The following is a 54,448-nucleotide window of genomic DNA, read 5'->3' on the forward strand; positions in this document are numbered from 1 at the left end:
GAGCGTTGGAACCACCTGATCCCATCCCGAACTCAGTAGTGAAACGACGCATCGCCGATGGTAGTGTGGGGTTTCCCCATGTGAGAGTAGGTCATTGTCAAGCTTCTACACCAAACCCCCGATCCTCTTACGAGGATCGGGGGTTTGTCTTTTATGGGTGCGGAAAAAGATCGATGGACTTGAGGGGTATCGATATCATGTCTGCCGCTTGCTGGAGGGCTTATGAATAGCTTGCTACGGTTACTCAGTGACGGTCATTTTCATTCTGGCGAAGAGCTAGGAGCTGCTCTCGGTGTAAGTCGGAGTGCTGTGTGGAAATACCTACAGCGACTCGAGAGTGACTTCGGACTTGAGCTATTCAAAGTGCCAGGTAAAGGGTATCGCTTAGCAGAGCCCCTTTCGCTATTAAATTACGAAGACAGCTCCGCTGTCTTAGCTCGCCTTGGCTGGGATCTCTACCTGCGAGAGACGATCGACTCTACCAACGCTGAGGCGTTGAGGTTGCTACAGTCAGGCGTGCTGGCGCCATTTGTGGTGTTGGCTGAGGGCCAGACTGAAGGGCGTGGGCGTAGGGGGCGGGAGTGGGCGAGTCCTCCTGCACAGAATGTGTATTACACCTTAGCGCTGAAGGTTTCAAACGGCATCCAGGGGCTGTCTGGATTGAGTTTAGTTGTTGGTTTGGCTGTTCTCGATGCGCTTCGCCGCTCCGGTGTTGAGGGCGTTGGGCTTAAATGGCCGAACGATGTATATGCGGACGATCGGAAAATAGCGGGCATTTTGATTGAGCTGAATGGCGATCCGGCAGACTTGTGTCATGTGATTATCGGGATTGGGGTGAATGTTAACATGGGGCCGAACGCCCTAAGCATCGGCCAGCCTTGGACGACCATGCGGGAGCAGACGGGGCGTTTGGCGAGTCGCGCCGATTTGACGCATTTTCTCAGTGAATCCTTATATCGCTATATAGGCCGACACTCCCGCGAGGGATTCTCTTCGTTGCGGGAAGAATGGGAGGCAAACAATATCTGGCACGGCAGGAGCTGTGTCTTGAGTACGGGCGCCCAGCAGATTAAGGGGCTGATGACTGGTATAGACGAACAGGGGGCTCTGTGTCTCTGGATTGAAGGGCGGGGGGAGCTGCGCTTTAGTGGCGGAGAGTTAAGCTTGAGGCTCGACCATGATTCTTGAGCTCGATTGTGGCAATAGCCTCATTAAATGGCGCGTCATCGCAGATGCCGACGGGTTGTTGCTAGTGAGTGGTGTCGCAGGGCAGGCGATGGAGCTGGTTCGGGAATTGCTCAGTCAGCGTCTAGGGAAAATCACTCGTTGCCGCTTGGTTAGTGTAAGGGGGGATGTGGAGACCAATGCATTGGTAGCAGAGCTAGAGGGCGCGCTGGGCGTCGGAGTGCAGAGGGTTTGTCCGGCAAAGCACATCGCTGGGGTTGTTAATGGCTATCGCGAGCAGAACCGTTTGGGCTTAGACCGCTGGTTAGCTATCATCGCTGCCTATGATATGTGCCGTGGGCCCTGTTTGGTTATCGATCTGGGCACTGCTGTCACTGTGGACTTGGTTGCCTTTGATGGGAGGCATCTGGGCGGTTATATTGCCCCGGGAATTGCGCTTCTGCGCGGGCAGCTACTCGCTCACACTCGCCGCATCCAGTACGAGCCTGCGGAATCATCCATTGCGTTCGATGATATTACCCCTGGCAGAAGCACGGCCGAGGGCGTCGAGCGAGGTTGTTTGATCATGTTGCGAAGCTATGTCGCCAGCCAGATTGGCTTCGCCGGAAATCAATTAGGTCAAGACTTCACCATCTATGTTACTGGCGGGGATGCAGCGCTGGTTGCAGATTTCCCTGGGGTGAGATGCGTGCCGGATCTGGTTTTCAGCGGGCTTGCGTTAGCGTGCCCCTAAAGAGGTATCCATGCGCTGGCTTTTGATATTGCTGGTAGTGCTAAATCTTCTGTTTTACCTTTATAACGTCAATCAACGGCCTTTTAGCGTTGAAAACGAGGTGGCCGTGCCTCATGCTCCTTCGTTAGAGTCTGACATACAGCTGCTGAGCGAAACCAAGCCATTGGCGCTTCGTAATCCCTCGAATGATGAGGGATCCGGCTGTCTATTTCTCGGCGGCTTCGACCAGGAGTCGATTGTGCTAGCCATCGAGCAGCGACTGCTGAGCCTGGATATCGACTCTAGCGTCAAGTCCATGGATGAAGCTGCGGGTATCGACTATTGGGTGTATCTACCACCGCTTGTATCTCGGCAGGCGTCACTACGTCAGCTGAAAGAACTGCAGTCTCGTAATATTGACAGCTACATAATCACCGTAGGTGATCTGTCTAACGGGATTTCTCTAGGTATATTCTCTCGCAAGGACTCTGCTGAAAGCGTGGTCAGTCGTCTGCAGGCTATTGATTATGCTGCATCGATCCGCGAGCTGCCTAGAACCCATAGGCGTTACTGGGTTCAAGTGGCGGGGGCGCAACAGCATCTCCTAAGCGATTCGTTGCTTAGCGACCTCAGAAGAGATTTCCCCGAACTTGAGCATCAACAAATGCCCTGTTCAAGCATTGCAAACTCGGAATAGTTCTCATAGAATGGCGCCCGCTCTGCAGTGCGGTGTACAAAGCTGACTGCGAGCTGGCTGTCGAAATAGCTAACCTCAGGATTTTATTGGGAAAACGCTTGACAGCTTGGGGGTTGGCATTGAAAATGCCGCCTCGTTTTGGAGGGGTTCCCGAGCGGCCAAAGGGATCAGACTGTAAATCTGACGTCATCGACTTCGAAGGTTCGAATCCTTCCCCCTCCACCAGTTTTAGCGTCAGCTCCGGCTAGCGCGGGTATAGTTTAGTGGTAGAACCTCAGCCTTCCAAGCTGATGATGCGGGTTCGATTCCCGCTACCCGCTCCATGTTTGTGCGGCGCAATACGATACGCTCATGTAGCTCAGCTGGTAGAGCACACCCTTGGTAAGGGTGAGGTCAGCGGTTCAAATCCGCTCATGAGCTCCAATATCAAAGGCAGATATGTGAATATCTGCCTTTGTTTTAATGGTGGCGTGACTAGCTCAATTCAACGATGGGAGACGGTCTCGATGGCTAAAGAAAAATTCGAACGTAACAAACCGCACCTGAACGTCGGTACCATTGGTCACGTCGACCATGGCAAGACCACGCTCACCGCAGCGCTGACCAAGGTCTGTGCTGAGACTTGGGGCGGCTCTGCGCGTGACTTCTCGCAGATCGACAACGCGCCGGAAGAGAAGGCTCGTGGCATCACCATCAACACCTCCCACGTTGAATATGATTCCTCGATTCGCCACTACGCCCACGTTGACTGCCCGGGTCACGCTGACTATGTGAAGAACATGATCACCGGTGCTGCGCAGATGGACGGCGCGATCCTGGTTTGCTCCGCTGCTGACGGCCCGATGCCGCAGACTCGCGAGCACATCCTGCTGTCCCGCCAGGTTGGTGTTCCTTACATCGTGGTCTTCCTGAACAAGGCAGACATGGTGGATGACGCCGAGCTGCTGGAACTGGTTGAGATGGAAGTGCGTGACCTGCTGTCGACCTACGACTTCCCAGGTGACGACACGCCGATCATCATCGGCTCCGCACTAATGGCGTTGAACGGTCAGGACGACAACGAGATGGGCGTATCGGCCGTGCGTAAGCTGGTCGAGACACTGGATAGCTACATTCCGGAGCCTGAGCGCGCCATCGACAAGCCGTTCCTGATGCCGATCGAAGACGTGTTCTCGATCTCCGGTCGCGGTACCGTTGTGACGGGTCGTGTTGAGCGCGGCATCGTCAAGGTTCAGGAAGAAATCGAGATCGTGGGTATCCGCGATACGACCAAAACTACCTGCACTGGCGTCGAAATGTTCCGCAAGCTGCTCGACGAAGGTCGTGCTGGTGAGAACGTTGGCGTGCTGTTGCGTGGCACCAAGCGTGATGATGTCGAGCGTGGTCAGGTTCTGGCCAAGCCGGGCACCATCAAGCCGCACACCAAGTTCGAAGGCGAAGTCTACGTACTGAGCAAGGAAGAAGGCGGTCGCCACACTCCGTTCTTCAAAGGCTACCGTCCGCAGTTCTACTTCCGTACCACTGACGTGACCGGTAACTGCGAACTGCCGGAAGGCGTCGAGATGGTAATGCCGGGCGACAACATCAAGATGGTTGTCACCTTGATCGCTCCGATCGCCATGGAAGATGGTCTGCGCTTCGCGATTCGCGAAGGTGGCCGTACCGTTGGTGCCGGCGTGGTTGCTAAGATCATCGAATAATCGATTGATCTGATCAATTCGGGCCGGCATAATAGTCGGCCTGACTCTTGTTAGGCCAGTAGCTCAATTGGCAGAGCGGCGGTCTCCAAAACCGCAGGTTGGGGGTTCGATTCCCTCCTGGCCTGCCAAATTCAATATCGAATTTGGCGGTATTTACAGGGTTCTAGCAGATGAATGTCAAAGCAGAAGCCAAAGACTCGCGCTTCGATCTGGTGAAGTGGCTTGTTGTGGCTGCTTTGGTGGTCGTGGCTGTGGTCGGTAATCAGTATTATGCCGCCGAGCCCATTCTGTACAGGGTTCTTGCGTTACTCGTTTTCGCTGTCGTTGCTGCTTTTGTGGCATTTCAGACGTCTAAAGGTCGTTCCTTTTTTGTTCTTCTGAAAGAGGCGAGAGTCGAGATTCGAAAAGTCGTTTGGCCGACCCGTCAAGAAACCACTCAGACCACGCTTATTGTTGTTGCGGTCGTGCTGGTAATGGCGCTGCTGTTGTGGGGTCTCGATTCCCTACTCGGTTGGCTGGTTTCCATGATTGTAGGTTAAGGGTGTCCCGTGGCTAAGCGTTGGTACGTCGTTCATGCTTACTCGGGTTACGAGAAGCATGTCATGCGCTCGTTGATTGAGCGTATCAAGCTTGCCGGCATGGAAGATCATTTCGGCGAGATTCTGGTTCCCACTGAAGAAGTGGTCGAGATGCGTAATGGGCAGAAGCGCAAGAGTGAGCGCAAATTCTTCCCCGGTTACGTGCTTGTCCAGATGGATATGGCTGAAGGTGCCTGGCACCTGGTCAAAGACACGCCGCGCGTGATGGGTTTCATTGGCGGTACTGCTGACAAGCCTGCGCCAATCACTGATAAAGAGGCGGAGGCTATCCTGCGTCGCGTAGCTGATGGTAGTGACAAGCCTAAGCCGAAGACGTTGTTCGAGCCGGGCGAAGTCGTGCGCGTAGCTGACGGTCCGTTTGCTGATTTCAATGGCGTGGTCGAAGAAGTCAACTACGAAAAGAGCCGTATCCAAGTTGCTGTGCTGATTTTTGGTCGTTCAACGCCAGTAGAATTGGAGTTCAGTCAGGTCGAAAAGGTCTAGCTGAAAAAACATCCCACACCCCGCAGCTGATGGCTGCGGGGTTTTGTCGTCACTGGGATATTCAAGTGAAAAGGGGAGCCGCAAGGCGCTAGCACCCAGAACGGAGTAGTTATGGCTAAGAAGATTCAAGCTTATATCAAGCTTCAGGTAAAGGCCGGTCAGGCCAACCCGTCGCCGCCAGTCGGCCCTGCACTGGGTCAGCATGGTGTCAATATCATGGAGTTCTGCAAGGCTTTCAACGCCCGTACGCAGGGGCAGGAGCCAGGGCTGCCAACGCCGGTAATCATTACCGTTTATAGCGATCGCAGCTTCACTTTCGAGACCAAGAGTACGCCGGCTGCCGTGCTGCTGAAGAAGGCCGCAGGTATCACCAGTGGGTCGGCTCGCCCTAATACCCAGAAGGTCGGCACTGTTACCCGTGCACAGCTGGAAGAGATCGCGAAGACCAAGGATGCCGATTTGACCGCTGCTGATCTTGATGCAGCTGTACGCACCATCGCCGGCTCCGCCCGTAGCATGGGCCTGAACGTGGAGGGTGTGTAATGGCTAAGTTGACCAAGCGCCAGAAGGCTTTCGCCGAAAAAATCGAAGCCGGCAAGCAGTATTCGTTCGAAGATGCCGCTACGTTATTAGCGCAGTTGTCGGCGGTAAAATTCACTGAGTCCTTTGATATCGCCATCAACCTAGGTGTCGATCCTCGCAAATCCGATCAGGTTGTGCGTGGCGCTACCGTTCTTCCGAATGGTACTGGCAAGTCGGTGCGCGTTGCTGTGTTCACGCAGGGTCCCGGTGCTGAGGCTGCTCTCGCTGCCGGTGCTGATCGCGTCGGAATGGACGAGCTGGCTGCGGAAATGAAAGGCGGCGACCTGAACTATGATGTCGTTATCGCTTCCCCTGATGCAATGCGCGTCGTAGGGCAATTGGGTCAGATTCTGGGTCCTCGCGGCCTGATGCCTAACCCGAAGGTCGGTACAGTGACGCCGGATGTTGCGACTGCTGTCAAGAACGCCAAGGCCGGTCAGGTACGCTTCCGTACTGACAAGAACGGTATCATTCATACGTCGGTCGGCAAGGTTGGTTTCGAAGCCGTTCAGCTGAAGCAGAACGTCGAAGCCCTGCTGTCGGACCTCAAACGTCTGAAGCCGTCGACTTCCAAGGGTATCTATGTCAAGCGCGTGACCCTGAGCACTACTATGGGTCCTGGTTTGATCATCGATCAGGCGTCTCTCGAAGCCTAAGAGTTTCTAGCACCCTGCTTGGCAGGGTGCGACATATTGGGGTCCCTGCCTGGCGGGGGCTATCCAAGACCGTAGGCGGCGCAAGCCTTAAACCGTGAAGCTTTGCTTTTTCAAGCCTACGCAGAGGTGCTCCCGATTCGTACCGAATCAGACACCAAAACCCGCCCGGTTTTGACTGGGCGAACCGGTAACATCCAGGAGTAAAAACCCGTGGCAATCAAACTCGAAGACAAGAAAGCCATCGTCGCTGAAGTCAACGAGGCTGCCAAAGCTGCCCTCTCCGCTGTCGTGGCTGATGCCCGTGGCGTGACCGTGGGAGCCATGACCGGACTCCGTAAAGAGGCCCGCGAAGCTGGCGTATACGTGCGTGTCGTGCGTAATACCCTGCTGCGCCGCGCTGTTGAAGGCACTCAGTATGATGTGCTCAACGACGTGTTCAAAGGCCCGACCCTTATCGCTTTCTCCAACGAACATCCGGGCGCTGCTGCTCGTATCTTCAAGGAGTTTGCCAAGGGCCAGGACAAGTTCGAGATCAAGGCTGCCGCATTTGAAGGTCAGTTCATTGCAGCCAACCAGATCGACGCTTTGGCAACCCTGCCGACCTATGACGAGGCAATTTCGCAGCTGATGAGCGTGATTCAGGGCGCTACCAGCAAGCTGGCTCGTACATTGGCGGCCGTTCGCGACCAGAAAGAAGCTGCCGCGGCCTAACGCGCGCAAAGTTTTTTTCGATTTTCTTTTGAATTAGATGGCCGCAGGCCGTCAACCATATACAGGAATTTAGAGTCATGGCTCTGACCAACGAAGACATCATCAACGCCGTTTCCGAAATGTCCGTGATGCAGGTTGTTGAACTGATCAAGGCAATGGAGGAGAAGTTCGGCGTTACTGCTGCAGCTGCTACCGTCGCTGCTGCCGGTCCTGCTGCAGCCGCTGCTGAAGAGCAGACCGAGTTCAACGTCATGCTGCTTGAAGCGGGCGAAAAGAAAGTAAACGTGATCAAGGCTGTTCGCGAACTGACCGGTCTGGGCCTGAAAGAAGCCAAGGCAGTCGTTGATGGCGCCCCAGGCATGGTCAAGGAAGGCGTGTCCAAGGACGAAGCCGAAGCTGCCAAGAAAGCCCTGGAAGAAGCAGGCGCCAAAGTCGAGCTCAAGTAAGCGCGACCTTGCGTCTACAGCCGAAGCAACTCGCGTAAGGCTGATGGCTGGTGGCTTTTGCCACCGGCCTTTTTCCGTTATAGCTGCCTGTTGAACATCGGGCAGTTCGGACGGAAACAACCGCTCCGGTGGGCGGTGCGAATCACTGGATTCGCAAGATTTTCTGGCTGCTCCCGTCGGGAGAGGCCAAACAAGCAGGTGACCAAGCTGGGGAACGCTGATGGCTTACTCATACACTGAGAAAAAACGAATCCGCAAGGACTTTAGCAAGTTACCGCACGTAATGGACGTGCCGTATCTTTTGGCCATCCAGCTGGATTCGTACCGCGAATTCCTGCAGGCGGGAGCGACCAAGGATCAATTCCGCGATATTGGCTTGCATGCAGCCTTCAAATCCGTTTTTCCGATAATCAGCTATTCCGGCAATGCGGCGCTGGAGTACGTCGGCTATCGCCTGGGCGACCCGGCTTTTGACGTCAAGGAATGCGTGTTGCGCGGCGTGACCTTCGCCGTGCCGCTGCGGGTAAAAGTCCGTCTGATCATCTTTGATAAGGAATCGTCGAGCAAGGCGATCAAGGACATCAAAGAGCAGGAAGTCTACATGGGGGAAATCCCCCTGATGACCGAGAACGGTACCTTCATCATCAACGGTACCGAGCGCGTTATCGTGTCTCAGCTGCACCGCTCGCCAGGCGTTTTCTTCGATCACGATCGGGGCAAGACTCACAGCTCGGGCAAGCTGCTGTACTCCGCTCGTATCATTCCGTATCGCGGTTCATGGTTGGATTTCGAGTTCGATCCGAAAGACGCTGTGTTCGTGCGTATCGACCGTCGCCGCAAGCTGCCGGCTTCGGTGCTTCTGCGTGCGTTGAATTACGGCACCGAAGAAATCCTGGATGCGTTCTATGACACCAACGTATTCCACGTTAAGGGTGAAGCGCTGAGTCTGGAGTTGGTTCCGCAGCGTCTGCGCGGCGAAATCGCTTCGTTCGACATCACTGACGAGAACGGCAAGGTCATCGTCGAGCAAGGTCGCCGCATTACCGCGCGCCATATCAATCAGCTCGACAAGTCCGGGATCAAAGCGCTCGACATGCCGATGGACTACGTCCTGGGCCGCACCACGGCGAAGGCTATTGTGCATCCGGCGACTGGAGAGATCATTGCCGAGTGCAACACCGAGCTGACTGTCGAAGTTCTAGCCAAGTTGGTCAAAGCGCAGGTTGTGCGCTTCGAAACGTTGTATACCAACGACATCGACTGCGGCCCGTTCATCTCCGACACGCTGAAGATCGATTCGACTACCAATCAGCTTGAAGCGCTGGTCGAGATCTACCGCATGATGCGTCCTGGCGAGCCGCCAACCAAGGACGCTGCCGAGACGCTGTTCAACAATCTGTTCTTCGCGTCGGAACGCTACGATCTGTCGGCCGTAGGTCGGATGAAGTTCAATCGTCGTATCGGTCGGACCGAGATCGAAGGTTCCGGCGTACTCAGTCGCGAAGACATCGTTGCGGTACTGAAGACTCTTGTCGATATTCGTAACGGCAAAGGCGTCGTCGACGATATCGACCACCTCGGTAACCGTCGTGTCCGTTGTGTCGGCGAGATGGCCGAGAACCAGTTCCGTGTCGGTCTTGTACGCGTTGAGCGTGCGGTCAAGGAACGTCTGTCGATGGCCGAGAGCGAAGGCCTGATGCCGCAGGATCTGATCAACGCCAAGCCGGTTGCAGCGGCGGTGAAGGAATTCTTCGGCTCCAGTCAGCTATCGCAGTTCATGGACCAGAACAACCCTCTCTCGGAGATTACGCACAAGCGCCGCGTCTCCGCGCTCGGTCCGGGCGGTCTGACCCGTGAGCGTGCAGGCTTCGAAGTCCGTGACGTACACCCGACCCACTACGGTCGTGTCTGCCCGATCGAGACGCCGGAAGGCCCGAACATCGGTCTCATCAACTCGCTGGCTGCCTACGCGCGCACTAATCAGTACGGCTTCCTGGAAAGCCCATACCGCGTTGTGAAGGAAGGCGAAGTCACCGACGAGATCGTGTTCCTGTCGGCGATCGAAGAGGCGGACCATGTGATCGCGCAGGCCAGTGCCAAGCTGGACGGCCGCAAGCTGGTCGACGAGCTGGTCGCTGTTCGTCATCAGAACGAATTCACGGTCAAGGCACCGGAAGACGTGACCCTGATGGACGTTTCGCCAAAGCAGGTCGTATCCGTTGCTGCTTCGTTGATTCCATTCCTCGAGCACGATGACGCCAACCGCGCGTTGATGGGCTCGAACATGCAGCGTCAGGCTGTACCTACGCTGCGTTCGGACAAGCCGTTGGTCGGCACCGGGATGGAGCGCAACGTAGCCCGTGACTCCGGCGTTTGTGTTGTTGCCCGTCGTGGTGGCGTAATCGATTCGGTCGACGCAAGTCGTGTGGTCGTGCGTGTGCATGATGCGGAAGTTGAAACCGGTGAAGCCGGTGTCGACATCTACAACCTGACCAAGTACACCCGCTCCAACCAGAACACCTGCATCAACCAGCGTCCGCTCGTGAGCAAGGGTGATGTGGTCGAGCGTGGCGACATCATGGCAGACGGTCCGTCCACTGACATGGGTGAGCTCGCACTCGGGCAGAACATGCGCGTCGCGTTCATGCCTTGGAACGGCTACAACTTCGAAGACTCCATCCTCCTGTCGGAGCGTGTGGTTCAAGAAGACCGTTTCACCACCATCCACATCCAGGAACTGACTTGCGTTTCTCGTGACACCAAGCTCGGCCCAGAAGAGATCACGGCGGACATTCCGAACGTGGGCGAAGCTGCGCTGAACAAGCTGGATGAGGCAGGCATCGTTTATGTGGGTGCTGAAGTTGGTGCGGGCGACATTCTGGTAGGCAAAGTCACGCCGAAAGGCGAAACCCAGCTGACGCCGGAAGAAAAGCTGCTCCGTGCGATCTTCGGTGAGAAGGCTTCTGACGTTAAGGACACCTCCCTGCGCGTGCCGACCGGCACCAAGGGTACCGTCATCGACGTTCAGGTCTTCATCCGTGACGGTGTAGAGCGTGACTCCCGTGCGCTGGCCATCGAGAAGATGCAGTTGGACGAGATCCGTAAGGATCTGAACGAAGAGTTCCGGATCGTCGAGGGTGCAACTTTCGAACGTCTGCGCTCCGCACTTGTTGGCGCGACTGTAGAGGGTGGTGCCGGTCTGAAGAAGGGCGCCGTCATCACTGACGAGATGCTCGATGGGCTCGAGCATGGGCAGTGGTTCAAGCTGCGCATGGCCGAAGACGCACTGAACGAGCAGTTGGAAAAGGCCCAAGCCTATATCTCCGACCGCCGTCAGCTGCTCGACGACAAGTTCGAAGACAAGAAGCGCAAGCTGCAGCAGGGCGATGACCTGGCGCCGGGCGTACTGAAGATCGTCAAGGTCTACCTTGCGATCAAGCGTCGTATCCAGCCGGGCGACAAGATGGCCGGCCGTCACGGCAACAAGGGTGTCGTCTCGGTCATCATGCCGGTCGAAGACATGCCGCACGATGCCAACGGCACGCCGGTAGACATCGTGTTGAACCCGCTGGGCGTACCGTCGCGTATGAACGTCGGTCAGATTCTCGAAACCCACCTGGGCCTTGCCGCCAAGGGTCTGGGCGAGAAGATCAACCGCATGCTGGAAGAGCAGCGCAAGGTCACGGAGCTGCGCAAGTTCCTCACTGAGATCTACAACGAGATCGGTGGGCGTCAGGAGAACCTGGAAGAGTTCAGCGACCAGGAAGTGCTAGATCTGGCGAAGAACCTGCGTGGCGGCGTGCCGATGGCGACGCCGGTCTTCGACGGTGCCAAGGAGCGTGAGATCAAAGCCATGCTGAAGCTGGCGGATCTGCCGGAGAGCGGCCAGATGCAACTGTTCGATGGCCGTACCGGTAACAAGTTCGAGCGTACGACCACGGTCGGTTACATGTACATGCTCAAGCTGAACCACTTGGTCGACGACAAGATGCACGCGCGTTCCACCGGCTCCTACAGCCTGGTTACTCAGCAGCCGCTGGGTGGTAAGGCGCAGTTCGGTGGTCAGCGTTTCGGGGAGATGGAGGTCTGGGCCCTGGAGGCGTACGGTGCCGCCTACACCCTGCAGGAAATGCTCACGGTCAAGTCGGACGACGTGAATGGGCGGACCAAGATGTACAAGAACATCGTGGACGGCGATCACCGCATGGAGCCCGGCATGCCGGAATCCTTCAACGTGTTGATCAAAGAGATCCGCTCGCTCGGTATCGACATCGATCTGGAAACCGAATAACCACGCACCGCCTAAGCGGCGCCCGGCATCAGCCGGTCGCCGCCGGTCCGTGAGGAGGAAAGGCCTTGAAAGACTTGCTGAATCTGTTGAAAAACCAGGGTCAAATCGAAGAGTTCGATGCCATCAAGATTGCATTGGCTTCGCCCGAGATGATCCGTTCCTGGTCCTTTGGCGAGGTCAAGAAGCCAGAGACGATCAACTACCGTACATTCAAGCCCGAGCGTGATGGCCTGTTCTGCGCCAAGATATTTGGCCCGGTCAAGGACTACGAGTGCCTGTGCGGTAAGTACAAGCGCCTCAAGCATCGTGGCGTTATCTGTGAGAAGTGCGGCGTGGAAGTCGCCCTGGCCAAAGTTCGTCGTGAGCGCATGGCGCACATCGAACTGGCTTCGCCGGTAGCCCACATCTGGTTCCTGAAGTCGCTGCCGAGCCGTATCGGTCTGCTGCTGGACATGACCCTGCGTGACATCGAGCGCGTGCTCTACTTCGAAAGCTACGTGGTGATCGATCCGGGCATGACCACGCTCGAGAAGGGTCAGCTGCTCAATGACGAGCAGTATTTCGAGGCGCTGGAAGAGTTCGGTGACGATTTCGATGCCCGCATGGGTGCCGAGGCCGTGCGCGAGCTGCTACACGAAATCGACCTGGAGCACGAGATCGGTCGCCTGCGCGAAGAGATTCCGCAGACCAACTCGGAAACCAAGATCAAGAAGCTGTCCAAGCGCCTGAAGCTGATGGAAGCCTTCCATGGCTCGGGCAACCTGCCGGAATGGATGGTGCTTACCGTTCTGCCGGTATTGCCGCCTGATCTGCGTCCGCTGGTTCCGCTGGATGGTGGCCGCTTCGCGACCTCGGATCTCAACGATCTGTATCGCCGGGTGATCAACCGTAACAACCGTCTTAAGCGCCTGCTCGATCTGTCGGCGCCGGACATCATCGTGCGCAACGAAAAGCGCATGCTGCAGGAAGCCGTCGACGCGCTGCTCGACAACGGTCGTCGCGGTCGCGCCATCACTGGCTCGAACAAGCGCCCATTGAAGTCCCTGGCCGACATGATCAAGGGCAAGCAGGGTCGTTTCCGTCAGAACCTGCTCGGCAAGCGCGTGGACTACTCCGGTCGTTCGGTTATCACCGTCGGCCCGACCCTGCGTCTGCACCAGTGCGGTTTGCCAAAGAAAATGGCGCTCGAACTGTTCAAGCCGTTCATCTTCGGCAAGCTGGAAATGCGTGGCATGGCGACCACCATCAAGGCCGCGAAGAAGATGGTCGAGCGCGAGCTGCCAGAAGTGTGGGACGTCCTCGCTGAGGTTATTCGCGAACATCCCGTGCTGCTGAACCGTGCTCCGACCTTGCACCGTCTAGGCATTCAGGCGTTCGAGCCGGTCCTGATCGAAGGTAAAGCCATCCAGCTGCACCCGCTGGTCTGCGCCGCGTACAACGCCGACTTCGACGGTGACCAGATGGCCGTGCACGTGCCGCTGACGCTGGAAGCTCAGCTTGAAGCGCGCGCGCTGATGATGTCGACCAACAACATCCTTTCGCCAGCCAACGGTGAGCCGATCATCGTACCGTCGCAGGACGTGGTCTTGGGTCTGTACTACATGACCCGCGAGGCTATCAATGCCAAGGGCGAAGGTCGTGTCTTCGCTGACCTGCAGGAAGTCGACCGCGTATTCCGCGCCGGCGAAGCGTCGCTGCATGCCCGCGTCAAGGTGCGCATCAATGAGACCATCAAGGATCGCGACGGCTCGATTACCAAGAACACTCGCATCGTCGACACCACTGTCGGTCGTGCGCTGTTGTTCCAGGTGGTTCCAGCCGGCCTGCCATTCGACGTAGTCAACCAGCCGATGAAGAAAAAGGCGATCTCCAAGCTGATCAACCTGTGCTACCGCACCGTTGGTCTTAAGGATACCGTCATCTTTGCCGACCAGCTGATGTACACCGGTTTTGCCTATTCGACCATTTCCGGCGTGTCGATCGGTGTGAACGACTTCGTGATTCCTGACGAGAAGGCGCGCATCATCGACGCTGCTACCGAGGAAGTGAAGGAAATCGAATCGCAGTACGCCTCCGGCCTGGTGACCCAGGGCGAGAAGTACAACAAGGTGATCGACCTTTGGTCCAAGGCCAACGATGAAGTGTCCAAGGCAATGATGGCCAACCTCTCGAAAGAGAAGGTCATCGATCGCGATGGCAACGAAGCCGAGCAGGACTCGTTCAACTCGATGTACATGATGGCTGACTCCGGTGCGCGGGGTTCCGCTGCTCAGATCCGTCAGCTGGCCGGTATGCGTGGTTTGATGGCCAAGCCAGACGGTTCGATCATCGAGACGCCAATTACCGCGAACTTCCGCGAAGGTCTGAACGTACTCCAGTACTTCATTTCCACTCACGGTGCTCGTAAGGGTCTGGCGGATACCGCTTTGAAAACCGCGAACTCCGGTTATCTGACCCGTCGTCTGGTTGACGTGGCGCAGGATCTGGTGGTTACCGAGGTCGATTGCGGCACCGAGCAGGGCCTGTTCATGACGCCGCACATCGAAGGCGGTGACGTGGTTGAGCCGCTGGGTGAGCGCGTACTGGGTCGTGTCATTGCGCGTGATGTACTCAAGCCGGGCAGCGAAGAAGTACTGGTTCCGGCCGGGACTTTGGTTGACGAGCAATGGGTTGACTTCATTGAGCTGAATAGCATCGACGAAGTTGTGGTTCGCTCGCCGATCAGCTGCGAAACCCGCTACGGCATCTGTGCTAAATGCTACGGCCGTGATCTCGCTCGCGGACACCAGGTCAACATCGGTGAGGCGGTGGGCGTTATCGCTGCGCAGTCTATTGGTGAGCCGGGTACCCAGCTGACCATGCGTACGTTCCACATCGGTGGCGCTGCCAGCCGGACCTCTGCGGTCGATAACGTAATGGTCAAGAACGGCGGTACCATTCGCCTTCACAACCTCAAGCATGTCGAGCGTGCTGACGGCGCACTGGTTGCCGTTTCGCGTTCCGGTGAGCTGGCAGTGGCGGACGACTTCGGTCGTGAGCGCGAGCGCTACAAGCTTCCGTATGGTGCGGTCATTTCCATCAAGGAAGGTGACAAGGTTGACGCGGGTGCCGTAGTCGCCAAGTGGGATCCGCACACCCACCCGATCGTTACCGAGATGAAGGGTGTCGTGACCTTCGTTGGTATGGAAGAGAACATCACCATCAAGCGACAGACCGATGAACTCACCGGTCTTACCAATATTGAAGTGATGGATCCGAAAGATCGCCCAGCGTCGGGCAAAGATATCCGTCCGGCGATCAAAATGGTCGATTCGAATGGCAAGGAGCTGTTGCTGCCGGGCACCGATGTTCCCGCTCAGTACTTCCTGCCGGCTAACGCGTTGGTCGGTGTGGCCGACGGTGCCGAGATCAATGTGGGTGACGTTATCGCACGTATCCCGCAGGAAACCTCGAAGACTCGTGACATCACCGGTGGTCTGCCACGGGTTGCCGATCTGTTCGAGGCGCGTCGTCCGAAAGAGCCGTCGATCCTGGCGGAAATCAGCGGCACGATTTCCTTCGGCAAGGAAACCAAAGGCAAGCGTCGTCTGGTGATCACGCCTACTGACGGAACCGATCCCTATGAAGAGCTGATTCCGAAATGGCGTCACCTGAACGTCTTCGAAGGCGAACAGGTAAACAAGGGCGAGGTAATCTCTGACGGTCCGAGCAACCCGCACGACATTCTGCGTCTGCTGGGCGTCAGCGCGCTGGCGAAGTACATCGTCAACGAGATCCAGGATGTTTATCGTCTGCAGGGTGTGAAGATCAACGACAAGCACATTGAAACCATTCTGCGGCAGATGCTGCGCAAGGTCGAAGTGGCCGAGTCGGGTGATTCGAGCTTCATCAAGGGCGACCAGATGGAACTCACTCATGTGCTCGAGGAAAACGAGCGTCTTGCTGCGGACGACAAGTTCGGTTCGAAGTACATCCGCGTGCTGCTGGGTATCACCAAGGCCTCGTTGTCTACCGAATCGTTCATTTCGGCAGCGTCGTTCCAGGAGACTACTCGCGTCCTCACCGAGGCGGCGGTAACTGGCAAGCGTGACTACCTGCGCGGGTTGAAGGAGAACGTGGTCGTGGGTCGCCTGATCCCGGCCGGTACCGGACTTCAGTATCACAGCGAGCGCAAGCGCAAGCGTGAAGCCGAGAAGCCGGTTCGTGTGAGTGCTGATGAAGTCGAAGCGGCGCTGACCGAGGCGCTCAATTCGAGTGGTAATTGATTGGCGGTCTGCCCCGATGTAAGTCGGGGCGCGCCTTGACGGTGGACAGGAAGCTCTTTAGACTCTTGTACCCCTAATTTGGCGGGGCTTTGTGCCCTGCCATTTTTCGTTTGTGTCGAAAGACAACAGTGGAGCTAGTAGATGGCAACGATCAACCAGCTGGTACGCCAGCCGCGCAAACGCGTCGTCGAGAAAAGCGACGTCCCTGCGCTGCAGAACTGCCCGCAACGCCGTGGTGTTTGCACTCGCGTGTACACCACCACGCCAAAGAAACCGAACTCTGCACTGCGTAAGGTATGCCGTGTTCGCCTGACCAACGGTTTTGAAGTCGCCTCGTACATCGGTGGTGAAGGTCATAACCTGCAAGAGCACAGCGTAGTGCTGATCCGCGGCGGTCGTGTAAAAGACCTTCCGGGTGTTCGCTACCACACCGTGCGCGGTTCGCTGGATACTTCCGGCGTCAAGGATCGTAAGCAGGGCCGCTCCAAGTACGGCGCCAAGCGTCCGAAGTAATCAGTATTTCTATTTATTTGAGTCGATAAGAGTAAGGTCGGGCATGACGTCTTCGTTATTGTCCCGAGCTAACCTGAAGACCGTTTGAGGGCTTATCAATGCCAAGACGTCGTGTAGCAGCCAAGCGCGAGATCCTTGACGATCCGAAATACGGAAGTCTGATCCTGGCCAAGTTCATGAACCACGTGATGGAGAGCGGTAAGAAAGCCGTCGCCGAGCGTATCGTTTATGGCGCGCTGGAGAAGGTCAAAGAACGCAAGAACACCGATCCCCTGGAAATCTTCGAAAAAGCACTCGACGCCATCGCTCCGCTGGTCGAAGTGAAGTCCCGCCGCGTAGGTGGTGCGACTTACCAGGTTCCGGTCGAGGTTCGTCCTTCTCGCCGTAATGCGCTGGCCATGCGTTGGCTGGTCGATGCTGCGCGCAAGCGTGGCGAAAAATCCATGGCCCTGCGTTTGGCGGGTGAGCTGTCGGATGCGTTTGAAGGCAAGGGCGCTGCTGTTAAGAAGCGTGAAGACGTGCATCGCATGGCTGAGGCCAACAAGGCGTTCTCGCACTACCGTTTCTAATTCTGGCAACACTCAATTTGCGAGGGCTTTATGGCTCGTAACACAGCAATTAACCGCTATCGTAACATTGGCATTTGTGCGCACGTTGATGCGGGCAAAACCACTACGACTGAGCGGATCCTGTTCTACACAGGTCTCAGCCATAAAATGGGTGAGGTGCACGACGGTGCGGCTACTACCGACTGGATGGTGCAGGAGCAGGAGCGTGGTATCACCATTACTTCAGCTGCTGTTACAACATTCTGGAAAGGTTCTGCCGGCCAGTACGACAACTACCGTGTGAACGTGATTGATACTCCCGGTCACGTTGACTTTACCATCGAAGTAGAGCGTTCGCTGCGTGTGCTCGACGGTGCTGTTGTGGTGTTCTGTGGTACTTCCGGTGTCGAACCCCAGTCGGAGACCGTATGGCGTCAAGCCAACAAGTACGGCGTTCCGCGTGTTGTTTACGTAAACAAGATGGACCGTGCGGGAGCAAACTTCCTGCGTGTTGTCGGTCAGATCAAGAATCGCTTGGGTCACACTCCAGTGCCGATTCAATTGGCTATCGGTTCGGAAGATAACTTCCAGGGTCAGGTCGATCTGATCAAGATGAAGGCTATCTACTGGAACGACGACGACAAAGGCACTACCTATCGCGAGGAAGAGATTCCTGCGGATATGCTGGAGCTCGCCGAAGAGTGGCGTTCCAACATGATTGAGGCTGCCGCCGAGTCCAGCGAAGAGCTGATGAACAAGTATTTGGAAGGCGAAGAGCTGACCATTGACGAGATCAAGGCGGGGCTGCGTGCGCGCACCCTTGCCAACGAGATCGTTCCGGCTGTCTGTGGTTCGTCCTTCAAGAACAAGGGTGTTCCGCTGGTTCTCGATGCCGTTATCGAGTTCCTGCCGGCTCCGACGGAAATCCCTGCGATCAAAGGTATTCATCCGGATATCATCGACAAGCCGAAAGAAGAGCTCGTCGATGCTGACTATGACGAGCGCCATGCAGACGATGATGAGCCGTTCTCGGCTCTAGCCTTCAAGATTGCTACCGATCCGTTCGTTGGTACCCTGACTTTCGTGCGTGTTTACTCGGGTGTCCTGAGTTCCGGCGACTCCGTGATCAATTCGGTCAAGGGTAAGAAGGAGCGCGTTGGTCGTATGGTGCAGATGCACGCCAACCAGCGTGAAGAAATCAAGGAAGTGCGTGCTGGCGATATCGCTGCTCTTATCGGCATGAAAGACGTGACCACAGGCGACACTCTGTGCAGCGCCGACAAGCCGATCATTCTTGAGCGTATGGACTTCCCGGAGCCGGTTATTTCGGTAGCGGTAGAGCCGAAAACCAAGGCTGACCAGGAAAAGATGGGTATTGCACTGGGCAAGCTTGCCCAAGAAGACCCTTCGTTCCGCGTCAAGACCGACGAGGAGACCGGCCAGACCATTATTTCCGGTATGGGCGAGTTGCACTTGGACATCCTCGTCGACCGTATGCGTCGTGAGTTCAATGTCGAAGCCAACATTGGCAAGCCGCAGGTTTCCTACCGCGAGAAGATCACGAAGAACTGCGAAGTCGAAGGCAAGTTCGTTCGCCAGTCGGGTGGTCGTGGTCAGTTCGGCCATTGCTGGATTCGCTTTGCTCCGGCTGACGAAGGTCAGGAAGGTCTGATATTCGTGAACGAAGTAGTGGGTGGTGTGGTTCCTAAGGAATACATTCCGGCCATCCAGAAGGGTATCGAGGAGCAGATGAAGAACGGTGTGGTTGCCGGCTATCCGCTCATCGGCCTGAAGGCTACCGTTTTCGATGGTTCCTACCATGACGTCGACTCCAACGAGATGGCGTTTAAGGTGGCGGCTTCCATGGCGACCAAGCAACTGGCCCAGAAGGGTGGCGGCGTTGTGCTTGAGCCGATCATGAAAGTAGAAGTGGTAACTCCTGAGGACTACATGGGCGACGTGATGGGTGACCTGAACCGTCGTCGCGGTCTGATCCAGGGGATGGAAGATACAATCTCCGGTAAGGTGATTCGTGCCGAGGTTCCGCTGGGAGAGATGTTCGGTTATGCGACCGACGTGCGCTCTATGTCCCAGGGCCGTGCGAGCTACTCCATGGAATTTTCCAAATACTCCGAGGCTCCGGCGAACATCGTCGAAGCTCTGGTTAAAAAACAAGGTTGATTCAGCCCTTTAAGTAAGAGGTTTACTGTCGTGGCTAAAGAAAAATTCGAACGTAACAAACCGCACCTGAACGTCGGTACCATTGGTCACGTCGACCATGGCAAGACCACGCTCACCGCAGCGCTGACCAAGGTCTGTGCTGAGACTTGGGGCGGCTCTGCGCGTGACTTCTCGCAGATCGACAACGCGCCGGAAGAGAAGGCTCGTGGCATCACCATCAACACCTCCCACGTTGAATATGATTCCTCGATTCGCCACTACGCCCACGTTGACTGCCCGGGTCACGCTGACTATGTGAAGAACATGATCACCGGTGCTGCGCAGATGGACGGCGCGATCCTGGTTTGCTCCGCTGCTGACGGCCCGATGCCGCAGACTCGCGAGCACATCCTGCTGTCCCGCCAGGTTGGTGTTCCTTACATCGTGGTCTTCCTGAACAAGGCAGACATGGTGGATGACGCCGAGCTGCTGGAACTGGTTGAGATGGAAGTGCGTGACCTGCTGTCGACCTACGACTTCCCAGGTGACGACACGCCGATCATCATCGGCTCCGCACTAATGGCGTTGAACGGTCAGGACGACAACGAGATGGGCGTATCGGCCGTGCGTAAGCTGGTCGAGACACTGGATAGCTACATTCCGGAGCCTGAGCGCGCCATCGACAAGCCGTTCCTGATGCCGATCGAAGACGTGTTCTCGATCTCCGGTCGCGGTACCGTTGTGACGGGTCGTGTTGAGCGCGGCATCGTCAAGGTTCAGGAAGAAATCGAGATCGTGGGTATCCGCGATACGACCAAAACTACCTGCACTGGCGTTGAAATGTTCCGCAAGCTGCTCGACGAAGGTCGTGCTGGTGAGAACGTTGGTGTGCTGTTGCGTGGCACCAAGCGTGATGATGTCGAGCGTGGTCAGGTTCTGGCCAAGCCGGGCACCATCAAGCCGCACACCAAGTTCGAAGGCGAAGTCTACGTACTGAGCAAGGAAGAAGGCGGTCGCCACACTCCGTTCTTCAAAGGCTACCGTCCGCAGTTCTACTTCCGCACCACTGACGTGACCGGTAACTGCGAACTGCCGGAAGGCGTCGAGATGGTAATGCCGGGCGACAACATCAAGATGGTTGTCACCCTGATCGCTCCGATCGCCATGGAAGATGGTCTGCGCTTCGCGATTCGCGAAGGTGGCCGTACCGTTGGTGCCGGCGTGGTTGCCAAGATCATCGAATAATCGTTCGGTGTCGGAAAGGGCCCTTCGGGGCCCTTTTTCTATTGCTGATCATTTATTGACACCCTCTGGACGCCTCCGTACAATTGCGCCTCCTTTTACCGGGCGTATTGCGTTTGGTAGGGATGGCTAATTGGAGTCTGAGGTCAAAATGCAAAATCAACAAATCCGTATTCGGTTGAAGGCTTTTGACCATCGCCTGATCGATCAATCAACCCAGGAAATCGTGGAAACCGCGAAACGTACTGGTGCTCAGGTGCGTGGTCCGATTCCACTGCCGACCCGCAAAGAGCGGTTCACCGTTCTGGTTTCTCCGCACGTCAACAAGGACGCGCGCGACCAGTACGAGATCCGTACTCATAAGCGTGTGCTGGACATTGTTCAGCCAACCGACAAAACCGTCGATGCGCTGATGAAGCTTGATCTTGCGGCTGGCGTGGAAGTGCAGATCAGCCTCGGCTAAAACCTGGAGTTTTAGTCGTGTAACGCTCTGAAATGGGCGGCCATAGCGGGTGAAAGCCCCGTACACTCAAGAGGTTACAACATGACTATTGGTGTAGTCGGTCGTAAATGCGGCATGACCCGCGTTTTCACCGAAGATGGTGTCTCTATTCCGGTTACGGTCATTGAGATCGAGCCGAATCGCGTCACTCAGTTCAAGAATGAAGAAAGCGATGGCTATCGCGCCGTGCAGGTTACTGTCGGTGAGCGCCGCGCATCCCGTGTTACCAAGGCTCAGGCTGGTCACTTCGCCAAGGCGAATGTAGCGGCCGGTCGTGGTGTCTGGGAATTCCGCCTCGATGGCGAGGAGTTCCAGGTCGGTGACCAGATCAAGGCCGAGATCTTCCAGGCTGGACAGATGGTGGATGTCACCGGTCAGTCCAAGGGTAAAGGCTTTGCCGGTACCATCAAGCGCTGGAATTTCCGTGGTCAGGACAATACTCACGGTAACTCCGTATCCCACCGCGTCCCGGGCTCAATTGGCCAATGCCAGACTCCAGGCCGTGTTTTCAAGGGCAAGAAGATGTCTGGGCACATGGGCGCCGAGCGCGTAACCGTGCAGTCCCTGGAAATCGTGCGTGTCGATGCCGAGCGTAACCTGCTGTTGGTCAAGGGTGCAGTGCCCGGCGCCACGGGTGGTGACGTTGTCGTGCGTCCGGCCGCCAAGGCTCGCGGGTAAGGGGGAGTTCACATGCAATTGAATGTAAATGGCGCACAGGCCATCGAAGTCTCCGAGCAAACCTTTGGTGGTGAGTTCAACGAGACGCTGGTGCACCAGGCTGTCGTCGCCTATATGGCCGGCGGTCGTCAGGGCAGCAAGCAGCAGAAGACTCGCTCCGATGTCTCGGGTGGCGGTAAGCGTCCCTGGCGTCAAAAAGGTACTGGCCGCGCTCGAGCGGGTACCTCGCGTGGTCCGATCTGGCGTGGCGGTGGCGTAACCTTCGCTGCTCGTCCGCAGAACCATGAGCAGAAGCTCAACAAGAAGATGTACCGCGCAGCGCTGCGTTCCATTCTTTCCGAGCTGGTTCGTTCCGAACGTATGGTCGTCGTTGAAGATTTCATCGTCGACAGCCCCAAGACCAAGCTGCTTGCTAACAAGCTGACTGGTATGGGTCTGAGCGACGTACTGATCGTTTCCGATGCTGTCGATCAGAACCTGTATCTGGCGGCCCGCAACCTGCCGCACGTCGATGTTCGTGACGTCCAGGGTTCTGATCCCGTCAGCCTGATCGCCTATGACAAGGTGTTGATCACCGTGTCGGCTGTGAAGAAATTCGAGGAGCTGCTGGGATGAACCAGGAACGCGTATTCAAAGTCCTGCTTGGTCCGCACGTCTCCGAGAAGGCAACCATGTTGGCTGACAGCAAGAGTCAGTTCGTTTTCAAGGTTGCTACTGATGCAACCAAGCTGGAAATCAAGAAGGCCGTCGAAAGCCTGTTCAACGTGAAGGTCGCCAAGGTCAGTACCCTGAATGTTCAGGGTAAGACCAAGCGCACCGCTCGCGGTCTGGGCAAGCGTAACGACTGGAAGAAGGCGTACATCGCCCTTCAGCCGGGCCAGGATCTCGATTTCTCCGGCAACGCTGAGTAAGGAAGGGGTGCATCATGGCAATCGTTAAATGCAAACCGACTTCCGCGGGCCGCCGTTTCGTGGTCAAGGTAGTCAATCAGGAGCTGCACAAAGGCGCTCCTTATGCTCCGCTGCTCGAGAAGAAGTCGAAGTCTGGTGGTCGTAACAACAACGGCCGTATCACCACGCGTCACATCGGTGGTGGTCATAAGCAGCATTATCGTCTGGTCGATTTTCGTCGCAACAAGGATGGCATTCCAGCCGTCGTTGAGCGCGTTGAATACGACCCGAACCGTACTGCACACATCGCGCTGCTGAAGTACGCGGACGGGGAGCGTCGCTACATCATTGCACCCAAGGGTGTAACTGCTGGCGATCAGCTGCTCTCTGGCGTCAATGCGCCAATCAAGGCTGGTAACAGCCTGCCGCTGCGTAACATTCCGCTGGGTTCGACCGTTCACGGTGTTGAGCTCAAGCCGGGTAAAGGTGCTCAGATTGCGCGTTCGGCTGGTGCTTCGGCTCAGCTGGTTGCTCGTGAAGGTGCCTATGTGACTCTGCGTCTTCGCTCCGGCGAGATGCGCAAGGTGCTGGCGGAATGCCGTGCGACCCTGGGTGAAGTCTCGAACTCCGAGCATAGCCTGCGTTCGCTGGGTAAAGCCGGTGCCAAGCGCTGGCGCGGTGTTCGCCCGACCGTTCGCGGTGTGGCAATGAACCCGGTCGATCACCCCCACGGTGGTGGTGAGGGTCGTACCTCCGGTGGTCGTCATCCGGTGTCGCCATGGGGCTTCCCAACCAAGGGCGCGAAGACTCGCTCTAACAAGCGCACCGATAACATGATCGTCCGTCGTCGCAAGTAACTAGAGGGATACGACAGTGCCGCGTTCTCTGAAAAAAGGTCCTTTTATCGATCTTCACCTATTGAAGAAGGTCGAAGTGGCGATGGAAAAGAATGATCGCAAGCCGGTTAAAACCTGGTCGCGTCGTTCGATGATCCTGCCGCAAATGGTCGGTCTGACCATCGCTGTGCATAACGGCCGTCAACATGTCCCCGTTCTTGTGAACGAAGATATGGTCGGCCACAAACTCGGCGAGTTCGCTGGTACCCGCACTTATCGCGGGCACGTAGCGGACAAGAAAGGCAAGCGCTAAGGGGTAAGGAAAGATGGAAGTAGCCGCTAAGTTGTCGGGCGCTCGCATCTCCGCCCAGAAAGCCCGCCTGGTCGCCGACCAGATCCGCGGGAAGAAGGTGGGCGAAGCGCTCAACCTGCTGGCTTTCAGCAGTAAGAAAGCCGCCGAGATCATGAAGAAAGTGCTGGAGTCGGCTGTAGCCAACGCCGAGCACAACGAAGGCGCTGACGTAGACGACCTTAAGGTCTCTACCGTCTTCGTCAACGAGGGGCGTTCGCTTAAGCGCATCATGCCGCGTGCCAAAGGCCGCGCTGATCGCATCGTCAAGCGGTCTTGCCATATCACTGTCAAGGTTGCGGACAAGTAACGGAGTCGATCAGATGGGTCAGAAAGTACATCCCACTGGCATTCGCCTGGGAATCGTCAAGGAGCACACCTCCGTCTGGTACGCAGACGGACGTACGTACGCCGATTATCTGCTTGCAGATCTGAATGTGCGTGAGTACCTCCAAGACAAATTAAAAAGCGCGTCCGTAAGCCGTATCGATATCCATCGCCCGGCTCAAACCGCACGCATCACTATCCATACCGCTCGTCCCGGCATCGTGATCGGAAAGAAGGGTGAGGATGTTGAGAAGCTGCGTCAGGACCTGACCAAGAAAATGGGTGTGCCGGTGCACATCAACATCGAAGAAATCCGCAAGCCGGAACTCGATGCAATGCTGGTAGCACAGAACGTCGCTCAGCAGCTGGAGCGTCGCGTAATGTTCCGTCGCGCCATGAAGCGCGCCGTACAGAACGCGATCCGCATTGGTGCCAAGGGCATCAAGATCCAGGTGAGCGGTCGTCTGGGTGGGGCTGAAATCGCCCGTACGGAATGGTATCGGGAAGGTCGTGTGCCGCTGCACACCCTGCGTGCCGATATCGACTACAACACCTACGAAGCACACACCACTTACGGTGTGATCGGCGTCAAGGTTTGGATCTTCAAAGGCGAAGTTATCGGTGGTCGCCATGAAGAACTGAAGCCGCAAGCGCCTGCGCCTCGTAAAAAAGCTGCCAAGTAAGGAGTACGCCAAATGTTGCAACCAAAGCGTACAAAATTCCGCAAGCAGATGACCGGTCACAACCGTGGCCTGGCTCAGCGCGGTAGCAAAGTCAGCTTCGGCGAGTTCGCTCTGAAGTCTGTCGCTCGCGGTCGTTTGACTGCGCGTCAGATCGAGTCCGCACGTCGTGCGTTGACTCGTCACGTAAAACGTGGCGGCAAGATCTGGATCCGCGTGTTCCCCGACAAACCTATATCCAAGAAGCCGCTTGAAGTGCGGATGGGTAAAGGTAAGGGTAACGTCGAGTACTGGGTAGCCCAGATTCAGCCGGGCAAGGTGCTCTACGAGATCGAGGGTGTTTCCGAAGAGCTGGCGCGTGAGGCATTCGCCCTGGCTGCTGCAAAGCTGCCGCTCGCCACCTCCTTTGTTAAGCGGACGGTGATGTGATGAAAGCGAATGAACTTCGTGAAAAATCCGCTCAGCAGCTGAACGAGCAACTGCTCGAGTTGTTGCGCGACCAGTTCAATCTGCGTATGCAGAAAGCAACTGGCCAGTTGGGGCAGTCGCACCTGCTCTCGCAAGTCAAGCGCGACATCGCTCGCGTCAAGACTGTGCTCAACCAGCAGGCAGGTAAGTGATCATGGCTGAAGTTGAAAAGACTGTCCGCACGCTGACTGGCCGCGTCGTCAGCGACAAGATGGACAAAAGCATCACCGTTCTGATCGAGCGTCGCGTCAAGCACCCGATCTACGGTAAATACGTTAAGCGTTCGACCAAACTGCACGCTCACGATGAAACCAACCAGTGCCGTATCGGTGACAAGGTCACGATTCGCGAGACTCGTCCTTTGGCGAAGACCAAGTGCTGGATGTTGGTTGATGTCGTTGAACGTGCCGTCGAAGTCTAAGGGCTAGGGGTCGGAGAAATTATATGATTCAGACTCAATCAATGCTCGATGTGGCGGATAACAGTGGCGCTCGTCGCGTCATGTGTATCAAGGTCCTCGGCGGTTCGCACCGCCGTTACGCCGGCATCGGCGACATCATCAAGGTTACCGTCAAGGAAGCGATTCCTCGTGGCAAGGTCAAGAAAGGCCAGGTAATGACTGCAGTCGTAGTCCGTACCCGTCACGGTGTTCGTCGTCCCGACGGCTCTATCATTCGCTTCGATGGCAATGCTGCTGTTCTGCTGAACAACAAGCAAGAGCCAATTGGCACCCGTATTTTTGGGCCGGTGACGCGTGAACTTCGTTCCGAGAAGTTCATGAAGATCGTCTCGCTCGCGCCTGAAGTGCTGTAAGGAGAAGCCGCATGCAAAAGATTCGTCGCAACGACGAGATCATCGTCATCGCCGGCAAAGACAAGGGCAAGCGCGGTAAGGTGCTCCGGGTTCTCGCTGATGACCGTCTGGTCGTCGGTGGTATCAACCTGGTGAAGCGTCATACCAAGCCGAACCCGATGTCGGGCGTTCAGGGCGGTATCGTCGAGAAAGAGGCGCCATTGCACGCCTCTAACGTCGCTATTTTCAATGGCGAAACCAACAAAGCTGACCGCGTTGGGTTCAAGGTTGAAGACGGCAAGAAAATTCGTGTCTTCAAGTCGACCCAAAAGCCGGTTGAAGCTTGAGACTGCTAGGTAGATAACCATGGCACGACTAAAAGAAGTTTATCGGAAGCAGATCGCTCCCAAGCTGAAAGAAGAACTTCAGCTTGGCAACGTGATGGAAGTTCCGCGCATTACCAAGATCACCTTGAACATGGGTATCGGCGAAGCTATCGGTGATAAGAAAATCATCGACAATGCTGTTGCCGATCTTGAAAAAATCACCGGCCAGAAGGTTGTCGTGACTCACGCTCGCAAGTCTATCGCTGGCTTCAAGGTCCGCGAAGGCTGGCCGATCGGTGTCAAGGTGACCCTGCGTAGTGATCGGATGTACGAATTCCTGGATCGCCTGTTGTCGATCTCCCTGCCTCGGGTTCGCGACTTCCGCGGCCTGAATGCCAAGTCGTTCGACGGCCGTGGCAATTACAGCATGGGCGTGAAAGAGCAGATCATTTTCCCGGAAATCGATTACGACAAGATCGATGCCCTGCGTGGTCTGGACATCACTCTGACCACTACTGCTCGGACGGATGAAGAGGGTCGCGCGCTGCTGCGTGCATTCAACTTCCCGTTCCGTAACTGATTGGAGTAGGCACATGGCTAAGCAAAGCATGAAGAACCGCGAGCTGAAGCGTCAGCAAACGGTTGCCAAGTACGCCCAGAAGCGTGCCGCATTGAAAGCAACCATCGCTAATCCGGAGACTACTCCGGAGGCGCGTTGGGAAGCTCAGGTGGCTCTGCAGAAGCAGCCTCGTGATGCAAGCGCTTCGCGCCTGCGTAACCGCTGCCGCCTGACTGGCCGTCCGCACGGTGTTTATCGCAAGTTCGGTCTTTCGCGTAACATGCTGCGTCAGGCCGCCATGCGTGGCGACGTACCGGGTCTGGTTAAAGCCAGCTGGTAAGAATGGTAGCCCGGCGTTCGTGTCGGGCTCACTGTTTCCAAATCAAGCCCCTATGGGGCTTGATTCGTTTCTGGACTATCTCTAGAATGTCCGGCTCGCCCGAGCCACGCCTTCGGCGTTTGCTCTTCTAGCAGGCGACACGAGCCCTCGCGGGCTTATTTTTTTGTATTAGGAGCCAAGAGCCCATGAGTATGCAGGACCCGTTAGCGGACATGCTAACTCGTATCCGTAATGCCCAGATGGCCGAAAAGTCCGTCGTAAGCATGCCGTCTTCCACTCTGAAGGTGGCTGTAGCCAACGTTCTTCAGGGTGAAGGCTATATCGCAGGATACAACGTCAGCAGCGACGCCAAGCCGCAGCTGTCTATCGAGCTTAAGTATTTCGAGGGCCGTCCGGTCATCGAGGAGCTGAAGCGCGTAAGCCGTCCTGGCCTTCGCCAGTACAAATCCGTTGATCAGTTGCCGAAGGTTCGCGGCGGTCTGGGTGTTTCGATCGTATCCACCAACAAAGGTGTGATGACTGATCGGGCTGCTCGCGCTGCTGGCGTCGGCGGCGAAGTGCTCTGCACAGTGTTCTAAGGGGGGATAAGCATGTCTCGCGTTGCTAAGAACCCCGTCAAGCTGCCCGCTGGTGTTGAATTCAACATGTCCGGCCAGCAGCTTTCGGTAAAGGGTGCCAAGGGCGCTCTCGAACTGAATGTGCACTCGTCCGTGGAAGTAATTCACGAGGCTGGTGAGTTGCGTTTCGCTGCTCGCAATGGCGATCAGCAGAATCGCGCCATGGCCGGTACCACCCGTGCGCTGGTTAACAACATGGTGATTGGCGTCAGCCAAGGCTTCGAGCGCAAGCTCCAGCTGGTTGGTGTTGGTTACAAGGCGCAAGCCAAAGGTCAAGTGCTGTCCCTGGCTCTCGGCTTCTCGCACCCGGTGGAATATGAACTGCCGCAAGGCGTTACCGCTGAGACCCCTAGCCAGACCGATATCCTGATCAAGGGTGTCGATAAGCAACTAGTCGGTCAGGTGGCTGCTGAAATCCGCGATTTCCGCCGTCCTGAGCCTTATAAAGGCAAAGGCGTGCGTTACTCGGACGAAGTGGTCCGTCGTAAAGAAGCTAAGAAGAAGTAGGGCATAGCAAATGAGCGTAAAGAAAGTTACTCGTCTGCGTCGCGCTCGCAAGGCACGCCTGAAGATGCGCGAGCTGGAAACCGTACGCCTTTGTGTGTACCGCTCTTCCCAGCACATCTACGCCCAGGTCCTTTCGGCCGACGGCGGCAAGGTCCTGGCCAGCGCCTCGACTCTCGACAAAGAACTGCGCGGCGGTGCCACTGGCAACGTCGACGCTGCCAAGAAAGTTGGTCAGCTGGTCGCTGAGCGTGCTAAGGCCGCAGGTGTCACCCAGGTGGCGTTCGACCGTTCTGGCTTCAAGTACCACGGTCGTGTCAAGGCACTGGCTGATGCTGCTCGTGAAGGCGGGCTGGAGTTCTAAGTTATGGCATATAACGAGCAAAAGCGCGACGAAGGCTACATTGAGAAGCTGGTTCAAGTTAACCGCGTCGCCAAGACTGTAAAGGGTGGCCGTATCTTCACCTTCACCGCGTTGACCGTGGTGGGTGATGGTAAGGGTCGTGTAGGCTTCGGTCGCGGCAAGTCCCGTGAAGTGCCGGCTGCTATTCAGAAGGCCATGGAGGCGGCTCGCCGTAACATGATCCAGGTTGATCTGAACGGCACCACGCTGCAGTACGCTACCAAGGCGGCGCATGGCGCTTCCAAGGTCTACATGCAGCCTGCTTCCGAAGGTACTGGTGTGATCGCCGGTGGCGCCATGCGTGCCATTCTTGAAGTTGCTGGCGTGCAGAACGTCTTGGCCAAGTGCTACGGCTCTACCAATCCAGTGAACGTGGTTCATGCCACTTTCAAAGGTTTGAAGGCCATGCAGTCGCCTGAGTCGATCGCTGCCAAGCGTGGCAAGAGCGTCGAGGAGATTTCCTGATCATGGCTAACACCGTCAAGGTCACGCTGATCAAAAGCGTCAGCGGCCGTATCCCTAATCACAAGCTGTGCGTCAAAGGCCTTGGCCTTCGTCGCATTGGTCATACCGTTGAAGTTCAGGATACCCCTGAAAATCGCGGCATGATCAATAAGGCTTATTACATGCTCCGTGTGGAGGGCTAAGCCATGCAACTGAACGATCTGCGTTCTGCGCCGGGTGCCCGTCGCGAAAAGCTGCGTCCTGGTCGTGGTATCGGTAGTGGTCTAGGCAAGACCGGTGGCCGCGGCCACAAGGGTCAGACTTCCCGCTCCGGCGGCAAGATCGCTCCCGGGTTCGAGGGCGGCCAGCAGCCATTGCATCGTCGTCTGCCGAAGTTCGGCTTCGTTTCGCTGAAGGCCATGGATCGCGCAGAAGTGCGTACTTCCGAGTTGGCCAAGGTCGAAGGCGATGTCGTCTCCGTGCAAAGCCTCAAGGATGCCAACATCATCAACCAAAACGTGCAGCGTGTGAAAGTGATGCTGTCTGGTGAGGTTGGTCGGGCTGTGACCCTGAAAGGCATCGCCGCCACCAAAGGTGCGCGTGCGGCTATCGAAGCAGCTGGCGGCAAGTTCGAGGAATAAATGGCTAAGCAAGGTGCTCTCTCCGCGCTGAGTAATGGCGGGCTGTCTGAACTCTGGGCTCGTCTGCGCTTTTTGCTGATGGCGATTGTCGTCTATCGAGTAGGGGCGCACATCCCGGTGCCGGGGATAAATCCCGACAGGTTGGCCGAGCTGTTCCGTCAGAACGAAGGGACCATCCTTAGTCTGTTCAACATGTTTTCAGGTGGCGCACTGGAGCGCATGAGCATCTTTGCGTTGGGGATCATGCCGTATATCTCGGCATCGATCATCATGCAGCTCATGACAGCTGTCAGTCCGCAACTTGAACAGTTGAAAAAGGAAGGCGAGGCCGGTCGCCGCAAGATTAGTCAGTACACGCGTTATCTGACGCTCGTTCTGGCGATCGTGCAGGCCATCGGTATGTCTGTCGGTCTGGCCGGTCAGGGCGTCGCATTCAGCAGTGACTTTGGCTTCTACTTTGTTGCCATCACGACGTTTGTGGCGGGCGCGATGTTCATGATGTGGCTGGGTGAGCAGATCACTGAGCGTGGTGTCGGCAACGGCATCTCAATGTTGATTTTTGCCGGTATCGTTGCTGGTTTGCCGGGCGCCCTTGGGCAGTCCTTCGAATCGGCTCGCCAGGGTGATGTCAATATCATTGCGCTGTTGGCTGTTGGTCTCCTGGCCGTCGCGATCATCGGTTTCGTGGTCTTCATTGAGCGTGGTCAGCGGCGGATTGCCGTGCACTATGCCAAGCGTCAGCAGGGTCGAAAGGTCTTTGCTGCGCAGACGAGCCACTTGCCCTTGAAGGTCAATATGGCGGGTGTGATTCCGGCAATTTTTGCGAGCAGCATTCTATTGTTCCCAGCTTCGTTGGGTCAGTGGTTTGGTCAGTCGGAAAGCATGAGCTGGTTGGCTGATGTCTCGCAGGCGATTGCTCCCGGTCAGCCATTGAATATCTTGTTGTTCAGTGCCGGTATCATCTTTTTCTGCTTCTTCTATACGGCGTTGATGTTCAACCCTAAAGACGTTGCTGAAAACCTGAAGAAGTCCGGTGCATTTATTCCGGGGATTCGTCCTGGTGAGCAGTCAGCGCGCTATATCGATGGTGTGTTGACCCGCTTGACCTTGTTCGGCGCCCTGTACATGACGGCTGTTTGTTTGCTTCCCCAGTTCCTGGTGGTTGCTGCAAATGTACCGTTCTACCTTGGCGGGACCTCGTTGCTGATCGTGGTGGTGGTTGTCATGGACTTTATGTCCCAAGTGCAATCTCACCTCATGTCTCACCAGTACGATTCCCTGATGAAAAAAGCCAACCTGAAGGGGTATGGCAGCGGAATGCTTCGCTGATCTGTCCGTAAGGTTCCAGGAGATATCATGAAAGTTCGCGCATCGGTCAAGAAACTGTGCCGTAACTGCAAGATCGTCCGCCGCGAAGGCGTCGTTCGAGTAATCTGCAGTGCAGAACCGCGTCACAAACAGCGCCAAGGCTAGTTGTGAGCTAAGGCTCGAGCCCGGCAGCTAGTGCGCTGCCGGGTTGATTATTTGTTATTACAGCGTTAGTATCTCGCGCCCTTTTCTTGGCTTCCGGGGCGTTGGGTAGCTGTCAATTGGAGTTTCACTGAATGGCCCGTATTGCAGGCGTAAACATTCCGGATAACAAGCACACTGTTATCTCGCTGACCTACATCTATGGTGTTGGTCGCACCCGTGCGCAGACTATCTGCGCTGCTACCGGCGTCAATCCGGCGGCAAAAATTAAGGATCTCACTGACGAGCAGGTTGAACTGCTGCGTGGCGAAGTGGGCAAGTTCATCGTTGAAGGTGACCTGCGTCGCGAAGTCAACATGAAGATCAAGCGCTTGATGGACCTGGGTTGCTACCGCGGCCTGCGTCATCGTCGTGGTCTGCCGGTGCGCGGTCAGCGTACCAAGACCAACGCTCGTACCCGTAAGGGTCCGCGTAAGCCGATCCGCAAGTAATCGCGTTAGCGCATCGACAGGAATCTAATCATGGCAAAACCTGCTGCTCGTCCTCGTAAAAAAATCAAAAAGACGGTGGTTGATGGCATCGCCCACATCCACGCGTCTTTCAATAACACCATCATCACTATCACCGATCGCCAAGGCAACGCGTTGTCCTGGGCTACGTCCGGTGGTTCCGGTTTCCGCGGCTCTCGTAAGAGCACACCGTTCGCTGCCCAGGTGGCTGCCGAGCGTGCTGGTCAGGCGGCACTGGAATATGGCCTCAAGAACCTCGACGTCAACGTCAAGGGTCCTGGTCCGGGCCGTGAATCTGCTGTTCGTGCATTGAACGGCTGTGGTTATAAAATCGCCAGCATCACCGACGTGACGCCAATCCCGCACAACGGGTGCCGTCCGCCGAAGAAGCGCCGCGTGTAATCAGGAGACAGTGAGAAATGGCTCGTTATATTGGTCCCAAGTGCAAACTGTCTCGTCGTGAAGGCACCGATCTCTTTTTGAAGAGTGGTGTACGCGCGCTCGAATCGAAGTGCAACATCGAAACCCCGCCGGGTGTTCATGGTCAGCGTCGTGGTCGTCTGTCTGACTACGGTACTCAGCTGCGTGAAAAGCAGAAAGTGCGTCGTATCTACGGCGTGTTGGAGCGTCAGTTCAGCGGCTACTACAAAGAAGCGGCCAGCCGTAAGGGTGCTACCGGCGAAAACTTGCTGCAACTGCTGGAATGCCGTCTGGATAACGTGGTTTATCGGATGGGCTTCGGCTCGACTCGTGCCGAATCGCGTCAGCTTGTTTCCCACAAAGCTATTAGCGTCAATGGCAAGACCGTGAACGTTCCGTCCTATCAGGTGAAGGCGGGCGATGTGGTCGCTATTCGTGAGAAGTGCCGTAACCAGCTGCGTATCGCCCAAGCCCTGGAACTGTGTGCACAGCGCGGTCGCGTTGAGTGGGTCGAAGTAGATACCGACAAGAAATCTGGCGTTTTCAAGAGTGTTCCGGCTCGCAGTGATCTGTCTGCCGACATCAACGAAAACCTGATTGTCGAGCTCTACTCCAAGTAAGGGCTAGAAAATAGGTGTATCCATGCAGATTTCGGTAAATGAGTTCCTGACCCCCCGCCATATCGATGTGCAGGTGGTCAGTCCGACCCGTGCCAAGATCACTCTCGAGCCTCTCGAGCGCGGTTTTGGCCATACCCTGGGCAACGCGCTGCGTCGCATTCTGTTGTCCTCCATGCCCGGCTGTGCTGTGGTCGAGGCTGAGATCGACGGTGTGCTTCACGAGTACAGCGCTATCGAGGGCGTGCAGGAAGATGTCATCGAAATCCTGCTGAACCTCAAAGGTATCGCCATCAAGCTGCACGGCCGTGATGAAGTGACCTTGAGCCTGGTGAAGAAGGGCGCGGGCGCTGTTACCGCTGCCGATATCCAGCTGGATCACGATGTCGAAATCGTCAATGGCGATCACTTGATCGCCAACCTGGCGGCTAATGGCTCGATCAACATGAAGCTCAAGGTCGCTCGCGGCCGTGGCTACGAGCCGGCTGACGCGCGTCAGAGTGATGAAGATGAGAGCCGTAGTATTGGCCGTCTTCAGCTCGATGCTACCTTCAGTCCGGTCCGTCGCGTGGCTTATGTTGTCGAAAATGCTCGTGTTGAGCAGCGCACCAACTTGGACAAGCTGGTTATCGACCTGGAAACCAACGGAACCCTGGATCCTGAAGAAGCGATCCGTCGGGCCGCGACCATCCTGCAACAGCAGTTGGCCGCGTTCGTCGACCTCAAGGGTGACAGCGAGCCGGTCGTGGTCGAGCAGGAAGACGAGATCGATCCGATCCTGTTGCGTCCAGTTGATGACTTGGAACTGACCGTACGTTCGGCGAACTGCCTCAAGGCAGAAAACATCTACTACATCGGTGACCTGATCCAGCGCACCGAGGTTGAGTTGTTGAAGACGCCGAACCTGGGCAAGAAGTCTCTGACTGAAATCAAAGATGTTCTGGCTTCTCGTGGTCTGTCTCTCGGCATGCGCCTCGACAATTGGCCGCCGGCCAGTCTCAAGAAGGACGATAAGGCTACGGCCTGATCGACCATAGTCACCGAACTGATCGTTTGGTAAGGAATTTCAATCATGCGTCATCGTAAAAGTGGCCGTCATCTCAGCCGCACAAGCGCTCACCGCAAGGCCATGTTTCAGAACATGGCGGTGTCGCTGTTCGAGCACGAACTGATCAAGACAACCCTGCCTAAGGCCAAGGAACTGCGTCGCGTTGCTGAGCCGCTGATCACTCTGGCCAAGGAAGACAGTGTCGCTAATCGTCGTCTGGCTTTCGATCGGACTCGTTCCAAGGCAATCGTTGGCAAGTTGTTCAACGATCTGGGCCCGCGTTACGCCACCCGTCAGGGCGGCTATCTGCGTATCCTCAAGTGCGGTTTCCGTGCAGGAGACAACGCACCTATGGCTTACGTCGAACTGGTTGACCGTCCGGTTACCGGTGAGGTGGAAGCAGCCGAATAAGCTACGGCTTTTTCGGACAAAAAGAACCGAGCCTCAGGCTCGGTTTTTTTATATCCGTATTTTCTATCGCCTACGTTGACTCAACGCATTGGTCCCGCTCCGTTCTGCTTCCTATGATGACAGCCACACCACCGGCATTCCCGGTTTCGCTGCAAATGATGGATAGCCGTTCGAGGAGCTAAACATGACTGACAAACGCAGGTTGACGACCGTTGCCGGTGCGCCGGTAGCTGAAAACCAGAACTCACTGACTGCGGGCCCGCGTGGTCCGATGTTGCTGCAGGACGTCTGGTTCCTGGAGAAACTGGCGCATTTTGACCGTGAAGTGATTCCTGAGCGGCGTATGCATGCCAAAGGTTCCGGTGCTTTCGGCGAGTTTGTGGTGACCCACGACATCACCCGCTACACCAAGGCTGCGATCTTTTCCGAGGTGGGCAAGAAGACTCCGATGTTTGCCCGCTTCTCCACCGTGGCCGGCGAGCGTGGAGCCGCCGATGCCGAGCGCGATATTCGTGGCTATGCACTGAAGTTTTATACCGAGCAGGGTAATTGGGACATGGTCGGCAACAACACGCCGGTATTCTTTTTCCGCGACCCGCTGAAGTTCCCCGACCTGAACCATGCGGTCAAGCGCGACCCGCGCACAAACATGCGCAGCGCCAACAACAACTGGGACTTCTGGACCGGTCTGCCGGAGGCGTTGCACCAGATCACCTACGTGATGGGCGACCGGGGCATTCCCGCCTCGTACCGGCACATGCACGGTTTCGGCTCGCACACTTACAGCTTTATCAGCCCCGATCACCAACGCTACTGGGTCAAGTTCCACTTCAAGACCCAGCAGGGCATCAAGAACCTCACCGATGCGGAGGCAGCCGCCATCGTCGCCAGCGATCGTGAGAGCTCGCAACGGGATCTGTTCGAAGCCATCGAGCGCGGTGAATTCCCACGCTGGACGATGTACGTGCAGGTGATGCCCGAAACCGAGGCGGCGAGCTATCGCTTCCATCCGTTCGACTTGACTAAGGTCTGGTCGAAGAAGGACTACCCGCTGATCGAAGTCGGCTACTACGAGCTGAATCGCAATGCCGACAACTATTTCCAGGATGTCGAGCAAGCAGCATTTACGCCCGCTAACGTGGTGCCGGGTATCAGCTTTTCGCCGGATCGCATGCTGCAGGGGCGTCTGTTCTCCTACGGCGACGCGCAGCGCTACCGCCTGGGCGTCAACCACCACCAGATTCCGGTAAACGCGCCGCGCTGCCCGGTGCACAGCTTCCACCGTGATGGTGCCATGCGCGTGGACGGCAATCACGGTGGCCGCCTGCACTACGAGCCGAACACCTACGGTGAGTGGCAGGAGCAGCCCGATTTCAGTGAGCCGCCGTTGGCACTAGAAGGTGCTGCTGCCCGTTACGATTACCGCTCGGATGATGCGGATTATTTCACCCAGCCGGGTGATCTGTTCCGCTTGATGGAGACAGATGAACAACAGCGCCTGTTCGGCAATACGGCGCGGGCGATGGGGGACGCGGCACGGCATATCAAGCTGCGTCACATCAGACACTGCTATCTGGCCGATCCGGCTTATGGTGCCGGCGTTGCGACAGCGCTCGATCTGCCGATCGAGGAGGCGTTGACCTGATCGCTGATACTGGCGCAATAAAAACCGCAGCACTGCTGCGGTTTTTTGTTTTCGGAAAGACCGGGCCTGCTTATTTCGTCGCTGGCTCCCTGTCGCGTTCAAGTAGCGGCTTGAGGAAATGCCCGGTATGCGATTTCTGCATCTTAGCGACCTCGTCAGGCGTGCCCGTGGCGATGATCTGACCACCCTTGGAGCCGCCCTCAGGGCCGAGATCGACCAACCAGTCGGCGGTCTTGATCACATCCAGATTGTGCTCGATGACCACTACCGTATTGCCGTGATCACGTAGCCGGTGCAGCACGTCCAGCAACTGCTGGATGTCGGCGAAGTGCAGGCCGGTGGTGGGCTCGTCGAGGATATACAGTGTCTTGCCGGTGTCCCGCTTGGACAGCTCGCGGGACAGCTTGACCCTTTGTGCCTCGCCCCCCGACAGGGTGGTCGCGCTTTGACCGAGCTTGATGTAGGAGAGGCCCACATCCATCAGCGTCTGCAGCTTGCGCGCTACGGCAGGCACCGGGTCGAAGAACTCCCGGGCTACCTCGATGGTCATGTCGAGCACTTCGGTGATGCTTTTGCCCTTGTACTTCACCTCGAGGGTTTCGCGGTTGTAGCGCTTGCCCTTGCATACATCGCAGGGCACGTAGATGTCCGGCAAGAAGTGCATCTCCACCTTGATCACGCCGTCGCCTTGACAGGCTTCGCAGCGCCCGCCCTTGACGTTGAAGGAGAACCGGCCCGGGCCGTAACCGCGTGAGCGGGCCTCTGGCACGCCGGCGAATAGCTCGCGGATCGGCGTGAACAGGCCGGTGTAGGTCGCCGGATTCGAGCGCGGGGTGCGACCGATCGGGCTCTGGTCGATGTCTACCACCTTGTCGAGGTGCTGCAGCCCGTCGAAGGAGTCGTGCGCGGCCACCTCGAGTGTTGTGGCGCCATTGAGCGCAGTCGCAGTGATTGGGAACAGGGTGTTGTTGATCAGCGTTGACTTGCCCGAGCCCGATACCCCCGTGATACAGGTCAGCAGGCCCACAGGGATTTCCAGGTCGACGTTGCGCAGGTTGTTGCCACGTGCTCCCTTGAGTTTCAGCAGCTTGTCGGCATTGCGAGGGGTGCGTTTGTCTGGATAGCGAATCTTCACCCGCCCCGACAGATAGCCGCCGGTGAGGGAGGCGGGGTTAGACATCACGTCGTCGGGTGTGCCCTCGGCGACGATCTGCCCGCCATGCACGCCGGCCCCTGGGCCAATATCGACCACGTAATCTGCCATGCGGATGGCATCTTCATCGTGCTCGACGACGATGACGGTATTGCCGATATCGCGCAGGTGACGAAGCGTGCCCAGCAGGCGCTCGTTGTCGCGCTGATGCAGCCCGATCGACGGCTCATCGAGGATGTACATGACGCCGACCAGGCCGGCACCGATCTGGCTCGCCAGGCGGATACGCTGCGCTTCACCGCCGGACAGCGTATCGGCGCTGCGGTCCAGGGTCAGGTAGTCGAGGCCGACGTTCACTAGAAATTGCAGGCGCTCGCAGATCTCCTTGAGGATCTTGTCAGCAATCTCCCCGCGGCGGCCCGGCAGCGTAAGCCCACCGAAATACTCGGTGGCGTCGCCGATCGGCAGTCCGGTCACGGCCGGCAGCGTCTTGTCCCCGACCCAGACATGACGGGCTTCGCGGCGTAGGCGTGTACCGCGGCACTCAGGGCAAGGCTGGGTGCTGAGATACTTGGCCAGCTCTTCACGCACTGAGTTGGACTCGGTTTCCCGATAGCGGCGCTCGAGGTTTGGGATGATGCCTTCGAAAGGGTGCGAGCGTTTGACGATGTCGCCGCGGTCGTTCAGGTATCGGAAGTCGACATGTTCCTTGCCGCTGCCGCGCAGAACATATTTCTGCTGCTCGGCGGGCAGGGTGTCGAACGGCTCGTCGAGACTGAACCCGTAGTGCGAGGCCAAGGAGCCGAGCATCTGGAAGTAATAGACGTTGCGGCGGTCCCAGCCGCGAATCGCACCCTCGGCCAGCGTCAACTCACCATTGACCAGGCGTTTGGCGTCGAAGAACTGTTTGACGCCGAGGCCGTCGCAGGTTGGGCATGCTCCGGCGGGATTGTTGAAGGAGAAGAGTTTGGGCTCTAGCTCGCTGATCGAATGCCCACAGACGGGGCAGGCGAAGCGAGCGGAGAAAATCATCTCCTCGCTGTCATCGTCGTCTTCCATCGACGCGACCAGGGCGATGCCGTCGGCCAGCTTCAGCGCCGTCTCGAACGATTCGGCGAGGCGCTGCTGCAGGTCGTTGCGGACCTTGAAACGATCCACCACAACGTCGATGGAGTGTTTTTTCTGCTTGTCGAGTTTCGGCAGCTCATCGAGTTCGTAGAGCCGGCCGTTGACCCGCGCGCGTACGAAGCCCTGTGCACGCAGCTCATCGAATACCGCCAGGTGTTCGCCCTTGCGCTCGCGGATCACCGGGGCGAGCAGCATCAATTTGCGGCCTTCAGGCAGCGCCAGTACCTGGTCGACCATCTGGCTAACGGTTTGAGCTTCCAGTGGCGCGTCATGGTCGGGGCAGCGCGGCGTGCCTGCGCGCGCATAGAGCAGACGGAGATAATCGTAGATCTCGGTGATGGTGCCGACCGTCGAGCGCGGGTTATGCGAGGTCGACTTTTGCTCGATGGATATGGCCGGGGACAATCCTTCGATGGTATCCACATCGGGCTTTTCCATCATCGACAGAAACTGCCGGGCGTATGCCGAAAGGGATTCAACGTAGCGGCGCTGTCCTTCAGCATAAAGCGTATCGAAGGCCAGCGAGGACTTGCCCGAACCAGACAGACCAGTGATCACGATCAGTTTGTCGCGTGGCAAGGTCAGGTCGATGTTTTTCAGGTTGTGGGTACGTGCCCCACGAATCAGAATCTTGTCCAAAGCAGCCTCGCATGGCGGGCGAAAACCCGAAAGTATACGGCCAGGGGCGACATCGCGGCAAAGTAGCAAACCTGTGCCGAGCAGGGTATGACTGTTAGAATCGCCGCCGGTTAATTCAAGCGAGACCCCACATGCAGGATCCTTACAGCGAGCGCATGAGCGCTGGCGAAACCCGCGCAGCCTCCGGATTAGCGCTGGTATTCGCGTTTCGCATGCTCGGCATGTTCATGGTTCTGCCGGTGCTGGCAACCTATGGAATGGATCTGCAGGGCGCAACGCCGGCACTCATTGGTCTCGCCATTGGTGCTTATGGTTTGACCCAGGCGGTGCTGCAAATTCCGTTCGGAGTGATTTCCGACCGAATTGGCCGTCTTCCAGTGATCTATTTCGGGCTGTTGATCTTTGCCGCTGGCGCTGTGCTCGCCGCAACGGCTGACTCCATCTGGGGCGTGATTGCCGGTCGTGTCCTGCAGGGTGCAGGTGCGATCTCGGCTGCGGTCATGGCGTTGCTGTCGGACCTGACTCGCGAGCAACATCGCACCAAGGCAATGGCGATGATTGGCATGAGTATCGGCGTATCGTTCGCGGTAGCAATGGTTGTCGGGCCGCTGCTGACGAGCGCATTCGGGCTTTCCGGCCTGTTTTGGGTAACGGCAGGTATGGCGGCGTTAGGCATCCTGGTCGTGGCCGCAATTCCGCGCGCTCCTGCGCATATCCGGCACCGCGAATCTGGCGTCGCCCGGCAGGCCTTGGGTGCAACGCTTCGCCATCCCGATCTGCTGCGGCTTGATTTTAGTATTTTTGCGCTGCATGCCGTTCTGATGGCCAGTTTCGTCGCGTTGCCGCTGGCGCTCGTGAATGAAGCTGCTCTGCCCAAGGAACAACACTGGTGGGTGTACTTGGCCGCGCTGGTGGTAGGTTTCTTCGGTATGGTGCCGTTCATCATCTATGGTGAAAAGAAGCGCCAGATGAAGCGCGTCGTCCTGGGGTCGGTCGCGGTGCTCCTGCTCTCGGAGTTGTTCCTCTGGTGGTTCGGCAATCAGCTCTGGTCGCTGGTCGCCGGGATGATCGTGTTCTTCATCGCCTTTAACTTGCTGGAGGCCTCGTTGCCGTCGCTGATCAGCAAGGTCGCGCCTGCAGGAGGCAAGGGAACGGCGATGGGAATTTATTCAACCAGCCAGTTTCTCGGCTCCGGCCTGGGCGGCGTGCTTGGGGGCTGGCTCTTCCAGCTGGGCGGCCTGGGGCCGGTGTTTGCAGGGTGTGTAGCACTGTGCGCGCTGTGGTTTGTCGTGACCTGGAGTATGCGAGAGCCACCCTATGTGACGGGGCTGCGTCTACCGCTGTCCGCCGGGGCGGCGTGTAATCCCGCGCTCACCGAGCAAATAATGGCGGTCACGGGCGTATCCGACGCAGTGGTTATCGGCGAGGAGTCCGCTGCCTATCTGAAGGTAGACATGAAGACCCTGGATCGGGCCGCACTGGATCGTCTGGTGGCCTGACCGAACGCCGCCACACTCCAGTCCCCAAGCTTGTGGCTTTGGACCTTCGTCCGGTTGCGCCGGTTGGCCGACCTCTGACGGTAGGGTAAGATTGCCAGTCATTGGCTGTATCCCGCTTGCGACGATTCGAGCCAACACATTCATGTTTCAGCAAAGGAGTTACCCATGGCCAGAGGGGTGAATAAAGTCATCTTGATCGGCAATGTCGGCGGCGACCCGGAAACCCGCTACATGCCCAATGGCAATGCGGTGACCAACATCACGCTGGCTACCACCGATAGCTGGAAGGACAAGCAGACCGGACAGCAGCAGGAACGCACCGAGTGGCATCGGGTCGTGCTGTTCGGCAAGGTCGCCGAGATCGCTGGCGAATACCTGCGCAAGGGCTCGCAGTGCTACATCGAAGGCCGCCTGCAGACCCGCGAATGGGAAAAGGACGGCGTGAAGCGCTACACCACCGAGGTGGTCGTGGACATGGGTGGCACTATGCAGCTACTAGGCGGCCGTGGTGGCAGTTCCGACGACGCGCCGCGTCAATCCCAGCCGCGTCCGCAGCGCGAATCTCAGCCGCAACAGCAGTCGCGTCCGCAGTCTCAGCCGCAACCCGCTCAGCAGCCGGCTCCGGATTACGACAGTTTCGACGACGATATCCCGTTCTAGAGTTCACTCCATGCGAATGCGCCTGATGCTGTTGGGCGGCGGTAATGCCCTGGGTCAGGCGCTTATCCGCCTGGGCGCCGAGGAAGACATCGGCTTCCTCGCGCCGCGCCCGCCCAGCCAGGGCTGGGATGCGCCAAGTCTGACTACTTTGCTCGACGATAACCGCCCGGATATCGTCATCAACCTCGCCTATTACTTTGACTGGTTCCAGAGCGGGCATGTCGATGAGGCCGTGCTGGCCAAGCAGGAGCGAGCAGTCGAACGCCTGGCCGAGCTGGGCCAGCATCATCAGTTTGTTCTGATGCAACCGTCCAGCTACCGGGTATTTGACGGGGCCCGAACGACCTCCTACAGCGAAAGAGACGAGGTGGCGCCGCTCGACGCGCGCAGCTGTGCTCTCTGGCGTATGGAGCAGAGTGTGCGTGCGCTCTGCCCTCGGCACGTTTTGTTGCGCTTTGGCTGGTTGCTGGACGACAGTTCGGACGGCTTGCTTGGCCGGTTCCTTCAGCGTCTCGAAGAGAGCGACGAACTGTGCCTCGCCGATGATCGTCGTGGCAACCCTACACCGGTCGAGGATGCGGCGCGGGTGATCCTGGCTGTGCTGAAGCAATTGGATTGCCAGGCGCCATTGTGGGGAACCTATCACTATGGTGGGCACGAGGCGTCAACCCCGCTGGTGGTTGGTCAGGCGCTTTTGACCGAGGCGGCCAATCACCGTCAGTTGGTGGTTGGCAGCCTGACCCCCGTCGCTCATGCGGCCTGCTCGGATGCAGCAGACGAGCCACAGCATGGCGTGTTGGCGTGCAGGAAAATATTCAACACCTTCGGTATCAAACCGCGCGCCTGGCGCACCGGATTGCCGAGCCTATTGGAGCGTTATTACCGTCATGGCTGAGCTGCCTGTTCTGGTCACCGGAGGAGCCGGGTTCATCGGTTCCAATCTGGTCGATGCACTTGTTGCGCGTGGCTACACTGTTCGGGTGCTGGACAATCTGTCGACGGGCAAGCGCAGCAACTTGCCGGATGATGAGGGCGTTGAGCTGATCGTCGGCGACGTCGCGGATGCGCAAACGATGCGCGATGCCGTTCAGGGATGCCGCGCCGTTGTGCACCTTGCCGCTGTGGCGTCGGTCCAGGCCTCGGTCGATGATCCGGTTGGCACGCATCAGAGCAATCTGGTGGGAACGCTGAATCTCTGTGAGGCGATGCGCGCTGAAGGAGTGCGACGGGTGGTGTTTGCCTCCAGCGCTGCGGTCTACGGCAACAACGGCGAAGGTGCCCCCATCGGCGAAGACACCCCGAAAGCGCCGCTGACGCCTTATGCGACGGATAAGCTGGCCAGCGAACACTATCTGGACTTCTATCGTCGTCAGCATGGATTGGAGCCAGTGGTTTTTCGGTTCTTCAATATCTATGGGCCGCGTCAGGATCCATCGTCTCCCTACTCAGGGGTCATTAGCATCTTTACCGAGAGGGCGCAGAAGGGTTTGCCGATTGCGATTTTCGGCGATGGCGAGCAGACCCGAGATTTCCTGTATGTCGGTGATCTCGTCGAGCTATTGGTGCAGGCGTTGGAGCGTCCGATCGCTGAACCCGGTGAGGTCAACGTCGGACTGAATCGCGCCACCAGCCTGAACCAATTGTTGAGTGCGATCGGCGAGGTGCTCGGTGGATTGCCGCCGGTCACTCACCAGGCGGCGCGCAGCGGCGACATCCGTCATTCGCGAGCGAACAATGCAAGGTTGCTGCAGCGTTACCGTTTGCCGGATCAACCAACAGACATGCGTGACGGGCTGGCGAAGTTGCTCGGCCGGTAAAGCAACGCTGGAAAACAGAAAGGCGCCCTAGGGCGCCTTTGTCGTAACTGCGATTCGGCTTGCGAATCGGTCAGAACTTATAGCCGAGCCCGACCATATAAACCATCGGATCGACGTCTACATCGACTTTGACCTTGGCGCCGCCGAAGCTCGTTGTGCCTGTTGTATCGATGTCGATATAGCGAACCTGGGCGTTGACCATCATATTGTCGGTCAGCATGTAATCCATGCCCACTTGCGCAGCCAAGCCCCAAGAGTCCTTCATGTCCAGGCCGCTGAAGCCCTTGGCTTCAGCTTCGCTGCTGAGCTTGTCATCGAAGAACCAGGTGTAGTTGATGCCGGCGCCTACGTAAGGTTGGAACGCTGACTTGCTGTCGAGCGGATAGTACACAACGCTCAGGGTCGGCGGCAGATGCTTGAGTTCGCCCAGCTTGCCGTTTAGCGATGCAAAACCGCCGGGCATACCAGCAACACCGACGTCATGAGTGAAGGGGCTGGCGGCGAGCAGTTCGATACCGATTTTGTCGGTAACCATGTAGGCGAAGTTCAAACCCAGCTGGGTGTCGCTATCGAGCGTAGCCTTAGTCCCGGCAACGCTCGTGGAGAGGGCGCCTACCCAGATATCACCGCTATCCTCTCGCGGATCAACAGTAATCGCGCCAGCGCGGAGAATCACATCACCAGCCTGATGAGCCTGGGCGAAGGGGGAGGCGAGTGCTACGGCCAGCACGGATGCAGTAAACAGGGTCTTGCGCATAATGGAACTCCATCGAGGCATGATGTGTTGCGATTGGTGACCATGGTAGGGCGCAGGGCCCTCTCGATTTTGATCCAGCTCAACGAAACGCTGCGCTTTAGTCTGCCTGCGACGTATTGACCGGGTTGCCTTTTTTCGCGGATCTAGATGATAATGTTTCTCTTTTCTGGTCTGACCTTCGTCTGCAAGGACCCCCTCAATGCAAGCCCTTATACCCCGCCTCTTGGCGGTCGCCGTGTTGCCCTGCTGTATGCAGCTCCATGCAGCTCCGCTGGACGCTGCGCTAGAAGAAAGCCAGCGGCTGGCTGCCGAAGCCAAGGCCTCGCAGGCGCGTATCGAGCAACTCGATGACGCAACGCGGCAGATGCTCACCGAGTACCGTAACGCCGTTCAGCAGGCGGAGGCGTTGAAGGACTATAACGAGCAGCTGGTCGAACTGACCGCTGCACAGCGCAAGGAACTGGACGGGTTTCAGCGCCAGTTGGACAGCATCGAACGCACTCAGGAAGCCGTTGCTCCGCAGATGGGGCGGATGATCGAAGTGCTTGAGGAATTCATCGCCGCGGATCTTCCGTTCCTCCCCGACGAGCGCGCCGATCGACTCGCCAGCCTGCAGGATATGCAGGCGCGCGCCGACGTCAGTCTGGCTGAGAAATACCGTCGTATCCTCGAGGCCTATCAGATCGAGAGCGACTACGGTCGCACCCTGGAAGCCTGGCGCGGCGAGCTGCCGGTCGAAGGCGGCAGCCGCAGTGTCGAATTCCTGCGCCTGGGGCGGACCATGCTGTATTACCAGACGCTGGACGCACACGAGAGCGGTTGGTGGAATTCTAAAACCCGTGCATGGGAAGTGCTTGACGGCAGTGCCCGTCGGCCAATCACCAAAGCGATTGCGATTGCCCGCCAGCAACAGGCGCCGACCTGGCTTGAACTGCCTGTGAAGACTTTGGCCAAGGAGGCTGCGCAATGAGCCGCTTGTTGACGTTGTTGCTCATCGGTTTGTTGCCGGCAATGGCTCAGGCTGCCGAGCCCTTGAGTCCTGATCAACTGCTGCAGCGCATTCGCAGCGAACGCGCGGCGGAAGTTGACGCCATGCAAGCACGTGAGCAGGCCTTCATCCAGAATCGCAGCGAGCAAGCGCAACTGCTGGCCCGAGCGAATGCCGCGCTTGAAAAACAGAAAGCCGAAGCTGAGCGCCTGAAAACTGAATTCGATCGCCAGGAAGCCGAGCTGGCTGAACAGGAAAAACTACTGGCGCAGCGCGTCGGTCATCTTGGAGAACTGTTCGGCGTGGTGCGGCAGAGTGCTGGCGACATCGCTGGGCAATGGCAGGATAGCCTGCTCAACGCGCAGTATCCGGAGCGCCTGCAGCGCCTGCGGGCATTGGCTGAAAGCCGCACGTTGCCGTCGGCCGAGGATCTGGACAGCTTCTGGATGACTCTGCTTGAAGACCTCACGGCTAGCGGCCAGGTCGAGCGCGTCGAGCTTTCGGTAGTGGGCGTCGACGGGCAGCGCAACACCCGGTCTGTCCTGCGGGTCGGTAACTTCTCGGCATTCACCGACGATAATTTCCTTCGTTACGACAGCGACGCTCACGAGCTGCTGACGCCAATCCGTCAGCCCGCAGGCATGGCAACCGTCAATGACTATATGAACAGCAGCGAGGCGTTGGCCACATTGCCGGTCGACCCGAGCCGCGGCTCGTTGCTGGCTCAGCTGCAGCGCCAGCCACAATTGTGGGATCGCGTTCAGCAAGGCGGTCTGGTTGGCTGGGTCATTCTCGCCCTGGGTGCCATCGGTCTGATCCTTGCAATCTGGCGCATGGTGTATCTGGCGCGGGTCGGGCGCGCAGTGAATCGGCAGACGCGCGAGCTCAATCAACCGCGTGACGACAACCCGCTGGGCCGCATCATCGGCGTGCTCGGGCCAAAGCCACAGCTTTCGGACCTCGAGACGCTCGAGCTGAAACTCGACGAGGCGATCCTCCAGGAGACGCCACCTCTCGAGCGCGGTCAGCCACTGCTTAAGTTGCTTAGCGCCGTCGCGCCGTTACTCGGACTGCTGGGTACCGTGACCGGCATGATCGTAACCTTCCAGGCGATTACGCAGAGTGGCGGTGGTGATTCCCGGTTGATGGCCGACGGTATTTCCCAGGCGTTGGTCACCACGGTGCTGGGTCTGGTCGTGGCCATTCCCCTTTTGTTTCTGCACAGCCTGCTGGCCAGTCGCAGCAAGGCGCTGATCCAGCTGCTCGAACAGCAGAGCGCGGGCCTGATCGCGCTGCATCTGTCTGGGACTTCGCGTCGTGACTGATCTGCACGGCCAATGGCTGCGTCTGGTCGACAGTGGCCATGCGCTGCTCGACTTCATGGCGGCAGGTGGCGCGGTGATGTGGGCGCTGGCCGCCTTGTGCGTGTTGTATTGGACGCTGGTGTTCGAGCGGTTGTGGTTCATGCGCCGGGTATTTCCGCGCTGGGTGGAAGCCCGTCGCCAGGCCTGGGGGCAGCTGCCCAACGAACCCGGTAGCTGGCAGCGTGCGGTACGTAGTGCCTGGCTCGCTCAGGCGCAGCAACAGCTCTCCGGCCCGCTGCGGATGAGCAAAACCATGGTTGCGATGTACCCGTTGCTCGGGTTGCTTGGCACCGTCACCGGCATGATCGCGGTATTCGATGTACTGGCGCTCAATGGCACCGGCAACCCTCGCGGCATGGCCGCAGGCGTTTGGCAGGCGACTCTGCCGACCATGGCCGGCATGGTGCTGGCCATCACTGGACTGTTCAGCCTGGCGCGTCTCGAACGTATTTCGCGCCAGGCTCTCGACCGGCTGGCCGACCAGCTGCGTCACGATTGAGGATTAACGGATGCGTATGCGTCGTCACCACTACCAGCAGGAAGAAGACACCGGCATCGACCTGACGCCGATGCTCGATGTGGTTTTCATCATGCTGATTTTCTTCATCGTCACCAGCTCCTTTATCAAGGAGTCCGGTGTCGAGGTTCAGCGGCCGCAGGCCGACACTGCCAGCGCCCAGGACAAGGGCAACATCCTGATTGCAGTGACCGCGGATGGTCAGGTCTGGATCGACAAACAGGCCGTGGACGTACGCAGCGTCAGGGCCCACGTTGAGCGCATGCGCGTCGACCAGCCGGAAGGCGCCGTCGTGGTCCAGGCCGATCAGGATGCACGCACGGGCCTTGTGGTTCAGGTGATGGATCAGGCACGTCTCGCCGGAGTTCAGGACGTGGCCCTGGCCGCCAGTTCGGGAGCGCAGTGATGGTTCGTGGGCTGACCCGCGTTGGGTTGTCCTTCATCGCTGCCTGCGTGGTAGCCTTGCTGCTGTTTGCGCTGATGTTGAGCATGGTTAACCCGCCCCGTAGCGAGGTGACCGACGACCCGGTTGCCATCGCCAATTTCGTGCGGATGGACAACCGCAACGAAAGCACTGCGACCCGCTCGCGGCAGCAGGCACCGCAACCGCCCCAACCGAAGACACCTCAGACTCCCACACCGCCGACCCCGAGCATGGCGACGCCCAGTGCCAGTCTGCCGAAGCTCGATCTGCCCTTGCCGAACATCGATACCGGTGTGTCGGTTGCAAGCGCTCCGGCGCCCAGCCTTGCAGGGCTGACGGCCGCGCCTGCTCCGGCAGCACCGCCGGCACCCGCAGCGCCTTCGGCAGACGAGACAGCAGGACAGTCCGGCCCTGAGCAGGAAGTCATGCCGCTCAATGATGTTCGTCCCGAATACCCTTATCGGGCGCGTCAGCGCGGCATCGAGGGCCATATCAAACTCGCATTCACCATCACCGCTGCCGGTAGAGTCGAAAACATCCGCGTGATGGAGGCGTTGCCGCCGAACGTGTTCGATCGCGAGGCCCGCCGTGCCGCAGCCCGCTGGCGTTTCGCCCCGCGCACCGAAAATGGTGCTGCGGTATCACGCGAAGCCGTCAAAACCCTTCATTTCCGCCTGCAAGGAGAACGCTGACATGCCCCGTTTGCTGTTGATGATCTCGTTGTTATTCGCTGTATCGGCTCATGCTGCCCAGAGCATCGATCCCTCGGTATTCAAAGCGCTTGAACGTGCCCAGAGTGCGCAAGAGAAGGGTGACTATGGCGCTGCGCATCGTGCGCTGAAGCAGGCCGAGGCGAAGCCAGGCAGTGCCGAGGAAGCGCTGTTATGGCGCAGTCGTGCTTATCTGGCGTGGGCTGAAGGCAACAATCATCAAGCGCTGGAGCTGCTCGACAAGGCGATCGCCAGTGGCAAGCTGGACGAGACAATACTACCGAACGAGCGGCTCAACCTGGCGAAACTCAACCTGATCGAACGCCGCTATGCCAAGGTCATCAGTCTGCTGGGCTCACCCGCCAATACAAATGAAGAAGTCCTGCAGATGCTGGTGCAGGCTTATCAGGGGCTCGGACAGCACGCCAAGGCATTGCCACTGGCTGAGCGCTATGTCCAGGCCAATCCCAACGCTGCTGATACCTGGCTGCAGTTTCTGGTAGGTGGTAATGCCGAGCTGAAGCGATACGAGACGGCAGAGCGCTGGCAGAGCAGGCTGCTCGCTCGTCATCCGGATCAAGCCAAGAGCTGGCGGCAATTGGCGGGCCTGCAGCAGATGGCTGGCAATGACGATAAGGCGCTCGCAACCCTGCGTGCGGCGCATGCCAAGGGTCTGCGTTTCAGTGAAGCCGAGCTGGATAATCTGGTGTTGCTTGCCGGTGCCGCTGGCCAGCCTTGGCAAGGTGCGAAGTTGCTTCAGGGCATGCTCAAGTCGGGCCTTCTAGCCAGCGATGCCAAGCGGCGTGAGCGTCTGGGCATGCTCTGGTGGCAGGCCCGCGAGCGTTCGGAGGCGGCGCAGATCTACCGGGATCTGGCGGCCCAATCCGGTAGCGCCACGTTCTGGCTGAACGTCGCCCAGCTGGAACTGGAACAAACCCACTGGCAAGCCGGTCTTGATGCGCTGAAACAGGCCGAGCGCGCAGGCGCTGAACGGCGCAAGGTTCGCTCCTGGCGCGAGTGGGCCGAAGGTGAACTGAGTTTCGAGCGACAACGTCAGGTCGCTAGCACTCGCTGATCACCTGCTCGGGACCGCTTTAGACGTACGTCTACGCAACTCCGGGATATTCAGGCCTAGCGCGTAGCAGATGCGCATAGAAGCCCCGCCACAGTGGCGGGGTTTTGTTTATGCGTTCGGGAAATAGCGCGCATATCGCTGCAGAGCGCTCCGGCGCAGCTAGCAACCATGGCTACAGCTTGCACCCGTGGACAGCAGGCATTGCGCTGCCAATCGGAACCCGCAATCAATTGAGGGACATTGCTCGATGCTCGATGCTCGATGCTCGATGCCGCTCAGCTTGCCGATCAGCCTCGGTTCCGCTGCGTTTATTCGAGCTCGTAGAGATAGATCTTCTGCGCTTGCATGCGATAGCCGGCATCGGCCAGTTCGCTGGTGGCGTGTTCGACTTTTAACGGCCCTTCGATCCAGAAGGGTTGGTACAGCTCGTCCACCTTTACGCCAAGCTCGCTGGTGGCATGCACGATCTGGTTGGAAGGCGGTGGCGGCACGTGAATACAGGCGCCGAAGTAGGGCACCAGCAGAAACTCCGTCACCCGCCCATCCTCGCTCATGTCCAGCGGCACAATGTAGCCGGGCAGCTTGACCTGAACGCCATCTAGCTCTTCGACGACCGGCTCGGCCGGCGATTGCTGAGCCGCTGCCGGACCCGCTTCCGCAGCGAGCGCATCGGCCAGTTGCGACATGTCGTGAAGCGCCACAGGCGGTGGAGGTGGCGGCGCGTCTGCCGGGATCAGGTCCGACCATTGCAGCTCACGAACATCGGCAACCGCGAAGGGCGCCGCCAGGGCGAGCAGGGTGGCAAGCAGCAGGCGAGACATGGAATTCCTCATAGTCTGATCGACAGGCCGTCGGCCAGCGACTGCCGATAGGCGCGCCACGCTGGCACACAGCCCATCAACAGCCCAGCCAGCAGTATGCCCGCCAGCAATGACCACTCATAGGCGCTTGGCAGCGCCAGCGGCAGATAAAGACCGTAGTGACTTTGCAGCGGCCCCTGCGCGACCGCAATGGCGACATACAGCAGCAAGAGCCCGAACAGCGCACCCGCAAGTGCCAGGCTGAAAGCTTCAACCACCAGCAGGCCGGCGATATGCCAAGGCCGGGCACCAACCGAACGCAAGATCGCCATCTCTCGGCGCCGCTCGTTGAGGCTGGTGAGAATGGCGGTGAGCATGCCGATCAATCCGGTCAGCACGACAAACAAGGACACCACGAACAGCGCCTGTTCAGCCGTGCCCATCAGGCTCCAGAGCTCTTGCAGCGCCACGCCGGGCAGAATCGCCAGCAGCGGCTCGCCACGATAGCCATTGATTTCGCGCTGCAGCGTGAAGGTGGCGATCCTGCTGTTGAGGCCCAACATGAAGGCAGTGATCTGCTTGGGTTGTAAGTCAAGCAGGCGCGCCTGTTCGGCATTGATGCGCGCTGCACCTCGCGCCGGCATGCCGCTCTGCCAGTCGATATGCAGCGCCTCCATGCCTGCCAGATTGATATGCAGCGTGCGATCCACCGGCGTGCCGGTGCGCTTGAGGATGCCGACTACCCGAAACGGCTTGTCGTCATGTTTGACCAGGCTGACCGTGGCGACGCCATGCGCCAGCACCAGCTGGTCGTCCAGCGTGTATTTCAGTGCCTCGGCCACTTCGGCGCCCAGCACCACCTCGAACGGGTCGTCGGCGAATGGCCGGCCTTGCGCCAGTTGCAGGTGCTGCTTGCGACCATAACGGTAGTGCTCGAAATAGGCGCCACTGGTGCCCATCACGCGATAGCCACGGTGAGAATCGCCCAGGGAAATGGGAATGGCCCAACTGACTCGGGGATGCTCGGCGAACTGCTCGAAGCTCTCCCAGCGAATGTTGTTGGTGGCGTTGCCGATCCGGAACACCGAATACAGCAACAAATTCACCGAGCCGGAACGGGCGCCGACGATGAGGTCGGTGCCACTGATGGTGCTGGCAAAGCTGGCACGGGCCTCGGTGCGCACGCGCTCAACGGCGAGCAGCAGGCATACCGATAGCGCGATGGCGAACACGGTGAGCAGGGCAGTGAAGCGGCGGTTGTTCAGGCTCGCCAAGGCCAGGCGCAACAGGTACATGGCTTATACCTCCGGCGCGCGAGCGGCGCGATTGAGGTCTGCCAATGAAAGGCTACGGTCAAAAAGCGGTGCCAGGCTTTGGTCATGGCTGACGAACAACAGGCTCGAACCAGCGTCCCGGCACTCGGCGAATAAAAGCTGCAGGAAGGCTTCCCGACTGTCGGCGTCGAGCGCCGAAGTGGGTTCATCGGCAATTACCAGTTCCGGCTGACCGATCAGTGCACGCGCCGCGGCGACGCGTTGTTGCTGGCCGATCGACAGCGCTTCGGCACGCCGATCGAGCAGTTCGCTGGCGATCCCGAGATGCTGGAGCAGACTTGCCGAGGCTTGCGCAACGCTGCCATGCCGCTGTCGTGCGCGCTCGGCGCGTGTCTTGGAAAAATGGCAGGGAAGGCTGACGTTTTCCGCCACCGAAAGAAAGGGCAGCAGGTTGAACTGCTGGAAGATATAGCCCGTGTGATCGACCCGGAAGCGATCCCGAGCACCGGCAGAGAGCGCGGCGAGATCGCTGCCGAGCAGGCGAACCGTCCCGCGTTGCGCTTTCTGTACGCCGCCGATCAGTCCGAGCAGGGTGGTCTTGCCGCTGCCCGACGGGCCCTTGAGAAACAGGCTCTGGTTGCGCGCCAGCGTGAAGCTGGGGATGTCGAGCAGCTCTGCCTGGCCCGGCCAGGCAAAACCCAATTGATGCAGTTCGAGCAACGGTGCGGCCATCGGGATGATCCGTGTCGGGCGAGCCAGGAAGTTTACTGCGTCGAGGCTAGGCGGCGGCAGACGGGATCAGATCAGAACGCTGCGCGTGGCTGGTCCGCGTTGAGTTGCACGCCGCGTTGACCCTTCGGACCAATCAGCTGTGCCTGGATTTTCTGAGTGCCGGGGAACGCCTTGAACAAGCCTTGCAGATCGAAGGCCTGCAGCGCTTGGGGGGCGGCGCAATCGAAGCGGTAGTGCGCGTGAATTTCGCTGTGCTGGCTTTCATGATCATCATCGTGCTCGTCGTGTTGGTCATGGGCCTCGCCTTCGAATAGCGGACTCTCGAGCTCAGTTTCAGCCAGGGCGCAGCCGGCTGCAGCGGGCAGGCCAAACAGGCTGTTCGGTTGGTCCAGCTGTTTGCGTGCCTCGGCAATCTTGCGTTTGTCTGCATCGCTACTCGGCGCGTGCTCGAAGCCCACCAGATTCATCGCCGGGCTGCGCAGCTCGATTTCCAACGTGGAGCCGTCCAGCGCCGCATCCAGTTCCGCAGCGCCATGCTCGTGGGCACTGAGACTGTCGTGGTGCGCATGGTCGTGATCGTGTTCAGCCGCCAGAGCAAAACCGGGCAGTAGGGCGAAGGGCAGAGCAAGCAGCAGACGGCGCATGGTGATCTCCATAGGGTTGATGGTTACGTTATAACAAATATGCGTAACGACTGGCCAGTCTTCACCTCCCATGGGAGCATGCGATCTCGTTTTTCAGGAGAGTGGCGATGATTCGAATTCGCGGCCATGTCGGCGATCTGCCGGTGGACCTCAGCATTGAAATGGACGACCACGACTGGGCACAGCTGGCGCGTCAGTTACCCGTCGCTCAGGTGGCGAGCGTCTCGACGCCACCGGCCGACAAGCCGGTGGCTGATCCGCATTGGCACGAGGCGCAGCAACTGCTGCGAGCGGCGCAGAGTATGGACGGGCCGCAGCTGTTGGCCGAGCTGCAAGCGTTGGCCGGTAGCGCTCAGATGGGCAAGCGCCTGCTGGTGCGCTTGCGTCATTGCGCACAGGTCAAAGTTGATAGCCGTGCGGATGCGCCTGTCTACTGCTGGGTCGATTGACCGGCGCAACCGCGATTCGGATTACAGACGCTGCGTCTGGAAAGTATCGCAGCGTGTCGGATCGCCGCTGTCGAACCCCGTACGAAACCACTTCACCCGTTGCGCAGATGTGCCATGGGTGAAGGCATCTGGAACGACTCGGCCCTGACTTTGTTGCTGCAAACGGTCGTCGCCGATGGCGTTCGCCGCATTCAGTGCTTCTTCCAGATCCCCTTCCTCGAGCCAGTCATGACGCTGCTGGGCGTGGTTGGCCCAGACCCCTGCGAAGCAATCCGCCTGCAATTCCTGGCGCACCAGAAGGCCATTGTCGCCCTCCATGCGCGCGCCGCGCTGACGGGCAGCTTGCATCTGCTGCGATACGCCTAGAAGTGTTTGCACATGGTGGCCGACTTCATGGGCGATCACGTAGGCCTGAGCGAAATCACCCGCGACCGAAAAGCGCGAGGCCATCTCGTCGAAGAACTGCAGGTCGAGATACACCTGCCGGTCGCCCGGGCAGTAGAAGGGGCCAACCGCCGAATTGGCGAAACCACAGGCTGAGCTCACGCCACCACGAAATAGCACCAGCGTCGGGTCGCGGTACTGCTGCCCGGACTGCTGAAACAAGGCGCGCCAGGTGTCTTCGGTGTCACCCAGGATTGACTGAACGAACGCAACCTGCGGATCGTCGCCATTGGCCGGGGTGCTGCTTTGTTGAGTCGGTGCGGGGCCGGACTGATCGGCCAGCTGGCCAAGGATCTGCATGGGGTCCTGGCCGGACAACAGGCCGATCACCACCACGATAGCGACGCCCGCCAGGCTCAGGCGTCCGCCACCGATGCCTCCGCTTCGGCCGCGAGCGTCCACCACATTGTCACTGCGACGAGCTTTTTTCCAACGCATGTCTGAGTCCTTCCGCCAGTTCTTACCTGAGTCAGACCGGCCTCAGCCTCAGCAAATTCAGCGGCGCTACAAAGGTTTCGTCTTACGTCAGTCTGCTGGGTAGTCGGCCAGCACCGACTGCTCACCTTCGTCGCTCACTGCGATTACTTTGAACGCGTCCTTATGGTCGCCCATCTCCATACCGGGTGAGCCCATCGGCATGCCGGGCACTGCCGCACCGATCAGATCGGGTTGTGCGCGCAGCTTGAGGATGTCGGCAGCCGGGACGTGACCCTCGACGAATTTTCCGTCGATCACACCGGTATGGCAGGAACCCAGGCTGTGTGGCACGCCGAGGCGAGTCTTGACTGCGGCCATGTTGGTTTCAACGTGGTCTTCAACCTCGAACCCGTTGGCTTCCAGATGCTCGATCCAGGCTTTGCAGCAACCGCAATTGGCGTCGCGGTGCACCTCGATGGCGATGGGTTCGGCGGCCTGAGCGAGGCCGGTGAAAAGAGCGGTGGCAAGCAATAAACGGCGCATGAAGGTCTCTCCGGCGGGGGTACGCGCAGCATAGCCCCATGCTCGCTCGCACCCAAGCCTGCGGGTGTGAGCGGATGTCACAGGGGTAGCGGTCAAAGCGCGAAACGAACCAAAACAGGGCGATCCGGTCGGATACCCATGGTGGTAC

64 protein-coding genes, 4 tRNA genes and 1 rRNA gene are annotated in these 54,448 nt (G+C 58.2%); 61 read left to right on the forward strand and 8 right to left on the reverse strand.

Annotated features, from left to right (window positions below; translation table 11 throughout):
- The 50 genes from rrf to BUE09_RS11185 all read left to right on the forward strand — a co-directional run.
- Positions 1-103: ribosomal RNA gene (rrf, locus tag BUE09_RS10940) — 5S ribosomal RNA — on the forward strand; the annotation flags it as partial.
- Positions 104-222: 119 nt separating this feature from the next.
- On the forward strand, positions 223-1,188 hold the full coding sequence (gene birA, locus BUE09_RS10945; RefSeq protein WP_073301043.1) for a bifunctional biotin--[acetyl-CoA-carboxylase] ligase/biotin operon repressor BirA: 966 nt from the start codon (positions 223-225) through the stop codon (positions 1,186-1,188).
- Complete coding sequence (locus BUE09_RS10950) at positions 1,178-1,918, forward strand: type III pantothenate kinase (protein WP_073301044.1); 741 nt, start codon at positions 1,178-1,180, stop codon at positions 1,916-1,918. The genes birA and BUE09_RS10950 overlap by 11 nt, the downstream gene beginning before the upstream one ends.
- A gap of 10 nt (positions 1,919-1,928) precedes the next feature.
- Entirely contained in the window at positions 1,929-2,594 is a 666-nt protein-coding gene (locus BUE09_RS10955) for an SPOR domain-containing protein (RefSeq protein WP_073301045.1), read from the forward strand.
- A gap of 140 nt (positions 2,595-2,734) precedes the next feature.
- A tRNA-Tyr gene (locus BUE09_RS10960) sits at positions 2,735-2,819 on the forward strand.
- A 24-nt stretch (positions 2,820-2,843) separates the two neighbouring features.
- Positions 2,844-2,917 (forward strand) — tRNA-Gly (locus tag BUE09_RS10965).
- Between the two features lie 24 nt (positions 2,918-2,941).
- Positions 2,942-3,017, forward strand: a tRNA-Thr gene (locus BUE09_RS10970).
- Positions 3,018-3,100: 83 nt separating this feature from the next.
- On the forward strand, positions 3,101-4,294 hold the full coding sequence (gene tuf, locus BUE09_RS10975; protein ID WP_073301046.1) for an elongation factor Tu: 1,194 nt from the start codon (positions 3,101-3,103) through the stop codon (positions 4,292-4,294).
- Positions 4,295-4,346: 52 nt separating this feature from the next.
- Positions 4,347-4,422 (forward strand) — tRNA-Trp (locus BUE09_RS10980).
- A gap of 42 nt (positions 4,423-4,464) precedes the next feature.
- Positions 4,465-4,833 carry a preprotein translocase subunit SecE gene (gene secE, locus BUE09_RS10985; RefSeq protein ID WP_019342059.1) on the forward strand — a complete coding sequence of 123 codons (369 nt, stop codon included), beginning with the start codon at positions 4,465-4,467 and terminating at the stop codon, positions 4,831-4,833.
- 9 nt (positions 4,834-4,842) lie between these two features.
- The gene (gene nusG / locus BUE09_RS10990) at positions 4,843-5,376 is read left to right on the forward strand and encodes a transcription termination/antitermination protein NusG (protein ID WP_019342058.1); all 534 of its coding nucleotides are present in this window, start codon (positions 4,843-4,845) and stop codon (positions 5,374-5,376) included.
- Positions 5,377-5,487: 111 nt separating this feature from the next.
- A complete protein-coding gene (gene rplK, locus BUE09_RS10995) occupies positions 5,488-5,919 on the forward strand; it encodes a 50S ribosomal protein L11 (RefSeq protein WP_073301047.1) in 432 nt (143 codons plus the stop codon).
- The gene (gene rplA, locus BUE09_RS11000) at positions 5,919-6,614 is read left to right on the forward strand and encodes a 50S ribosomal protein L1 (RefSeq protein WP_073301048.1); all 696 of its coding nucleotides are present in this window, start codon (positions 5,919-5,921) and stop codon (positions 6,612-6,614) included. The genes rplK and rplA overlap by 1 nt, the downstream gene beginning before the upstream one ends.
- A gap of 210 nt (positions 6,615-6,824) precedes the next feature.
- The gene (gene rplJ / locus BUE09_RS11005; RefSeq protein WP_045430607.1) at positions 6,825-7,325 is read left to right on the forward strand and encodes a 50S ribosomal protein L10; all 501 of its coding nucleotides are present in this window, start codon (positions 6,825-6,827) and stop codon (positions 7,323-7,325) included.
- A 77-nt stretch (positions 7,326-7,402) separates the two neighbouring features.
- Complete coding sequence (gene rplL / locus BUE09_RS11010; RefSeq protein ID WP_073301049.1) at positions 7,403-7,771, forward strand: 50S ribosomal protein L7/L12; 369 nt, start codon at positions 7,403-7,405, stop codon at positions 7,769-7,771.
- Between the two features lie 220 nt (positions 7,772-7,991).
- Positions 7,992-12,062, forward strand: coding sequence for a DNA-directed RNA polymerase subunit beta (rpoB, locus tag BUE09_RS11015; protein WP_073301050.1), 4,071 nt, complete (start codon positions 7,992-7,994; stop codon positions 12,060-12,062).
- A gap of 65 nt (positions 12,063-12,127) precedes the next feature.
- Entirely contained in the window at positions 12,128-16,327 is a 4,200-nt protein-coding gene (rpoC, locus tag BUE09_RS11020) for a DNA-directed RNA polymerase subunit beta' (RefSeq protein ID WP_073301051.1), read from the forward strand.
- A gap of 141 nt (positions 16,328-16,468) precedes the next feature.
- On the forward strand, positions 16,469-16,840 hold the full coding sequence (gene rpsL, locus BUE09_RS11025) for a 30S ribosomal protein S12 (protein WP_003291416.1): 372 nt from the start codon (positions 16,469-16,471) through the stop codon (positions 16,838-16,840).
- A gap of 98 nt (positions 16,841-16,938) precedes the next feature.
- On the forward strand, positions 16,939-17,409 hold the full coding sequence (rpsG, locus tag BUE09_RS11030) for a 30S ribosomal protein S7 (RefSeq protein ID WP_019342051.1): 471 nt from the start codon (positions 16,939-16,941) through the stop codon (positions 17,407-17,409).
- Between the two features lie 30 nt (positions 17,410-17,439).
- Positions 17,440-19,569, forward strand: a complete 2,130-nt coding sequence (gene fusA / locus BUE09_RS11035) for an elongation factor G (protein ID WP_073301052.1) — start codon at positions 17,440-17,442, stop codon at positions 19,567-19,569.
- 30 nt (positions 19,570-19,599) lie between these two features.
- Positions 19,600-20,793 (forward strand): elongation factor Tu, encoded by a 1,194-nt coding sequence (tuf, locus tag BUE09_RS11040; protein WP_073301046.1) that lies wholly within the window; start codon positions 19,600-19,602, stop codon positions 20,791-20,793.
- A gap of 148 nt (positions 20,794-20,941) precedes the next feature.
- A complete protein-coding gene (gene rpsJ, locus BUE09_RS11045) occupies positions 20,942-21,253 on the forward strand; it encodes a 30S ribosomal protein S10 (RefSeq protein ID WP_003186070.1) in 312 nt (103 codons plus the stop codon).
- A gap of 81 nt (positions 21,254-21,334) precedes the next feature.
- Positions 21,335-21,970 (forward strand): 50S ribosomal protein L3, encoded by a 636-nt coding sequence (gene rplC / locus BUE09_RS11050; RefSeq protein WP_045430590.1) that lies wholly within the window; start codon positions 21,335-21,337, stop codon positions 21,968-21,970.
- A gap of 12 nt (positions 21,971-21,982) precedes the next feature.
- Entirely contained in the window at positions 21,983-22,585 is a 603-nt protein-coding gene (gene rplD, locus BUE09_RS11055) for a 50S ribosomal protein L4 (RefSeq protein WP_073301053.1), read from the forward strand.
- On the forward strand, positions 22,582-22,881 hold the full coding sequence (gene rplW, locus BUE09_RS11060; protein WP_021209378.1) for a 50S ribosomal protein L23: 300 nt from the start codon (positions 22,582-22,584) through the stop codon (positions 22,879-22,881). The genes rplD and rplW overlap by 4 nt, the downstream gene beginning before the upstream one ends.
- A 14-nt stretch (positions 22,882-22,895) precedes the next feature.
- Positions 22,896-23,717 carry a 50S ribosomal protein L2 gene (gene rplB / locus BUE09_RS11065; RefSeq protein WP_045430586.1) on the forward strand — a complete coding sequence of 274 codons (822 nt, stop codon included), beginning with the start codon at positions 22,896-22,898 and terminating at the stop codon, positions 23,715-23,717.
- Between the two features lie 16 nt (positions 23,718-23,733).
- Entirely contained in the window at positions 23,734-24,009 is a 276-nt protein-coding gene (gene rpsS / locus BUE09_RS11070) for a 30S ribosomal protein S19 (RefSeq protein WP_019339974.1), read from the forward strand.
- A 13-nt stretch (positions 24,010-24,022) separates the two neighbouring features.
- Complete coding sequence (rplV, locus tag BUE09_RS11075; protein ID WP_003103908.1) at positions 24,023-24,355, forward strand: 50S ribosomal protein L22; 333 nt, start codon at positions 24,023-24,025, stop codon at positions 24,353-24,355.
- Positions 24,356-24,368: 13 nt separating this feature from the next.
- On the forward strand, positions 24,369-25,055 hold the full coding sequence (rpsC, locus tag BUE09_RS11080) for a 30S ribosomal protein S3 (RefSeq protein ID WP_021209375.1): 687 nt from the start codon (positions 24,369-24,371) through the stop codon (positions 25,053-25,055).
- A 12-nt stretch (positions 25,056-25,067) separates the two neighbouring features.
- On the forward strand, positions 25,068-25,481 hold the full coding sequence (gene rplP / locus BUE09_RS11085) for a 50S ribosomal protein L16 (RefSeq protein WP_003176421.1): 414 nt from the start codon (positions 25,068-25,070) through the stop codon (positions 25,479-25,481).
- Positions 25,481-25,672, forward strand: a complete 192-nt coding sequence (gene rpmC / locus BUE09_RS11090) for a 50S ribosomal protein L29 (RefSeq protein WP_003289209.1) — start codon at positions 25,481-25,483, stop codon at positions 25,670-25,672. The genes rplP and rpmC overlap by 1 nt, the downstream gene beginning before the upstream one ends.
- 2 nt (positions 25,673-25,674) lie before the next feature.
- Positions 25,675-25,941, forward strand: a complete 267-nt coding sequence (rpsQ, locus tag BUE09_RS11095) for a 30S ribosomal protein S17 (protein ID WP_029404618.1) — start codon at positions 25,675-25,677, stop codon at positions 25,939-25,941.
- A 23-nt stretch (positions 25,942-25,964) separates the two neighbouring features.
- Positions 25,965-26,333 (forward strand): 50S ribosomal protein L14, encoded by a 369-nt coding sequence (gene rplN, locus BUE09_RS11100; protein ID WP_003289207.1) that lies wholly within the window; start codon positions 25,965-25,967, stop codon positions 26,331-26,333.
- A gap of 11 nt (positions 26,334-26,344) precedes the next feature.
- Complete coding sequence (gene rplX, locus BUE09_RS11105) at positions 26,345-26,659, forward strand: 50S ribosomal protein L24 (RefSeq protein ID WP_019339971.1); 315 nt, start codon at positions 26,345-26,347, stop codon at positions 26,657-26,659.
- A gap of 19 nt (positions 26,660-26,678) precedes the next feature.
- Positions 26,679-27,218 carry a 50S ribosomal protein L5 gene (rplE, locus tag BUE09_RS11110; protein WP_019339970.1) on the forward strand — a complete coding sequence of 180 codons (540 nt, stop codon included), beginning with the start codon at positions 26,679-26,681 and terminating at the stop codon, positions 27,216-27,218.
- A 13-nt stretch (positions 27,219-27,231) separates the two neighbouring features.
- Entirely contained in the window at positions 27,232-27,537 is a 306-nt protein-coding gene (gene rpsN / locus BUE09_RS11115) for a 30S ribosomal protein S14 (protein WP_073301054.1), read from the forward strand.
- Between the two features lie 185 nt (positions 27,538-27,722).
- Positions 27,723-28,115, forward strand: coding sequence for a 30S ribosomal protein S8 (gene rpsH / locus BUE09_RS11120; protein ID WP_003281824.1), 393 nt, complete (start codon positions 27,723-27,725; stop codon positions 28,113-28,115).
- A gap of 12 nt (positions 28,116-28,127) precedes the next feature.
- On the forward strand, positions 28,128-28,661 hold the full coding sequence (rplF, locus tag BUE09_RS11125; RefSeq protein ID WP_019339968.1) for a 50S ribosomal protein L6: 534 nt from the start codon (positions 28,128-28,130) through the stop codon (positions 28,659-28,661).
- A 10-nt stretch (positions 28,662-28,671) separates the two neighbouring features.
- A complete protein-coding gene (rplR, locus tag BUE09_RS11130) occupies positions 28,672-29,022 on the forward strand; it encodes a 50S ribosomal protein L18 (RefSeq protein ID WP_019339967.1) in 351 nt (116 codons plus the stop codon).
- A gap of 3 nt (positions 29,023-29,025) precedes the next feature.
- Positions 29,026-29,526 (forward strand): 30S ribosomal protein S5, encoded by a 501-nt coding sequence (rpsE, locus tag BUE09_RS11135; protein WP_019339966.1) that lies wholly within the window; start codon positions 29,026-29,028, stop codon positions 29,524-29,526.
- 2 nt (positions 29,527-29,528) lie between these two features.
- A complete protein-coding gene (rpmD, locus tag BUE09_RS11140) occupies positions 29,529-29,708 on the forward strand; it encodes a 50S ribosomal protein L30 (protein ID WP_003281818.1) in 180 nt (59 codons plus the stop codon).
- Between the two features lie 3 nt (positions 29,709-29,711).
- Positions 29,712-30,146: a 50S ribosomal protein L15 gene (gene rplO, locus BUE09_RS11145; protein ID WP_019339965.1), complete on the forward strand. Its 435-nt coding sequence runs from the start codon at positions 29,712-29,714 to the stop codon at positions 30,144-30,146.
- Entirely contained in the window at positions 30,147-31,475 is a 1,329-nt protein-coding gene (gene secY / locus BUE09_RS11150) for a preprotein translocase subunit SecY (RefSeq protein WP_073301055.1), read from the forward strand.
- Positions 31,476-31,502: 27 nt separating this feature from the next.
- On the forward strand, positions 31,503-31,619 hold the full coding sequence (rpmJ, locus tag BUE09_RS11155) for a 50S ribosomal protein L36 (protein ID WP_014854209.1): 117 nt from the start codon (positions 31,503-31,505) through the stop codon (positions 31,617-31,619).
- Positions 31,620-31,750: 131 nt separating this feature from the next.
- The gene (gene rpsM, locus BUE09_RS11160) at positions 31,751-32,107 is read left to right on the forward strand and encodes a 30S ribosomal protein S13 (RefSeq protein WP_073301056.1); all 357 of its coding nucleotides are present in this window, start codon (positions 31,751-31,753) and stop codon (positions 32,105-32,107) included.
- A gap of 30 nt (positions 32,108-32,137) precedes the next feature.
- Positions 32,138-32,527, forward strand: coding sequence for a 30S ribosomal protein S11 (rpsK, locus tag BUE09_RS11165; RefSeq protein ID WP_019339962.1), 390 nt, complete (start codon positions 32,138-32,140; stop codon positions 32,525-32,527).
- 17 nt (positions 32,528-32,544) lie between these two features.
- Positions 32,545-33,165 carry a 30S ribosomal protein S4 gene (gene rpsD / locus BUE09_RS11170; RefSeq protein WP_073301057.1) on the forward strand — a complete coding sequence of 207 codons (621 nt, stop codon included), beginning with the start codon at positions 32,545-32,547 and terminating at the stop codon, positions 33,163-33,165.
- Positions 33,166-33,187: 22 nt separating this feature from the next.
- Positions 33,188-34,189: a DNA-directed RNA polymerase subunit alpha gene (locus BUE09_RS11175; protein ID WP_019339960.1), complete on the forward strand. Its 1,002-nt coding sequence runs from the start codon at positions 33,188-33,190 to the stop codon at positions 34,187-34,189.
- A 45-nt stretch (positions 34,190-34,234) separates the two neighbouring features.
- The gene (rplQ, locus tag BUE09_RS11180) at positions 34,235-34,621 is read left to right on the forward strand and encodes a 50S ribosomal protein L17 (RefSeq protein WP_019339959.1); all 387 of its coding nucleotides are present in this window, start codon (positions 34,235-34,237) and stop codon (positions 34,619-34,621) included.
- A 184-nt stretch (positions 34,622-34,805) separates the two neighbouring features.
- Positions 34,806-36,266, forward strand: a complete 1,461-nt coding sequence (locus tag BUE09_RS11185; RefSeq protein WP_073301058.1) for a catalase — start codon at positions 34,806-34,808, stop codon at positions 36,264-36,266.
- Positions 36,267-36,336: 70 nt separating this feature from the next.
- Here the strand turns inward: BUE09_RS11185 and uvrA are convergent, their stop codons facing one another.
- Positions 36,337-39,186, reverse strand: coding sequence for an excinuclease ABC subunit UvrA (gene uvrA / locus BUE09_RS11190; RefSeq protein WP_073301059.1), 2,850 nt, complete (start codon positions 39,184-39,186; stop codon positions 36,337-36,339).
- Between the two features lie 131 nt (positions 39,187-39,317).
- On the opposite strand from uvrA, the gene BUE09_RS11195 reads away from it, so the two are divergent.
- From BUE09_RS11195 to BUE09_RS11210, 4 genes are all read left to right on the forward strand, one after another.
- Complete coding sequence (locus BUE09_RS11195; RefSeq protein WP_073301060.1) at positions 39,318-40,685, forward strand: MFS transporter; 1,368 nt, start codon at positions 39,318-39,320, stop codon at positions 40,683-40,685.
- A gap of 165 nt (positions 40,686-40,850) precedes the next feature.
- Complete coding sequence (locus BUE09_RS11200) at positions 40,851-41,345, forward strand: single-stranded DNA-binding protein (RefSeq protein ID WP_019339955.1); 495 nt, start codon at positions 40,851-40,853, stop codon at positions 41,343-41,345.
- Between the two features lie 10 nt (positions 41,346-41,355).
- A complete protein-coding gene (locus BUE09_RS11205; RefSeq protein WP_073301061.1) occupies positions 41,356-42,240 on the forward strand; it encodes a sugar nucleotide-binding protein in 885 nt (294 codons plus the stop codon).
- Positions 42,233-43,162, forward strand: a complete 930-nt coding sequence (locus BUE09_RS11210; protein ID WP_073301062.1) for an NAD-dependent epimerase/dehydratase family protein — start codon at positions 42,233-42,235, stop codon at positions 43,160-43,162. The genes BUE09_RS11205 and BUE09_RS11210 overlap by 8 nt, the downstream gene beginning before the upstream one ends.
- A gap of 70 nt (positions 43,163-43,232) precedes the next feature.
- Here the strand turns inward: BUE09_RS11210 and BUE09_RS11215 are convergent, their stop codons facing one another.
- The gene (locus tag BUE09_RS11215; protein ID WP_073301063.1) at positions 43,233-43,919 is read right to left on the reverse strand and encodes an OmpW/AlkL family protein; all 687 of its coding nucleotides are present in this window, start codon (positions 43,917-43,919) and stop codon (positions 43,233-43,235) included.
- Between the two features lie 199 nt (positions 43,920-44,118).
- Between BUE09_RS11215 and BUE09_RS11220 the strand changes: the two genes are divergently transcribed.
- From BUE09_RS11220 to BUE09_RS11245, 6 genes are read left to right on the forward strand one after another with little or no spacing between them, the layout of a single operon-like run.
- Positions 44,119-44,889 carry a DUF3450 domain-containing protein gene (locus BUE09_RS11220; RefSeq protein WP_073301064.1) on the forward strand — a complete coding sequence of 257 codons (771 nt, stop codon included), beginning with the start codon at positions 44,119-44,121 and terminating at the stop codon, positions 44,887-44,889.
- A complete protein-coding gene (locus tag BUE09_RS11225) occupies positions 44,886-46,232 on the forward strand; it encodes a MotA/TolQ/ExbB proton channel family protein (protein WP_073301065.1) in 1,347 nt (448 codons plus the stop codon). The genes BUE09_RS11220 and BUE09_RS11225 overlap by 4 nt, the downstream gene beginning before the upstream one ends.
- A complete protein-coding gene (locus BUE09_RS11230) occupies positions 46,225-46,770 on the forward strand; it encodes a MotA/TolQ/ExbB proton channel family protein (RefSeq protein WP_019339949.1) in 546 nt (181 codons plus the stop codon). Before BUE09_RS11225 ends, BUE09_RS11230 begins: the two co-directional genes overlap by 8 nt.
- A gap of 10 nt (positions 46,771-46,780) precedes the next feature.
- Positions 46,781-47,194, forward strand: coding sequence for an ExbD/TolR family protein (locus BUE09_RS11235; protein WP_045430526.1), 414 nt, complete (start codon positions 46,781-46,783; stop codon positions 47,192-47,194).
- Complete coding sequence (locus tag BUE09_RS11240; RefSeq protein WP_073301066.1) at positions 47,194-47,904, forward strand: energy transducer TonB; 711 nt, start codon at positions 47,194-47,196, stop codon at positions 47,902-47,904. Before BUE09_RS11235 ends, BUE09_RS11240 begins: the two co-directional genes overlap by 1 nt.
- A 1-nt stretch (position 47,905) precedes the next feature.
- Positions 47,906-48,997 carry a tetratricopeptide repeat protein gene (locus tag BUE09_RS11245; RefSeq protein WP_073301067.1) on the forward strand — a complete coding sequence of 364 codons (1,092 nt, stop codon included), beginning with the start codon at positions 47,906-47,908 and terminating at the stop codon, positions 48,995-48,997.
- Between the two features lie 308 nt (positions 48,998-49,305).
- Here BUE09_RS11245 and BUE09_RS11250 read toward each other — a convergent pair whose 3' ends face one another.
- The 4 genes from BUE09_RS11250 to BUE09_RS11265 form a co-directional block, all read right to left on the reverse strand.
- Positions 49,306-49,818, reverse strand: coding sequence for a DUF3299 domain-containing protein (locus BUE09_RS11250; protein ID WP_073301068.1), 513 nt, complete (start codon positions 49,816-49,818; stop codon positions 49,306-49,308).
- 8 nt (positions 49,819-49,826) lie between these two features.
- Positions 49,827-51,092 (reverse strand): ABC transporter permease, encoded by a 1,266-nt coding sequence (locus BUE09_RS11255; RefSeq protein WP_073301069.1) that lies wholly within the window; start codon positions 51,090-51,092, stop codon positions 49,827-49,829.
- Positions 51,093-51,095: 3 nt separating this feature from the next.
- Entirely contained in the window at positions 51,096-51,803 is a 708-nt protein-coding gene (locus BUE09_RS11260; protein WP_073301070.1) for an ABC transporter ATP-binding protein, read from the reverse strand.
- Between the two features lie 71 nt (positions 51,804-51,874).
- On the reverse strand, positions 51,875-52,447 hold the full coding sequence (locus BUE09_RS11265; protein WP_073301071.1) for a DUF2796 domain-containing protein: 573 nt from the start codon (positions 52,445-52,447) through the stop codon (positions 51,875-51,877).
- A 107-nt stretch (positions 52,448-52,554) separates the two neighbouring features.
- Here BUE09_RS11265 and BUE09_RS11270 point away from each other — a divergent pair, with 107 nt between their 5' ends.
- Positions 52,555-52,896: a hypothetical protein gene (locus BUE09_RS11270; RefSeq protein WP_073301072.1), complete on the forward strand. Its 342-nt coding sequence runs from the start codon at positions 52,555-52,557 to the stop codon at positions 52,894-52,896.
- A 21-nt stretch (positions 52,897-52,917) separates the two neighbouring features.
- On the opposite strand, the gene ypfJ is transcribed toward BUE09_RS11270, so the two are convergent.
- Together ypfJ and BUE09_RS11280 are read right to left on the reverse strand one after the other, a co-directional pair.
- A complete protein-coding gene (gene ypfJ / locus BUE09_RS11275) occupies positions 52,918-53,778 on the reverse strand; it encodes a KPN_02809 family neutral zinc metallopeptidase (protein ID WP_073301073.1) in 861 nt (286 codons plus the stop codon).
- Between the two features lie 87 nt (positions 53,779-53,865).
- On the reverse strand, positions 53,866-54,300 hold the full coding sequence (locus BUE09_RS11280; RefSeq protein WP_073301074.1) for a DUF411 domain-containing protein: 435 nt from the start codon (positions 54,298-54,300) through the stop codon (positions 53,866-53,868).
- Between the last annotated feature and the right edge of the window lie 148 nt (positions 54,301-54,448).

It is taken from the genome of Stutzerimonas xanthomarina DSM 18231 (assembly GCF_900129835.1).
Taxonomy (GTDB): Bacteria; Pseudomonadota; Gammaproteobacteria; order Pseudomonadales; family Pseudomonadaceae; genus Stutzerimonas; species Stutzerimonas xanthomarina.

Coding starts and splice junctions, on each gene's coding strand:
- BUE09_RS11280 (WP_073301074.1), bottom strand. CDS start 54,300: ATGCGCCGTTTATTGCTTGCCACCGCTCTTTTCACCGGCCTCGCTCAG.
- BUE09_RS11235 (WP_045430526.1), top strand. CDS start 46,781: ATGCGTATGCGTCGTCACCACTACCAGCAGGAAGAAGACACCGGCATC.
- BUE09_RS11260 (WP_073301070.1), bottom strand. CDS start 51,803: ATGGCCGCACCGTTGCTCGAACTGCATCAATTGGGTTTTGCCTGGCCG.
- BUE09_RS11240 (WP_073301066.1), top strand. CDS start 47,194: ATGGTTCGTGGGCTGACCCGCGTTGGGTTGTCCTTCATCGCTGCCTGC.
- rpsN (WP_073301054.1), top strand. CDS start 27,232: ATGGCTAAGCAAAGCATGAAGAACCGCGAGCTGAAGCGTCAGCAAACG.
- rplB (WP_045430586.1), top strand. CDS start 22,896: ATGGCAATCGTTAAATGCAAACCGACTTCCGCGGGCCGCCGTTTCGTG.
- rpsD (WP_073301057.1), top strand. CDS start 32,545: ATGGCTCGTTATATTGGTCCCAAGTGCAAACTGTCTCGTCGTGAAGGC.
- rplP (WP_003176421.1), top strand. CDS start 25,068: ATGTTGCAACCAAAGCGTACAAAATTCCGCAAGCAGATGACCGGTCAC.
- BUE09_RS10950 (WP_073301044.1), top strand. CDS start 1,178: ATGATTCTTGAGCTCGATTGTGGCAATAGCCTCATTAAATGGCGCGTC.
- rplX (WP_019339971.1), top strand. CDS start 26,345: ATGCAAAAGATTCGTCGCAACGACGAGATCATCGTCATCGCCGGCAAA.
- BUE09_RS11195 (WP_073301060.1), top strand. CDS start 39,318: ATGCAGGATCCTTACAGCGAGCGCATGAGCGCTGGCGAAACCCGCGCA.
- rplV (WP_003103908.1), top strand. CDS start 24,023: ATGGAAGTAGCCGCTAAGTTGTCGGGCGCTCGCATCTCCGCCCAGAAA.
- rpmJ (WP_014854209.1), top strand. CDS start 31,503: ATGAAAGTTCGCGCATCGGTCAAGAAACTGTGCCGTAACTGCAAGATC.
- rpsH (WP_003281824.1), top strand. CDS start 27,723: ATGAGTATGCAGGACCCGTTAGCGGACATGCTAACTCGTATCCGTAAT.
- BUE09_RS11270 (WP_073301072.1), top strand. CDS start 52,555: ATGATTCGAATTCGCGGCCATGTCGGCGATCTGCCGGTGGACCTCAGC.
- rpmC (WP_003289209.1), top strand. CDS start 25,481: ATGAAAGCGAATGAACTTCGTGAAAAATCCGCTCAGCAGCTGAACGAG.
- rpsJ (WP_003186070.1), top strand. CDS start 20,942: ATGCAAAATCAACAAATCCGTATTCGGTTGAAGGCTTTTGACCATCGC.
- BUE09_RS11225 (WP_073301065.1), top strand. CDS start 44,886: ATGAGCCGCTTGTTGACGTTGTTGCTCATCGGTTTGTTGCCGGCAATG.
- rpsC (WP_021209375.1), top strand. CDS start 24,369: ATGGGTCAGAAAGTACATCCCACTGGCATTCGCCTGGGAATCGTCAAG.
- rplK (WP_073301047.1), top strand. CDS start 5,488: ATGGCTAAGAAGATTCAAGCTTATATCAAGCTTCAGGTAAAGGCCGGT.
- rpoB (WP_073301050.1), top strand. CDS start 7,992: ATGGCTTACTCATACACTGAGAAAAAACGAATCCGCAAGGACTTTAGC.
- rplF (WP_019339968.1), top strand. CDS start 28,128: ATGTCTCGCGTTGCTAAGAACCCCGTCAAGCTGCCCGCTGGTGTTGAA.
- rplC (WP_045430590.1), top strand. CDS start 21,335: ATGACTATTGGTGTAGTCGGTCGTAAATGCGGCATGACCCGCGTTTTC.
- rpsK (WP_019339962.1), top strand. CDS start 32,138: ATGGCAAAACCTGCTGCTCGTCCTCGTAAAAAAATCAAAAAGACGGTG.
- BUE09_RS11210 (WP_073301062.1), top strand. CDS start 42,233: ATGGCTGAGCTGCCTGTTCTGGTCACCGGAGGAGCCGGGTTCATCGGT.
- BUE09_RS11200 (WP_019339955.1), top strand. CDS start 40,851: ATGGCCAGAGGGGTGAATAAAGTCATCTTGATCGGCAATGTCGGCGGC.
- BUE09_RS11245 (WP_073301067.1), top strand. CDS start 47,906: ATGCCCCGTTTGCTGTTGATGATCTCGTTGTTATTCGCTGTATCGGCT.
- rplE (WP_019339970.1), top strand. CDS start 26,679: ATGGCACGACTAAAAGAAGTTTATCGGAAGCAGATCGCTCCCAAGCTG.
- rpsG (WP_019342051.1), top strand. CDS start 16,939: ATGCCAAGACGTCGTGTAGCAGCCAAGCGCGAGATCCTTGACGATCCG.
- BUE09_RS11205 (WP_073301061.1), top strand. CDS start 41,356: ATGCGAATGCGCCTGATGCTGTTGGGCGGCGGTAATGCCCTGGGTCAG.
- rpmD (WP_003281818.1), top strand. CDS start 29,529: ATGGCTAACACCGTCAAGGTCACGCTGATCAAAAGCGTCAGCGGCCGT.
- tuf (WP_073301046.1), top strand. CDS start 3,101: ATGGCTAAAGAAAAATTCGAACGTAACAAACCGCACCTGAACGTCGGT.
- secE (WP_019342059.1), top strand. CDS start 4,465: ATGAATGTCAAAGCAGAAGCCAAAGACTCGCGCTTCGATCTGGTGAAG.
- rplL (WP_073301049.1), top strand. CDS start 7,403: ATGGCTCTGACCAACGAAGACATCATCAACGCCGTTTCCGAAATGTCC.
- BUE09_RS10955 (WP_073301045.1), top strand. CDS start 1,929: ATGCGCTGGCTTTTGATATTGCTGGTAGTGCTAAATCTTCTGTTTTAC.
- birA (WP_073301043.1), top strand. CDS start 223: ATGAATAGCTTGCTACGGTTACTCAGTGACGGTCATTTTCATTCTGGC.
- rplN (WP_003289207.1), top strand. CDS start 25,965: ATGATTCAGACTCAATCAATGCTCGATGTGGCGGATAACAGTGGCGCT.
- rplQ (WP_019339959.1), top strand. CDS start 34,235: ATGCGTCATCGTAAAAGTGGCCGTCATCTCAGCCGCACAAGCGCTCAC.
- secY (WP_073301055.1), top strand. CDS start 30,147: ATGGCTAAGCAAGGTGCTCTCTCCGCGCTGAGTAATGGCGGGCTGTCT.
- rpsL (WP_003291416.1), top strand. CDS start 16,469: ATGGCAACGATCAACCAGCTGGTACGCCAGCCGCGCAAACGCGTCGTC.
- rplO (WP_019339965.1), top strand. CDS start 29,712: ATGCAACTGAACGATCTGCGTTCTGCGCCGGGTGCCCGTCGCGAAAAG.
- BUE09_RS11215 (WP_073301063.1), bottom strand. CDS start 43,919: ATGCGCAAGACCCTGTTTACTGCATCCGTGCTGGCCGTAGCACTCGCC.
- ypfJ (WP_073301073.1), bottom strand. CDS start 53,778: ATGCGTTGGAAAAAAGCTCGTCGCAGTGACAATGTGGTGGACGCTCGC.
- BUE09_RS11255 (WP_073301069.1), bottom strand. CDS start 51,092: ATGTACCTGTTGCGCCTGGCCTTGGCGAGCCTGAACAACCGCCGCTTC.
- rplD (WP_073301053.1), top strand. CDS start 21,983: ATGCAATTGAATGTAAATGGCGCACAGGCCATCGAAGTCTCCGAGCAA.
- BUE09_RS11175 (WP_019339960.1), top strand. CDS start 33,188: ATGCAGATTTCGGTAAATGAGTTCCTGACCCCCCGCCATATCGATGTG.
- rplR (WP_019339967.1), top strand. CDS start 28,672: ATGAGCGTAAAGAAAGTTACTCGTCTGCGTCGCGCTCGCAAGGCACGC.
- rplW (WP_021209378.1), top strand. CDS start 22,582: ATGAACCAGGAACGCGTATTCAAAGTCCTGCTTGGTCCGCACGTCTCC.
- BUE09_RS11250 (WP_073301068.1), bottom strand. CDS start 49,818: ATGTCTCGCCTGCTGCTTGCCACCCTGCTCGCCCTGGCGGCGCCCTTC.
- rpsE (WP_019339966.1), top strand. CDS start 29,026: ATGGCATATAACGAGCAAAAGCGCGACGAAGGCTACATTGAGAAGCTG.
- rplA (WP_073301048.1), top strand. CDS start 5,919: ATGGCTAAGTTGACCAAGCGCCAGAAGGCTTTCGCCGAAAAAATCGAA.
- BUE09_RS11185 (WP_073301058.1), top strand. CDS start 34,806: ATGACTGACAAACGCAGGTTGACGACCGTTGCCGGTGCGCCGGTAGCT.
- rpsQ (WP_029404618.1), top strand. CDS start 25,675: ATGGCTGAAGTTGAAAAGACTGTCCGCACGCTGACTGGCCGCGTCGTC.
- BUE09_RS11265 (WP_073301071.1), bottom strand. CDS start 52,447: ATGCGCCGTCTGCTGCTTGCTCTGCCCTTCGCCCTACTGCCCGGTTTT.
- BUE09_RS11220 (WP_073301064.1), top strand. CDS start 44,119: ATGCAAGCCCTTATACCCCGCCTCTTGGCGGTCGCCGTGTTGCCCTGC.
- rpsM (WP_073301056.1), top strand. CDS start 31,751: ATGGCCCGTATTGCAGGCGTAAACATTCCGGATAACAAGCACACTGTT.
- fusA (WP_073301052.1), top strand. CDS start 17,440: ATGGCTCGTAACACAGCAATTAACCGCTATCGTAACATTGGCATTTGT.